The sequence below is a fragment of the Paraburkholderia tuberum STM678 genome, from assembly GCF_902833905.1.
Classification (GTDB): Bacteria; Pseudomonadota; Gammaproteobacteria; order Burkholderiales; family Burkholderiaceae; genus Paraburkholderia; species Paraburkholderia tuberum.
In genome coordinates, this window is the sequence record NZ_CADFGP010000010.1 from 57,222 (window position 1) to 112,874 (window position 55,653).

Genomic DNA, 55,653 nt, shown 5'->3' on the forward strand with positions numbered 1-55,653 from the left:
CTACGGCGGTGCGAATCCGATCTGGGGCGGCCCGATGGCCGACGTCGCGAAGGACGTTCCGCGCGGCGGCACGCTGTACGTGTTCGCGCTCGATCGCAGCTAGGCGCAGCCACCGCACCCGCATCGTTCTGCCCATCCGGCCTTCGCAGCCGCATCTTTCCGCGCCCGCACGCAGCCCATGCGGGCGCGGTGTTCCCGCCATCACAGGAACGCACCATCATGAACATTCGATTCACTCACCTTGCTCTCGCCGGCGCGCTCGTCGCCGGCGCCGCACATGTTGCCGCCCAGGCGGCCGCGCGGACGTCTTCCAGCGTCCGCGTGTGCACGATGCCCGGCAGCCCTTCGGCCGAACTGGACAAGTCCGTTGCACGCGCGGTGTTGAGCGCGGCGGGCATTACCGCGACATTCGCGCCGCGCGGCATCGACGACGACGGCGGCGACGACGGCATCTCCGCTCGCGAGCTCTCGACATCGCTGCAGCGCAACTGCGACGTGATCGCGGGCTTTCCACGTTCGAGCGTGGCCGACGGCTCCGACTCGCACCTGCTCTTTTCCGGGAGCTATCTGCACTCCGGTTACGTCAGCGTCACGCTGCGCGGCGGCCATGCGGCCAACACCTCCGTCGCGGCGCCGGACAGCAAGATCACCATTGCCGCCACCTGGTCGAGCCCGTCGCAACTGATCGCGGTCCAGCAGAAGAACGCGCGCTTCGATCTGGAAACCACCTCCGCGCTGACCGTCGACGCCCTCGCGAAAGGGCGCGCCCAGCGCGCGATCGTCTGGTACCCGGCCGTGGTGGCGTATCGGCATGCGCACCCGCAGCAGCACTTCGACGTCGCCGTCGCCGAGTCGCCCTATGCCGACTGGAATCTGGTGTTCGCGTCGGGGCCCGACACGCAGCCGCTGCAAAAGCGCATCGATGACGCGCTCACGCGTCTGCGCAGCGATGGCCGGCTCGCAGCGCTCACGCGCAACTGGGCGCTGCCAACCACCCTCGCGAGCGATTCGGCGACCGCGGCCAGCACTCACGCGAATCTCGCGCGCTATCTCGACGGCCCGACCCAGGCGTCGCCGCGTGCGGACCTATGGCGCGTGGGCGGCATGCCCGCCGCCGGCGGCTTCATCAAGGTTGCGGCGACGACCGAGACACCGTCGTTCGATCACGATCAGGTCACCCACGGTGAACATCTGTATGCCGATTCGTGTGCGAAATGCCACGGCGAGAAACTCGAAGGCAACACCGCGCCGTCGTTGATCGGACCGGCCTTCGCGCCAGCGGCGAACTCGCATCTGACGATCGGCGGCATTTACCAGTACATGTCGACCAACATGCCCGCGGATCATCCCGGCAAGATGAGCGACGAGGAGTACGCCGATCTGATGGCCTTCCTGCTCTATACGAATGGCTACGACACCGGCAGCGCGAAGCTGACCGCGCAAGCCGCGCAATCCTCGACCACCCCGCTGAACGCCGGACCGCGCCACTAACAGGTTGCTTCGCACCGCATTACGACGCCACGCCGCTTCAATCGAATGCGGCATGGACGACTCATTTCTTTTCTCAGGGCATCACCATGGTCTCTCACAACCGCAGACACTTCATTCTTCAGGCCGCGGGCCTGTGTGCCGCGCTCGCCAGCGCCGAGCTCGCGTTAGCCGCGCCGCCCGCCGTCGATGAAAACGACGCCGCGGCCAGCTCGCTCGGCTATCGTGCGAAAGCGGGCAGCGTCGACGCCGCGAAGTTCCCCAAGTACCACGCGGGCCAGACCTGCGCGAACTGCCGTTTCTATACCGGCGCAGCGGGCGACTCCGCCGGACCGTGCCCGATGTTCCCGGGCAAATCCGTTTCGGCCGACGGCTGGTGCAACGTCTATGCGCCACGCGTTTGAGCGCTGGTCCGTGGGTGCGCCGCCAAGCGGCGCACGCGCGATGGCCGCGGCCGATGCCGTGATCGGTCCGTCGGACGGGGGACGCGTCGGCCCCCCTTCAGGCGCTGATCGAACTCGGCCTCACGCGCGGCTTTCTCACCCGCGGCGACATCGTCGACGCCCTCCCGCAGCACGCAGCCGACGGCGCGCAAATCACCGCGGCAACGGTGACGCTGCGCGAGTTGGGCATCGCCGTGCGCGAAGCCGCCGCTACGCAGGCGGCACGGACGCCCGAACGGCATTTCGCGAACGCCAACGCCGTGCCGGGCGCGCCCGTCGATCCGCTCGTGGGCCACACGAGCGATCCGGTGAAACCGTACCTGCGCGAAATGGGAACGAGACCGCTGCTCGAGCGCCTCGGACGCGCGGCACATTAAGCGCGAACGTCCGGTCGGATGATGCTGCGTCGCAGCCGCGGCGGTGTCGTCCATCGTCTCGACTCCCGTTTCCCTCTATCCGGAACAACAACATGAAATTCGAAGGCATCTACACCCCTGCTATCACGCCGTTGACCGCGCAAGGGCAAATCGACAAGACGCCCTTTGCCGACGTGCTCGACGCTGATCGCGGCCGGCCGGATGAGCGTGTCGATGGGCCGCGAGTACTTCGAGACGGTCTGCCATGCATCGAAGATCAGGACGATGCTCTGCCAGGCTACGGTCCGTTATACGTATGCTTAGGCTCCCGAGCTAACACTGGATCACTTGAACCGGAGAAGATCCATGTCGACTCCCTGGATGGGACGCTGCCTGTGCGGCGCGGTGCAATACGAAGCTCGCGGTGAGTCACTTGCGCAACTCATCTGCCATTGCAGGGATCGTCGGCGTGCTTCCGGCTCCGCGGGTTTGCCGGTCGTCGTAGTAAGAGCCGCCGGCTTTTCGTTCAAAGGCGAAATCAGGCCTCATACGAAGATCGAATGCGATCATCTATCGCGGCCCTGTGATTACCCACGAGGTAGCGCGAACGGCGATGTGACGTACATGCGCGACGGCGCCGCGTTGCTCGTCGACGAGGGATCGTCATTGCGCATGTGGGAGACGGATACCGGCCTGCGTGCGGAGCGCTTGCGCGCCAAGTACTTTCCCCTTCATTCAGCGAACACTTCCTGCAACGTTCTCAGGGTGTCCATCAAAGTATTCCCGGCAACAAAACCCTCTTTCTTGACCAGCCGCACCTTATCAACGGTGCGAATTTGGTCTAGCAAAATCAATCCTTGCTTTCGCTTGAAAGTCACCGGCACGCGGAAGGGCGCGGGGCGGCCCTTCGAGGTCATCGGGGCGACAATGACCGTGCGAAGGTGATCGTGCAGTTCAGGCGGAGAGACTACGACGCAAGGACGTGTCTTTTGGATTTCGCTACCTAACGTCGGATCGAGAGCGACTAGCCAAACCTCGCCGCGCACTACCACGTTATCTCCGCATCACCTGCGTTGCCGAACTCACCCATCACCAGTGCGTCGTCGCCGGTTTCCGCAACCCGTTTGCTTGCAACGGCCCAGCCTTCGCGCACAGCTTTCTGCGGACGACGAATTACTAGCGCGTCGTTCTCGACTTCCATGTCTACCTCATCCTCTAAACCAAGCTGGGCAAGTATCGGCTTGGGGATCAACACCCCTTGCGAGTTGCCCATTTTGCGAATCGTCGTTTTCATGGCTATACCGTATATACAATGTTATACCCAGCTAATGCAAGGTAAACACAATGTTATTACATTTTTCGAGATTTTGAAATGAATCCAGCGCGCGCTCAGTCGTACAACGCGTCAAAGCCCGCTATCGCCTCGCGGCGATCTTTCAAGCCCGAGTTCGCCCAGTTCACGTCCGAACGCCATCAACTGGACGCCCACCAGCCAGACATGCCTCACCATCCGCGCAGAGCGCCCTGACCGGCGCAATCAAAGCTGCCGCGTTTCCGAAGGCGGATTGCCCCAGTCGTTGTGCAGGCCATTCCGATAGGTCACCGGCGCATTCAGCGCCGCATCGAGATCGAGTTCATCGAGGCACATGATGTTCACGTTGATATACGGATACCCTGTGCCGTTTGGCATATCGATGCGATCGAATACGTGGACCCCGCAGCGTGTGCAGAACGGGTGATGCGCGACCGCATTGTGCCCCTGATATTCGCTGAGCGCGGCTTCATCCGAAAGAAGGCGAAAATCTTCCCGGCGAACCTGCACGTGCCAGAATCGCAGCCTGCTGCAGTAGCTGCAATTGCACTTCGACGTGCCCTCGTCGAAATCGATGCGAGCCTCGAACTTCACGAATTGGCAATGGCAACTTCCGAGGTACGTGCGCAACATGGGGTTCTCCGGGGTTGAGGGCCGCTGCCATTATGGACGGCACGACTTCGCGCTGCCAATGCACGAGCCGTCGCATCCCTCGCAGTAATGGCGGTCGCGCACCGCGCGATCCACGCGCCAGACGTTCGCCGCAACCGGCGCCGCCGTCCCCGCCGAGCGTCCGTTTTCCCGCGCATGAAACGTCGGCTCGCCCGCCTTGCCGCGGCGAATCGCTTCATCGATGTCCGGCTCGCCGAACACCGCTTTCAGTTCGGCCACGAACGCCGCGATCTCCGGCATCGGATGCCCGGCTGGCTTGCGCACTCGCATGTCCATGAACCCGCCCCCAAAAAAGTGCCTGTTCGCTATCTCATAAAACCATGTAGGATACTGTATATCCATACAGGTATTTTCGCAAATGACAGCCGCCCTGCCAGCACCGGAAGCCATTCACCCGTCCTTGTGGCGGGCGTCCCAGCTTGGCGCTGGCCGCGGCCGCAGCGTCGATACCGGCTATCTGGCCCTGTCGGCGGAGTTGCCCGGCGGTGGCTGGCCGCTCGGCGCGCTGGTCGATCTGCTCGTGCAGCAGGCCGGCGTCGGCGAACTGCGGCTGTTGCAGCCGGCGCTCAGCGCCGTCGGCGAGCGTCCGCTCGTCTTCGTGCAACCGCCGCATACGCCGGACGGCCTCGGGCTCAACTACATCGGCCTGTCGCTGCAGCAGGTGCTGCGGATCAATGCGCCGAAAACCGCCGACGCGCTGTGGTCCGCCGAGCAGATCCTGCGCGCCGGCAGTTGCGGCGCGCTGATCTTCTGGGCGCAGTACGCGCAGGCGTCGTCGCTGCGCCGTCTGCATCTGGCCGCGCAGTCGTCGGAGACGCTTTTCATCATGGTGCGGCCGCTCGCCACCGCGCAGGAGGCATCCCCCGCGCTGCTGCGGCTCGCGCTCAGGCCATCGGCCGAAGGTCTCACCATCGACATCGTGAAACGACGAGGGCCCGCTCGCGCAGAGCCCCTGTCGATTCCCCTTCAACCCACTCCCGTTCTGCTTTCCCGACATGCGCGTCTTTCTCGCCGTTCATCTGCCAAAGTTGCCGCTCGAGGTCTTCAGACCGAAGTGGTCGCCTGAGCCCGCGCATGGCTGCGCGGTGCTGGAGAAAGACAAGGTGGTCATGGCCGACCCCGCCGCGCGCTCGGCAGGCGTGCGTCCGGGCATGAAGCGCGGCGGCGTGCTGACGCTGTCGCCGCAGACCGAGATGTATGAGCGCGATAGCGGCCGTGAAACGGCGGCCCATCGCGAGGTGGGTATCGCGCTGATGCGCTTCTCGCCCGAAGTCGCGCTGCTCGATGAGGCGACGGTCGTCGTCGAGATCGGCGCGAGTCTGCGGCTCTTCGGCGGCCTGCTCGCGCTGTGCCGCGATACGAAAGCCATCCTCGACGCGCTCGGCTTCACCGCGCGCATCAGTGCCGCGCCGACCGGCCAGGGCGCGTGGCTGCTCGCGAAGTTCGGCAACCGGCGCGTGCTGAAGCTCGCGTCGCTCGACCAGCGCCTGTCCGCCCTGCCGATGCTCGCCGTGCCCGAAGTCCGCCCGTTCGCCGACTGGTTCACGGGCCTCGGTTGCGAGCGCATCGCCGATCTGCGCCGCCTGCCCCGCGCCGGCTTGCAGCGCCGCTGCGGCGAACATCTGCTCGACTCGCTCGACCGCGCGTTCGGGACCGCGCCCGAACTGTTCGACTGGCTCGAACTGCCGCCCACGTTCTCGGCGCGCATCGAGATGCCGGACCGGCTCGAACACGCGGATGGCGCGGTGTTCGGCGCGCAGCGCCTGATCGTGCAACTGTGCGGATGGCTGTGCGCAAAACAGCTCGCGCTCACCGGCATTCGCCTGTCGCTCGAACACGAGCGCGGACGCGCTGCGATCGAGCCGACCACGATCGACGTCGCACTCGGCGAGCCGACCTGGCGCGAAGAACATCTGATGCGGCTGCTCAAGGAGCGGCTGCATCGTATCGAGCTCGCCGCGCCCGTGATCGCGTTGCGGCTCGACGCGTCGAACGTCGAGTCGGCCGCGCCCGCGTCCGACACGCTGTTTCCCGAACCGGGCGGCTCGCAGGAGGATCACGCGCGGCTGCTCGAACTGCTGGTCGCGCGGCTCGGCGAAGAGAACGTGCTGAAACCCGCGCCGAGCGCCGATCATCGTCCGGAGATCGCGAACCGCTGGGTGCCGGTGTCGCAGCCGGTCAAGCCCGGCCCGCTGCCGCAGAATCTGCCCCGCCCGACGTGGATGCTCGACACGCCCGTGCGTCTGCTGATGCGCCAGCACCGCCCGTTCTATGGCTCGCCGTTGCGCATGGTGTCGCCGGGCGAGCGCATCGAGAGCGGCTGGTTCGACGGCGAGCTCGTCACGCGCGACTACTTCGTCGCGCAGGCGGACGACCAGAGCTGCTACTGGATCTACCGCGAGCGCGTGAGCAGCCGCGACGCGGAAGAAGAGCAACGCTGGTTCCTGCATGGCCTGTTCGGCTGATAGGCGCGGATGAGCGGCCATGGACACCACCTTCACGATGCTGCCGGCGTATGCCGAGCTGTTCTGCTTTTCCAACTTCACGTTTCTGCGGGGCGCGTCGCACGCTGAGGAACTGGCCGAGCGTGCCGCGCAACTCGGCTACTCCGCGCTCGCGATCACCGACGAATGCTCGCTCGCGGGAGTCGTGCGCGCGCATGTCGCGGCGAAAGAAGCGAAGCTGCCGTTCATCGTCGGTTCGTATTTCCGGCTCGTCAACGCCGATGGTTCGCCGGCGTTCGGGCTGATCCTGCTCGCCCGCAACCGCAACGGCTACGGCAATCTGTCCGAGCTGATCACGCTGGCGCGCATGCGCGCGCCCAAGGGCGAATACCGGCTCACGCCGCAGGATCTGTCGCGGCCGGAGAAGGAATATCGTCACCTGCTCGGCATGCCCGACTGCCTCGCGATTCTCGTGCCGGATTTCCCGGCCAGCGAAGACGCGCTCGATGCGCAGGTCGAATGGCTCGACGAAACGTTCACCGGCCGCGCATGGGTCAGCCTCGTGCTCCATCAACGCGCGATGGACGACCTGCATCGCGGCACGGTCGAATTCGTCGCGCGCAGCCGCGACGTGCCCGTCGTCGCGCTCGGCGAAGTCGTGATGCACGTGCGCTCGCGCAAGCCGCTGCAAGACACGATGACCGCGATCCGGGTCGGCAAACCGGTCCATCAGTGCGGCTATGATCTGGCGCCGAACGCCGAGCAGCATCTGCGCTCGAGGTTGCGGCTCGCCAACCTGTACCCGCAAGACGCGCTGGCCGCGACGGTCGACATCATGAGCCGCTGCACGTTTTCGCTCGACGAGCTGCGCTACGAGTATCCCGACGAGCTGGTGCCGGCCGGCCATACGCCGGCCTCGTATCTTCGTCAGGAAACCTATGTCGGCGCGCAGCGGCGTTTTCCCGCGGGGATTGCGCATCACGTGCAGCAGCAGATCGAGCACGAACTCGAACTGATCGCGGACCTGCAGTACGAGCCGTATTTCCTGACCGTCTACGACATCGTCCGCTTCGCGCGCAGCCAGCACATTCTGTGTCAGGGGCGCGGGTCGGCCGCGAACTCGGCGGTCTGCTATTGCCTCGGCGTGACCGAGGTGGACCCCGCGCGCGGCAACATGCTGTTCGAGCGCTTCATCAGCAAGGAGCGCGGCGAGCCGCCCGATATCGACGTCGACTTCGAGCACCAGCGGCGCGAAGAAGTGATCCAGTACATCTATCGCAAGTACGGCCGCGACCGGGCGGCGATCGCGGCGGCGGTGTCGACCTATCGTCCGCGTGGTGCGCTGCGGGAAACGGGCAAGGCACTCGGCGTCGATCCGCAGATCGTCGATGCGGTCGCGAAGTCGCATCACTGGTTCGATACCAGTCGGGATCTGCTCGCGCGTTTCGCGGAATCCGGCCTCGATCCGAACCAGCCCCTGATTCAGGCCTGGGCGAAGCTCGCCTCGCAACTGCTGAATTTTCCGCGCCACCTGTCGCAGCATTCGGGCGGCTTCGTGATCAGCCGCGGCAAGCTCACCCGGCTCGTGCCGGTGGAAAACGCGGCGATGGCCGACCGCTCGGTGATCGAGTGGGACAAGGACGACCTCGAATCATTGGGCTTGCTGAAGGTCGACGTGCTCGCGCTCGGCATGCTGTCGGCGATCCGGCGCACGCTCGACCTCGTTTCGGAACAGCGCGGAGAACGCTTCGAAATGCAGGACATCCCCGCCGAGGATGAGGCGACCTACGCGATGATTTCGGCCGCCGATACGGTCGGCGTGTTCCAGATCGAATCGCGCGCGCAGATGAGCATGCTGCCGCGTATGCGGCCAGAGAAGTTCTACGACCTCGTCATCGAAGTTGCGATCGTGCGGCCCGGTCCGATTCAGGGCGGCGCCGTGCATCCCTATCTGCAGCGCCGTCAGGGCTTCGAGCCCGTGACCTATCCGAGCGACGCGTTGAAGACCGCGCTGGGCCGCACACTCGGCGTGCCGATCTTCCAGGAGCAGGTGATGCAGGTGGCGATTCTCGCGGCCGGCTTCACCGCCGGCGAAGCCGACCAGCTGCGACGCGCGATGGCCGCGTGGAAACGCAAGGGCGGACTCGAAAAATACTATGACCGCATCGTGCTCGGCATGCAGGAGCGCGGCTACGACCAGGCCTTCGCCGAGGCGATCTTCGAGCAGATCAAGGGCTTCGGCGAATATGGCTTCCCCGAAAGTCACGCGGCCAGTTTCGCGCTGCTGGTCTATGCGAGCAGCTGGCTCAAGCGTCACGAACCCGAAGCCTTTCTCGCCGCGATGCTGAACAGCCAGCCGATGGGCTTCTATTCGCCGTCGCAACTGGTTCAGGATGCGCAGCGGCACGGCGTCACGGTGTTGCCGGTCGATGTGACGATCAGCGGTTGGGACTCCTCGCTCGAACACCGTGCGGGGGCGACGCGCCCCGCCGTGCGTCTCGGTCTTTCGCTGCTGCGCGGCATGAAGGACGGCGCCGCCGAACGGATCGAGAACGCGCGCGCGGTTCGCCCGTTCGCGAGCGTCAACGATCTCGCGCGCCGCGCGCAGCTCGACCGCAAAGACCTGCATGCGCTCGCGGATGCGAATGCGTTGGCAGCGCTCGCGGGAAACCGCCGCGAAGCGCTGTGGCAGTCGGTCGTCGCGGTGCCGGACAAGGATATGCTCGCGGCCGCGGCGACTCAGGACGAAACGCCCGAACTGGGCGCACCGAGCGAAGCGAACGACATCGTCGCCGACTACCGTTCGCTCGGCCTGACGCTCAACCGCCATCCGCTGGAACTGCTCCGGCCGCAGTTGCTCGCGAACCGGCTGATGCCGGCCTCGACGCTGCGGACCTATCGCGACGGCCGCCTCGCGCGCGGCTGCGGACTGGTGACGGTGCGTCAGCGTCCCGGCACGGCCAAGGGCGTCGTGTTCGTCACGCTCGAAGACGAGACGGGCAACGTCAATGTGATCATCTGGCCGAGTCTGCTCGAAAAACAGCGCAAAGAAGCGTTGGGCGCCGCGCTGCTCGCTGTGTACGGCACATGGCAGTGTCAGGGAGAAGTACGGCACCTCGTCGCGCAGCGGCTGGTCGACATGTCTCATCTGTTGGGCGAGTTGCAGACGACGAGCAGAGACTTCTGCTGATGCGAGCGCGCAAATGCGTATCATCGGAACAGCAAACGGAGGCATCCATGTGCTATTCGGCTCAGATTCTGGCGGACTACCGGCGCTACGTCCGCATGTTCGGCGCGCACATGAGCATTCGAACGCGCGACATCATCATGGCAACGCGTCCGGGCAGCACGATCCTCTGCATGTCTGAGCCGGACGCGTTGCGCATCCGGCAGGTTTGTTCTGGCTTTTCGATCAGCCCAGGTTGACGGGCATGTCGTCGTAGCGCTTGAGCTTGTAGAACAACACGGACACCAGCCAGCTGACGACGAACAGGCCGATCACCACGTAGCCGAGCAGGCCAAAGTTGTCCGATGCCGTGCCGATCAGATCCCAGAAGCCGCCCTTGAGGTCGAGCTTGTCCGCGATCAGCGCCAGCGCCTCAATGCCGCCGATCAGCACCGCCACAATCACCGACACGAACGTAATCGTGATGTTGTAGTACAGCTTGCGGACCGGCTTCATGAAAGCCCAGCCATATGCGCCGAGCATCAGCACGCCGTCGGCGGTATCGACCAGGCACATGCCCGCAGTAAACAGTGCGGGGAAGATCAGGATAGTCGCGAGAGACATGCCATCAGCGGCCTGAGCGGCAGAAATACCGAACAGCGCCACTTCCGTCGCCGTATCGAAGCCCAGGCCGAACACGAAGCCGATCGGGTACATGTGCCAGCTACGTGAGACAAGGCGGAACAGCGGACGGAAAATGCGCGACAGGAAACCGCGCTTGTTGAGCAGCATGTCGAGGTCTTCCTCGACGAGGCGCTCGCCACGCTGCACGCGCCGGAAAGTCTTCACCACCGACACCAGAATCATCACGTTGACGATTGCCAGCACCAGCAGAAAACCCGCCGACACTGAGGTGCTGATGATTCCACCGATTGCCTTCATGTCTTCGAAGCGTGCTTTCAGCGTGACGGCCGCGAACGCGACGGCAACCGAAAGCGCGATCACGATCGTCGAATGCCCCAGCGAAAAGAAAAAGCCCACTGCAACCGGGCGTTTGCCGCCTTGCATCAGTTTCCGTGTGGTGTTGTCGATAGCGGCGATGTGATCTGCGTCGACCGCATGGCGCAAGCCGAACGTATAAGCGAGCAATGCAGTGCCGATCAACGCGGGGCGGCCATGAAGGGCAGTGAGCGCCCAGATCCAGACGCCGACGTTGGCCGCTATGAGCAGTGAAAAAATGCCGATGACCTTGCCGCGTAGCGCCTGCGGGCCGTCGTCGAACAGGTGAGAAAAATAAGGCTGTCGCATGAATGTCCTCGCATGCTGGTGAAGCGCCCGGTATGGGCGGGTTTACCGGGCGCGATTACGTCCCGGGCGCGGCAGGTCTCCTGGCTTACGCGTCTGCGCCCGACGCCGCCTTCCCGGTTGCCCAGTGGCCTGATGACATCGGACTTCGCGTTTACAGTTGCGGGCACAGCTATGGTCTTGGCGCTTGCCTCACCATATTCCCTATTAATGCCTTGCGGCAGCCGTCGCGATGGCGATTATCGCGTACAAACCGTGCAGATAGCTTTCGATCGGAAAGCCGACTGACAGTCGTCTCTCTTTGCGTTGTTGCGTGCGCCACCAGTCCTGGCGACACGGCGGTCGGCAAATGCGCGATGGGCCTACACGCTCGCCGCGCGCTACAGTTCGCGCTCGCACGGCTTTGAACGCCGCCGGCTGTTGCAACCCATCGCCACAATGTTATAAAGCTGTGTCGGAAAAGGCAGACTTGGTTTGGTAAGCCCAAGTCCTTTCGGTAACGAAAGCTCTGGTCTTTGGCCTCGCGCACGAGATCCCCACGACGAACATTCGACGCTGTACAGGCGTCCAAACGTTCGTCCGTGTGGTTCTCAACTGAGGAACGCTCCGGTCGGACATCGACACAGGAGTAGTTCATGCGCAGACATCATCCAGATATCTATGACGTTGTGATTGCCGGGGCCGGACCCGTCGGCCTGTTTCTCGCCTGCGAGCTGCGCCTGTTTGACCTCTCGGTCCTGGTGCTGGAGCAAGCCGAGGACCCACACTCCCCATTGAAGCGCCTTCCATTCGGAATGCGCGGCCTTTCGGCGCCGACCCTTGAAGCGCTGTATCGTCGTGGGTTGCTGGATGAGGTAGTCGCGGCGCAGCGTGAGAGTGATGCCGCAGGCAAGAATGCGACGACCACACACTGGACGGGACAGCCGCGTCGGCCAGCCGGCCACTTCGCGGGCATCCAGTTCTATCACGACGACGTTGACACCTCGAAGTGGCCATATCGTCTGCCAAGCCCGGCCGACACCAGCATGGCAGTCGAATTGGAGACACTCGAAACTGTCCTGGCTCGCCGAGCCAGTGCGATGGGGGCCGAGATCCGGCGTGGTTTTGGTGCCAACGCGATAAGGGCGTCAGACGACGAGGTAAATGTTCACGCGGGTGGCGAGACTTTCGCCGGACGCTGGCTTGTCGGTTGCGATGGTGGCCGTAGTGCGATGCGCAAGGCAGGCGCCTTTGGTTTCGTTGGCACCGAACCGGAGTTCACCGGCTATTCCGTTGAAGTCGAGATGGCAGACCAGCAAGCGCTCCGCCCCGGCCGGCACTATACGTCGAAGGGCATGTACACCTATGCACGGCCTGGCACGATCGCGATGGTGGAATTCGATGGCGGCGCCTTTCACCGGATCCAACCGATCACGCTGGAGCATGTGCAGGCAGTGTTGCGCCGCGTGTCGGACACAGATATCACCCTCACAAAACTTCAGATCGCTACCACCTGGACGGATCGAGCTTTCCAGGCGACAACGTATCGCAAAGGACGCGTGCTGCTTGCGGGTGACGCCGCACACATCCACTCCCCCTTGGGCGGTCAAGGGCTTAATCTCGGTCTGGGAGACGCGATGAACCTGGGTTGGAAGCTGGCATCCACGATCCGTGGCGACGCGCCGACCAATCTACTCGACAGCTATCAGCGGGAACGGCATCCGGTGGGAGCGAACGTTCTCGACTGGTCGCGCGCGCAGGTTGCGCTCATGCGCCCCACCCAAAGCACGCGCGCGCTTGCAGCCGTCATCCGTGATCTCATCGAGACCCGCGATGGCGCGACGTACTTTGCTGAGCGCGTGTGGGGCGTTTCGCTCCGCTACGACCTTGGCGGCGGTCATCCGCTGGTAGGCCGCAGCGCTCCTGATTTCGAGCTCGTCGACGGAACAAAGGTCGGCGGTCTTCTGCGCGAAGGAAAAGGCCTATTCCTGGAGTTCGGCCCGGGCGCATCGCTTCAGGCGCTCGCGAGCCGTTGGCGAGAGCAGGTCACCTATGTCGCAAGCGACGTCAAGGAACGGCTGGGATTGCGCGCTGTACTGCTGCGTCCTGACGGGTTCGTCGCGTGGGCAAGTGAAGCCGCCATTCGCGATGAGGAGATTGCCGAAGTCTTGGCGCGATGGTTCGGCAAACCTGGGAATGCGCGTGGATCCGCCTAGCTGAGAGCATCATCGGAATGGCGGGTTTCCTGGGGCGGATTCAACCGGTGGATGCAACACTCCCACTGCTTGCGCAGTCTTCAGTGTGTTGCATCCACCGGTTGAATCCGCCAAGTCCTACAGACGTCCGGGTTGTAGCCAGCCGTCTACGACCTCCTCGTTGATATCGTCGAGTTCTATCTGGATGTCGGCGTAAAGCGCAACCTCCTGCGAGGCGTTCAAAGCGTAGCCCAAGGTCATGTCCATCGACCAGTGTTTGAAGTAAGAGCGCAAGTACCGAAGATCTCCGAACTGACTACGAGCGGCACCTCACGACATGCTGGTCGCGTGCTTATGGTCCCGTTGGAGCGGCAAAGGCGAGCCGGATTTATTGGCCTTCGCGGCGATCACCGACGAGCCGCCACGCGGGGTCGCCGCCGCGGGGCATGATCGCTGCATCATTCCTATCAAGCCTGAGCATATCGACGCGCGGTTGAATCCGGATCCGCGCGAATGAGCACCGATCGCGGCGTGAATGCGCCGTGCGGTTCTGCAAGCCGCTCGACACGGTGTCGGATCATCCTTGCAATCTTCGCGCAGTAACATATTCTGCGTTATGGATGTTCATCGGCTGGCGAAGAATACCCGGTTGCAGAGGTCCGCCGACAGGCGCGATTCGGACCCCATCAATCATCGAAGCGCCTGCGCAGCGGGCCCGACACGATCCACACCCTCGGGTTGCGGCTGCAAGCACAGGAGACGTCGGTATGGGCAAGCATCCCGCGGCGGACGCTTCGCAGCAGACCGCGCTCGGCAGCGACGAACTTCAGCTGATCGATGCGTGGTGGCGCGCATGCAATTATCTTTCGGTCGGCATGATCTATCTGCTGGACAACCCGCTGCTACGGGAGCCGCTGAAAGTCGAACACGTCAAGTATCGCCTGCTCGGACACTGGGGCGCGAGCCCGGCGTTATCGTTCGTCTGGGCGCATCTGAACCGCGTGATCAAACGCGACGATCTCGACGTCGTCTTCATGGCCGGTCCCGGACACGGCGCACCGGGCGTGCTCGGCCCCACCTATCTGGAAGGCACCTACTCGGAGATCTATCCGGACAAGAGCGCGGATGCCGAGGGCATGCAGAAGTTCTTCAAGCAGTTCTCGTTTCCCGGCCATATCGGTTCGCATGTGACGCCGGAGACGCCCGGGTCCATCCATGAAGGCGGCGAGCTTGGCTACAGCCTGTCGCATGCGTATGGCGCCGTGCTCGACAATCCGGACCTCATCGTGGCCTGCGTGGTCGGCGATGGAGAAGCGGAGACCGGGCCGCTCGCCACCGCGTGGCATTCGAATAAATTCATCAACCCGGCCCGCGACGGCACCGTGCTGCCGATCCTGAATCTGAACGGCTACAAGATCGCCAATCCGACCATCCTGTCGCGCATCAGCAGCAGAGAACTGGAAGCGCTCTTTGTCGGCTACGGCTACACCCCGCATTTCGTCGAAGGATCGGATCACGCGGAAATGCATCGGAAGATGGCGCACACGCTCGATACCGTGCTCGGCGAAATTCGGGCAATTCATCGGCAGGCACGCGCGAACGGCAATCTCGAGCGGCCGCTCTGGCCGATGATCGTGCTGCGCACGCCCAAGGGCTGGAGCGGACCGAAGCAGATCAACGGGCACAAGGTCGAAGGCTCGTGGCGCTCGCATCAGGTGCCTTTTTCCGATGTGCGCAACAACTCCGCGAATCTCGAAGTGCTCGAAGAATGGATGCGCAGCTACCGGCCCGCCGAACTTTTCGATGCCGAGGGCCGGCTGATCCCCGAACTCAAGGCGCTGTCGCCCCAAGGCCCGCGGCGCATGAGCGCCAATCCGCACGCGAACGGCGGCGTGCTGCGCCGCGAACTGAAGCTGCCCGACATCCGCGCGTACGCGGTGGATGTGCTGCACGCGGGCAAGGTGCTGCAGGAGAACACGCGGCCACTCGGCGAATTTCTGCGCGACACGATGCGCGCGAACATGAACACCTTCCGCGTGTTCGGCCCGGACGAAACGGCCTCGAACCGTCTGCAGTCGATCTACGAGGTCAGCAAGAAGGTGTGGATGGCCGAGATGCTCCCCGAGGACGAGGACGGCGGCGAACTGGCGCGCGACGGCCGCGTGATGGAGATGCTGTCCGAACACACGCTGATGGGATGGCTCGAAGGCTATCTGCTGACGGGCCGCCACGGCTTCTTCCATACCTACGAAGCGTTTGCGCACGTGGTGGATTCGATGTTCAACCAGCACGCGAAGTGGCTCGACATCAGCCGCAATCACGTGCCATGGCGCGCGTGGGTGTCGGCGGAAAACATTCTGCTGTCGTCGACCGTGTGGCGGCAGGATCACAACGGCTTTTCGCATCAGGACCCCGGCTTCATCGATCTCGTCACCAACAAGAGCCCCTCGGTCACGCGCGTCTATCTTCCGCCCGACGCGAACACGCTGCTGGTGGTCGCCGACCACTGTCTGCGCACCACCGACTGCATCAACGTGATCGTCGCCGACAAGCAGAAACACCTGCAATTCACCACCATCGACGAAGCCGTCGTGCACTGCGCCAAAGGCATCGGCGTGTGGCGGCGCGCGAGCAACGACGAGGACGCCGAACCGGACGTGGTGATGGCCTCGTGCGGCGACGTCGCCACCCAGGAAGCGCTGGCGGCGACGGCGATCCTGCGCGAGCGTCTGCCCGAACTGAAGCTGCGTTTCGTCAACGTGGTCGACCTGTTCAGGATGCAGCCGGCGAGCGAGCACCCGCACGGCTCGACCGAACGCGAATTCGACAGCCTGTTTACGACCAATAAGCCGGTGATCTTCAATTTCCACGGTTACCCGTGGCTGATCCACAAGCTCGCCTATCGCTTTCGCAATCACGAGAATCTGCACGTGCGGGGCTACAAGGAGAAAGGCAACATCAACACGCCGCTCGAACTGGCGATTCTCAATCAGGTGGACCGCTTCAATCTGGTGATCGACGTGCTCGACCGCGTGCCGCGCTTGCAGGGCAGATCCGCGCATCTCAGGGAAGACATGAGGAACGCGATCGTCAGCAACCTGAACTATGCGCATACGCATGGCACGGACCGCGCCGAGATCGTCGACTGGGTCTGGCCCTTCTGAACGTCACGCGCAGCATGCACCGAGGAAAGCATCATGGCCGACGCTCCCACCACGACCTCGCAGCAAAGCGCGGATGCAGCGCGCACCGGCCTGAGCGCCGCCGCGCTCCAACGCGGCGTGCTCGACAATCTGCTGTGCCTGCGGGGCCGCTATCCGGCGATCGCTTCCCCGCATGACTGGTACATGGCGCTCGCGTATAGCGTGCGCGACCGGCTGCTGGCCCGCTGGGCAACCTCCGTACAGACCTACGCCGGAAGCGATGTGCGGGTCGCCTGCTACCTGTCCGCCGAGTTCCTGATCGGCCCGCAACTCGGCAACAACCTCGTCAATCTCGGCATCGAGGCCAACGCACGCGAAGCGCTGCGCGCGCTCGGCGTCGACCTCGATATGCTGCTCGAACTCGAGGAAGAGCCGGGGCTCGGCAATGGCGGACTTGGCCGCCTCGCGGCCTGCTATCTGGATTCGCTCGCAACTTTGGAAATACCGGCCGTCGGCTATGGCATCCGCTACGAGTTCGGCATCTTCGACCAGCAGATTCGCGACGGCTGGCAGGTCGAAACCACCGACAAGTGGCTGCAAAAGGGCCATCCATGGGAGATCGTGCGCCCGGAGGTTGCGTACTACGTGGGGTTCGGCGGCAGCACCCACGACGAAACCGATGCACGCGGGCACCTGTGCGTGCGCTGGATACCCACACGGCAGGTCAAGGGCGTGGCTTGCGACACGCCGATGCCCGGCTATCACGTCAACACGTGCAACACCTTGCGGCTATGGAAGAGCGAGGCGGTCGAGTCGTTCGACCTGCAGGACTTCAACGCCGGCGACTATTACGAGGCCGTCAACGAAAAGGTCATCTCCGAGACGCTGTCGAAGGTGCTGTATCCGAACGACGAGCCCGAGATCGGCAAGCGCCTGCGTCTCGCGCAGCAATACTTCTTCGTGTCGTGCTCGCTGCAGGACATGCTGCGCCTGCTCGAAATCAGGGGCGAACCGGTCGGACACTTCGCGCAGTTGTTCAACGTGCAGTTGAACGACACGCACCCGTCGATCGCCGTCGCCGAGCTGATGCGTCTGCTGGTGGACGACAGGCAGGTGCCGTGGGACGAGGCCTGGGACATCACGCGGCGCGCGCTCGCGTACACCAATCACACCCTGCTGCCCGAAGCGCTCGAAACCTGGGGGCTGCCGCTGATGCGCAACCTGCTGCCGCGCCTGCTCGAAATCATCTACGAGATCAACCGCCGCTTCCTCGACGAGGTCCGGCAGCGCTATCCGGGCGACGACGCGCGCATCGCACGCATGTCGCTGATCGACGAGCGCGGTGACAAGCTCGTGCGCATGGCGCATCTGGCGACGGTCGGCAGCCACGCGATCAACGGCGTCGCCGAACTGCATTCCGGGCTGCTCAAGCAGACCGTGCTGCGGGACTTCGCCGAATTGTGGCCCGAGCGCTTTCACAACGTCACGAACGGCGTCACGCCGCGCCGTTTCATGCTGCTTTGCAATCCGGCGCTCGCGCGGCTGCTCGACGAGACCATCGGCGCTGGCTGGGTCACTGATCTCGCGCGACTGCGCAAGCTCGAAGCCTATGCCGACGACGCCGCGTTTCAGCAGCATTGGCGTAGCGTGAAGCAGGCGAACAAGGCCGTGCTCGCCGAGCATATCCGGGGTGTCACGGGCATCGGCGTCGACACTGCCGCGCTGTTCGACGTGCAGGTCAAGCGCATCCACGAATACAAGCGGCAACATCTGAACGCGTTGCTGATCGTCACGCTGTACCGGCGCCTGCTGCGTGATCCGCAGCTCGCGCTGACACCGCGCTGTTTCGTATTCGGCGGCAAGGCGGCGCCCGGCTACGCGACGGCCAAGCTGATCATCCGTTTGATCAACGGCATCGCCGAAGTCGTGAATAACGACCCGGTGGTGAACGGGCGGCTGAAAGTCGTGTTCTATCCGGACTTCAATGTGAAGAACGCGCACTTCATCTACCCTGCCGCCGACCTGTCCGAGCAGATTTCGACGGCCGGCAAGGAAGCATCGGGCACCGGCAACATGAAGTTCATGATGAACGGCGCGTTGACGATCGGCACGCTCGACGGCGCCAACGTCGAAATCCGCGAAGAGGTCGGCGACGAAAACTTCTTCCTGTTCGGCCTGAGCGCCGACGAAGTGGAACGTGTGAAGCGCGCGGGTTATCGCCCCGCGGACTATGTGAAGGACGACGCGGAACTGAGCGAAGTGCTGCAACTGATCGCCGACGGTCATTTCTCGCGAGGAGACCGCGAGATGTTCCGCCCGCTGATCGACAATCTGACGCACGCGGACCCGTTTCTCGTGCTCGCCGACTACGCCGCCTACGTGGCGCGTCAGGACGACGTGAGCGCCGCCTGGCAGGACACGCGGCGCTGGACCCGGATGTCGATCCTGAACACCGCGCGCTCGGGCAAGTTCTCTTCCGACCGCGCCATCGGCGAATACTGCGACAAGATCTGGAAGATCCGCCCGATGAGGATCACCCTTGATCAATGACCCTGAAACGGGATCGGTGCGTGCTCATGCGGTTCGCTCCGGGTCGCGGTTTCCCGTGGGCGCGTCGGCGGTGCCCGGCGGCATCAATTTCTGCATCTTCTGCCGTCACGCGACGCGCGTCGAGTTGTTGCTGTACGACGCGGCTGACAGCCCCGAGCCGTTCCAGATCATCACGCTCGCCGCCGCTTGCAACCGCACCTTCTACTACTGGCACGTGATGGTCGAAGCGCTGCCGTTCGGCACCTACTACACGTGGCGGGCGGACGGTCCGCGCGATACGCGCTCTAGCGGCCACGCGTTCGACCCCGACAGCGAACTCCTCGACCCGTATGCCCGCGCGGTCAGCGACGTGCTGTGGACGCGGCCTGCGCTCGGCCAGCCGAATCCCGACGGGCACAAAACCCACCGCGCGATCGTGACGGAACCCCTGCCCTCGTCCTCTCGGCGTATCTCGCGCGGACTCGACGACGCGATCATCTACGAGCTGCATGTCGGCGGCTTTACACGTGATCCGTCGAGCGGCGTGCAGCATCCCGGTACCTTCGCCGGCCTGATCGAAAAGATTCCGTACCTGACGCAGCTTGGCGTGACCCACGTCGAGTTGCTGCCGGTGATGGCCTTCGACGAACAGGACGTTCCGCCCGCCACGGCGGCCCTCGGCCTGAGCAACTACTGGGGTTACAGCACGCATAGCTATTACAGCCCGCATCCTCGCTACTGCCGCGATCCCGCGCGCGCGCCCCAGGAGTTTCGCGCGCTGACCGACGCCATGCACGCCGCGGGCATCGCCGTGCTGCTCGACGTCGTGTTCAACCATACGGCCGAAGCGGGCGAGACGGGCCCCGTCATCAACTTCAAGGGCCTCGTCAACGATATCTTCTACCACCTCGACGCGGCCGACCGGCGCCGCTACCGGGACTACACCGGCTGCGGCAACACGATCAATTGCAACCATCCACTGGTGACGACGTTCATCGTGCGCTGCCTCGAATACTGGGTGGAAGAACTCGGCGTCGACGGCTTCCGGTTCGATCTGGCGAGTGTCTTCGCGCGCGACCAGCGCGGCGAGCTGATGTTCGATCCACCGCTGCCCTGGGCGATCGAGTCTTCGCGTGTGCTGTCGCGCGTGCCATTGATCGCGGAGGCGTGGGACGCCGCCGGGATGTATCAGGTCGGCGCCTTTCCCGGCATGGCATGGGCCGAGTGGAACGGCCGCTATCGGGACGTGATTCGCCGTTTCGTGCGCGGCGACCCGGGGCTCATCGGGGCGGTCGCGACCTGCATCGCGGGCAGCTCGGACCTCTATGCGGACGACGGCAGGCTGCCCAACAACAGCGTCAACTTCGTGACGTGCCACGACGGCTTCACGCTGATCGATCTCGTCAGCTTCGAATCGAAGCACAACGAAGCCAACGGCGACGAGAATCGCGACGGCAGCTCCGACAACCTGTCGTGGAACTGTGGGGCCGAGGGAGGGACCGGCGACGCCCAGATTCTCGGTCTGCGACATCGCCAGGCGCGCAACGTGATGGCCATCCTGTTCCTCAGTCTGGGTGTGCCGATGACGCTCGCCGGCGACGAGGTGCTGCGCAGCCAGCGCGGCAACAACAACGCCTATTGTCAGGACAACTCGCTCAGCTGGTTCGACTGGACACCCACTGAAGCCGGCTCGGCCATGTCGCGCTTCGTGCGCGAGCTGATCGCGCTGCGCAAGCGCCATGCAAGTTTGCGGCGGCGGTATTTCCTGACCGGCCGGCCCTCGCCGGGGCAGACTCGGCCGGATGCGGCGTGGCACGGCGAGCGCCTGAACGAGCCGGGCTGGCACGATCCAGGCGCGCGGCTTCTCGCCGTCACGCTGGGCGGCGAAGCGCCTGGCGAGACCGCACTGCACGTGGTGTTCAACATGGACGATTGCGCCCGCACGGTCCAGTTGCCGGCGCCCGACGGGCGGCACTGGCGGCGTATCGTCGATACCGCGCGCGACAGTCCGCATGACATCGTGCAAGCGGCGCAACAGGGCGCTATCGAAAGCGATCAGTCGCGCGTGGAGGCGCGCAGTGTCGTGGTTCTGGAAGAAGCGAGCTGAACCGACGCAAATAACCCGGGTTCTTGTCCTCTAACGTCGATGCTGTGGCGGATATGCCGTGTGCAATTTCGATTTACTGGCGGAACAATCCACCGGCAACGATCGCGGAGGGCATCATGAGAATCAGCGTAGACGGGCCGTCCGTCGTCTTTGCGATGGTTGCGGTCGTGGCCCATGGCAGCGCATTCGCGAGGTCCGAAGCCTGCCATCCCACCTCCGAAAAGCAGATTTCCGCACTGTTCGATCGCTGGAACGACTCGCTGAAAACCGGCGACCCGCAGAAGGTCGTGGCGAACTACGCGCCGAACTCGATCCTGCTGCCGACCGTCTCGAACAAGCCGCGTTTGACCGCCGACGAAAAGCTCGACTATTTCAAACACTTCCTCGAAAACAAACCGGTCGGCACGATCGACTTCCGCGACATCATGATCGAATGCAACACGGCGATCGACTCGGGGCTCTACACCTTCAAGTTCGCGGACGGCTCGGTCGTCAAGGCGCGCTATACGTTCACCTACGCGTGGAATGGGCACAAGTGGCTGATTACCAGCCATCATTCGTCGAAAATGCCGGAAGGCAATTAGCCGATGTGGTTTAGAAAAAGTCACGCTGGGACTTGAACCTCATTCACGAATGACCTGAATACGTCCCGCCTTGACTGCCGCCATCAATACCGTCCAGTCCGCCTCATTCTGTTGCGCGCCTCGCTATCCCGTCCTTTCCGCCCGATGCGCGGCCTCCTGCACACCTCGTACAGCCGCGGCCACGATCAAGCCGGTGAATACCACACCGATCAGCCCGAGGCATGCGGCGTCGATCCGGCCGAACGCCGAAGTGGGCACGACATCGCCGTACCCGATGGTGAGCGCCGTGATCGCGCAGAAGTACACGGTTTCACCCAGCGGCGACGGTGTCCGGTTCGCTGTCTCGACGGGCGCGCCCCAGTAGTCCATGCCAAACGTCAGCAGGACGAACAGTAGAAGCAGACCGATCAGAATCGCTCTCAGATACCACAGGGTTATCGCCATTTCCTTCAGGATCTCGCCGGCCCGAGGACGGACCGCACCATCGCCTGTCGCATTTCCCATCGCACGCTCCTGTTGCGATCACCGGATCGGCTTTGCAGCATGCCGCACCGCCTCACTCCGCACGGCGGTGCTGCTCGAAAAGCAGAAGCATCAAATACGCATAGGCCGTTACGGCCAGAAAGAGCCCCATTCGGACGGCAAACGCGGTGTAGACATCCTTGCCCGCCACGCTGTCCTGCACCGATTGCCCGAGCAGAATGATCATCGTCACGAGACTGTTCAGCCAGAAGCCCGGCGAACAACGCGTGGGTTGCAGGCCGTACAGCTTGCGTCCCACCAGCAGGCCGAACAACAGCATCCACAGAAAGAACATCCACAGATGCACGAACAGCCTCAGCGCAAACCAGAACGCGATGGCGAGCAGACCGCCGAGCAGCGTCGAGCCGATCAGATCGCGTGCGGCGCCGCGGGCCGAGGTCGTGCAGGTTTGTCTGCCGAGGCTGACGGACTTCATGATGATCGGCATGTAGTTCGCCGGGTCGGTCATCGCGAGCAGATAGGCCGGCATGACGACGAGCGCGGCACGCAGCGCGATATAGGCCGCCTCGTCTTCCGCCATCGCTGCCGCGGCGGGCTGTTCTCGCGCGCCCATGCTTTCAGGAAACAATCTGTGCGCCAGCGTCGACGCCAGCACGGCAAGCAGAAGTCCCTTCGCCAGCGCGCCGACGACCGTCAGGGCCAGTTCGAAGTCGGCCGTGCCCGCGGCGGAAATCATCGTCAGTCCCGCGACCAGAAAAGTCGCGACGAGATTGTTGCCGCCACGCAGCCCGTAACGAAACGCGAAGAACAGCATGAGGCCGACGATCATGATGCCGGCCAACGCATAGTGACGAAGCAACGGAACGAGGAGCAGGCCGCTGCCGGTGGTCGACGCCACCACCAGCGAAAGAATCACGCCGGCCTTCAACGATAGCGGGCGATTCTGCGTGGCCAGCAGAAAAACCGTGAATACCGGCGCGACGACGGGTATCGGGAAATCGAGTCCAAAGCTGACGGCAAGAGCGATTGCCGTTCCGATGGCCACACGTATCGCGCGATAACCGAGGCGCTGGGTCACGGGTTGCATGGGCTTCTCAATAGACGTAGGAGAGCCAGCTCATCAGCCGGATGAACGCGTGTCCCAGCGGATTGAGCGGATTGCCCTGGGTCGGAAACGCCATCACTTCGGCCTGCCCGCCCACCCGCAGATCGCGCAGACGCGCGCGCTCGCTGTCGTCGAATTCGACGATTACCGGGAAACGCTGCGCGGGACGCAGCCAGTCGCGGCTATTCTGCACGGTGGGCAGGCTGCCCGCCGGCGTGCTCTGCCCCACACTCACGCCATAGCCGATACTGCGAACCCGCCCGCCGAACACTTCGCCGGGCAGCACGTCCAAGGCGATCTCGACGCGCGTGCCGGGTTTGAGATGGCCCAGATTGTTCTCCGTCATGTCGGCGCTGATCCACACGTCGCGGATCGCGATCAGCGTCATGACCGGATTGCCCGCCGCGGCGAACTGACCGACTTCCGTGCGCAGATCGGTCACGACGCCGCTCGAGCGGGCTTTGATCCGCGCGTTGGCGAGATCGAGTTCGGCCTTCTCCAGCGCGCCAGCGGCGCTGCGCAACTGCGCATTCTCCGCCTCGCTTCCGCCCTGCTGCTCCCGCGCCCGCTCGACTTCGGCACGGGCCCCGTCGACCTGGCTTAGCGCCTGTTCATGCGTCGCCCGCGCGACCTCGAGGCGTCGCAGGGAGACGGTGCCCTCGTCTTCACGATAGAGCCGCTCGAGACGGTCGCTGTCCTGGCGCGCCTTGACCTCGTTCGCGATGGCGGCCCGCAACGCCGCGACTGCCGACTCGATACCGGCCGTGCTGGCACCGAGCTGCCGGCGCGTGGACTCCAGATCGGCGCGCGCGCGGTCAGCGGCAATGCGGTAGGGCTCGCTATCGACTTCGAACAGCACGTCCCCCGCGTTGACATCCTGGTTGTTATGGACGAACACCCGCGTCACGCGTCCCGACACCTCGGCGGCGACGGGCACGACATAGGCCTGAATCCGCGCCTGCTGCGTATACGGCGTGAAGCGGTCGGCGAGCAGATACCAGATCAGGCTCAGCACGATCAGACAGACGACCCATTTGACCGCCCTGCCCGAAGGGTCGGCGGCAGGCGTCGACGACTTCGGCGGGGCGGCGGTTCGAGGCTCGCGGGTATCCTGGGTATCGCTCATCGTGACGCCCCTTCGGCTTGCCCCGGCGTACCGGAAGACGGCGCCGTCTGGTCGAGCAGGTCGCCCCAATCGGTGCGTTGCCGCATCTGCGCGCGCGTCGCCGCGTCGACGAGCGGCTGTTCGGTTTCCCAGCCGCCTCCGAGCGCCTTGTAAAGCGCGATCACACTGCCGAGCGCATTGCTGCGATTGACCACGTACGCGTCCTGCTGCGCGAACAGCGCGCGCTGCGCATCGAGGACCCGCTGGAAGTCCGAATACCCTTCCCGATAGATCGTATTGGCGAGCGTCAGCGAGCGCCGCGCCGCGCCCTGCGCGTCATTCAGAATGGTGTCGCGCTGCAAGGCGGCGAGCAGCGCCGTCGCGGCGTCGTCGGCCTCGCGCGCCGCCTCGCGCACCGTGTTCTGATAAGCGAGCGTCAACTCTTGCAGCCGTGCGTCCTGGACGCGCACGTTGTTCGTGATCCTGCCGTAATCGAACACGTTCCACGTCACGCTCGGGCCCGCGGCAATGAGCAGTGTGCTCGGTGCGCCCGCGAGCGAACTGGCGGTCCACGTCAGCGTGCCGAGCAACGATACCGACGGGTACAGATCCGCTTTTGCCACGCCGATGAGCGCCGACTGCGAAGCCATCTGATACTCGGCCGCGCGAACGTCAGGGCGGCGCAACAGCAGATCGGCCGGTACGTCCTGCAGCACCGCATGATCCACCAGCGGCACCACGCCTTCCTTGCCCGACTGCACGTCGAGTTCCGGCAGCGGACCCGGCGCTCGCCCGATCAGCACCGACAGCGCATGACGCGCAAGCACGATCTGGCTTTCGAGATCGGGGATGCTGCTCAGCGTCCCAAGGTACTGCGTCTTCGCCTGCTGGAAGTCGAGTTCGTCGGATTCGCCAGCCTTGAAGAGCTTTTGAGCGATGTCGTAGCTGCGCTTTTGCAACTGGGCGTTCTCGCGAGCGATACGTAGCCGCGCCTGCGCGACCCGCAGCGTGAAATACGTATCCGCGACCTGCGCGTGCAACAGAACCAGCGCATCGTCGCGGTTGGCTTGCGCGGCGAAGAACCCGGCGTCGGCCGATTCGATCGCGCGGCTGAAGCGTCCCCAGAAATCGAGTTCCCAGCCGATGCTGAAGCCCGCGCCGTACTGCACGAAGGCGCCCGAGCGCGGATTGGAACCATCCGAGCGCTTGCGCGCCGAAGCCAGTACATCCGCACTCGCCTGCTGCACCTGCGGATAGCGTCCCGCGAGCGCGATGCCGAGCTGTGCGCGCGCCTCGAGCACGCGCAGTCCGGCGATTTTCAGGTCGCCGTTGTTCGCGTCGGCTTCGGCGATCAGACGTTCGAGATTCCTATCGTCGAAGATCAGCCACCACTGGCGCACATCGGGCTGTGCACCCTGTTGCGTGACCCGCGTGATCGATTCGCTACTCCAGTGCTCGCTCCACGCTTCATGCTGCGGCTTGAAGTCCGGGCCCACCCGCATGCATCCGCTCAGGCCAACCGCCGCCCCGAACAGCACTGCGATCCCGTACGGACGCATCAACGGTGACACGGAGCCATCCTCGAGCTTCAGGTCTGCTTCTGTTCGTGGGTCTGCGTCGGTTGCGTGGGTTGCCTGGGTTGAGGCTGGTCTCGGACCCAGCGCCAGAACAGCTGATAACCGACGGCCAGCATCACGGGCCCAACGAATAGCCCGATGACGCCTCCCGTCACCATGCCGCCGAGCGCTCCGATCAGCACGACGGGCATCGGCACCGCGACGCCACGGCCCAGCATCAATGGCTTGAGCACGTTGTCGGCGAGGCCCGCGACGAACACGTAAACCGAGAAGATGATGTTTGCGGTGTTCACGCCGTCCGTGACGATCACGAAGGCGATCACCGGAATGGTGATCAGCGTGGCCGGCAATTGCATGATGCCGAGCAGCAGCACGGCCAGCGCGAGCAACCCCGCGCCGGGTATCCCCTTCACGACGAAGCCGATGCCGATCAGCAGCATCTGGATAAACGCGATGCCCACTACCCCCTGGGCCACCGCGCGAATCGTCGCCGTGCACAAGTCGGCGATCTGAGCGCCGTTCTCGGGGCCCGAGATGCGCGAGGCGATCTGCACCGCGCTGTGATAGCCCTTCTCACCGTGGGCCATCAGGATGCCTGCGACGATCAGCGCGACGAAAAATATCACCAGGCCGGCACCGAGACCCGTCACCGTGGCAAGCACAGCGAGACCGGCCTCCTTCAGCTGCGGGGCGAATTTATGCGCAAGACCGGTCAGGTCCGTCGATGCCTGTTGCCAGAAGTCGTACACACGCTGGCCGACCAGCGGCCAACTCGCCACCGACTCCGCGGGAGGCGGAATCCGGAAGCTACCGCTCCTGGCAATGGCTATCGATTTCTCGACCGAATCGGCTACCGCGAGACCCAGCGCATACGTTGGCACCAGAATCACGACGAGCGCGACAAGGACGATCAGCGTGGCGATCAGGCCATCCTTGCCGCCGAGCATGGAGCGAAGCAGGACCTGCAGCGGATAGAGCGTGATCGCAAGAATCACCGACCAGGCCATCAGGTTAAGAAACGGCGCGAAGATCCGAAAACAGAATACGGCCAGGACCGCGACGAGTCCGGCGCGGATCAGGACGTCGAGCATCTCTCGGGACGGAGTCCGTTGGGGAATCGGTGTGAGCAGCATAAGTTGTTCTCCCGCCAGGTCGCGTCGCGGTTCGGCGGCGACACCGTGATAGGCCTGCAATCGCGAAAACTCAAACCCACTGGAACGTTCTTGACGCCAATACCAAGGCCTGCCTGCAATTCCGGCATTTTAGGAAGAGGATCGCGCCGGCTTTGTCGTCGACAGAACGCGGCGTTTCACTACTATTGAACCCGCGCCTGAAATATTCAATTGGACTTTGGTCTCATAGACCTCGAGCCGTCCGGAGTTCAGCCGCCGAGCCGCCGCTCACGGCCGGAATCTGGTATCCCACCGATGCGCCGCCCACGCCGCACGCCTTGGGCGACGTCACCCAGACCGGCGCGGCCGGCGCGCCGATAGCAGGCCATCACCTGCCGCTGATCGTGCTGTCGCACGGCAGCGGCTGGTACGGCGCCTTTCGAGTCGATGTTGCGATAGGAAGGAGACTCACCCGAATTCGTCGTGTTGCGGCAAAGGGTCGGTGATCGAATACCACGGTGCCTTTGAACCCACGAAAATATGGCCAGTGGGAGACATGGCGGGCGAGTCCGTGAGTGTTCCCAGCGTGACGTGAACGTATTGCCCCTGACGAACCACCGAGAACATCAGGCTTCCACATATTTTGCAGCGCACATCATGCGACGCTCGTTCATCGCCGAAAATCAACAGGCTGTCTTCGCCCCGCGTGATGCGCAGCTTGTCGCGCTCGATTCCCGCGAAGGGTTTGAACGCCGAGCCGGTCGCGCGCCGGCAGTTTGAACAGTGGCAGTTCAACGCATAGACGAATTCGTCTCTTACCGAGTAATGGACGGCACCGCAAAGGCATCGGCCGGCAAGCAATGGTTTCATGGCTGCTTTTAAACTGAAGGTACGTTGCAAATTGGAAAGTCACGCAGCCGTGATTATTCGCGAGCCGACGCGCGATGTCGAACCGCCAGACCGCTAGCGCCTGAAAATGACCTGCGCCGTGCCGACCTCGATCGGAGAGGAGGTGTGCTGGTGGACAATTTTCCATCCGTCGGCCTGCTGCCTCAGCGTCATGGTCAGGCGATTGTCCATCGAGCGCAGTTCCAATCCGTCGGCGTCGACGGCTTTATATGTCGCGAAGGCGTGAACGACGGCGAGGTCCGCGGCGACGATCGTTTGCGCCGCGCTGATATCGACTATCACACGTTCTGTACCCAGCGAACCGAACCAGCCCTCCACCATGGCGCGCCACGATGCGATGCCGTTGTACGACCATGTCCCCCACATGTCGAAGACCACCGTATCGCGGTCGTATAGCGCAACGAACGCGTCCACGTCTTTTGCCAATATCGCGGCTTTGTAGCCCTCCAGGACTCGCAGGATCGGATTGTCGAGTCGGTTCACAGTGTGCTCCCAGGTCGGATGACGATGGCGGCCAGACTTGGCGCAAAACGGCAGATCCAAGGTTCCTGGCCAATTGTCTTACCAGGTAACGACGATCGACGCACCATCGCATCGACATCCCCCCGAAAAAAACCTTCAACACGATATTGCGTTGCATTGATCAGATCCCCGCCCGCTGCGCGGATCACTGGGCGATCTGCTGACGTTGATACTCGTCGTGCTTCATTTGCATATAGTCGGCGCGGCTGACCTCGTGCAATTGCCGCGGATACTGCTCGGTGGCATCGAACCAGTCAGCGAGGCGTTTGTCGAGGCGGGCGTTGGGCGGGCTGGAAAGCGCGCCAAGATAGGCATCGATGGCGAGGTAGTAGCGCATCGTATTGCGTTCGACCAGGCCGCGCACGCCGCCGATGTATTGCGGCTCGCTCGTCGACGAATCGGGCGTAGCGGAAAAGCCGACCTTGTCGCTGCCGATCGTCGCCAGGTAGGTTTTCATGGCAATCCGTCCCGCCGTGCCATATCCGTACGCGTAGGTCAGGTGAATAAAGGTGCGGTTATCGCCCACCGGTATCGCTTCCAGCACGATACGGTAGTCTTTCGTGCTCAGCGGACCCTTGGCGGCAGTGAGCTCGACGCGAAAATAATCAGGGGTGCTCGCTACCGCACGAAAGTTGAATTGCACGCGGTACGACGACGAAAGCGATTCCTCGGTTTTCTTGCCGATGTTCACGGTGAGGATCGTACCGCTGTCGCTGGTCGACGCATGGCAGTATTTGGTGTTCAGATGCAGGATCAGCACGTCGCACCAGTTGGCCGGGCCCTGAGTCGGGTCGTTGAGCGCGCCGCTGACCACCGCGAAAGGATAGTTGAGCACCCCGTAAATATCGCCCTTGAGCGCCGACGGCAACTCCTGCGATTCGAGGTACAGCGGTCGCTGAAACTGGTTGTGCGCGAGTTGCTGCGTCAGACTTTGATATTTCGCGTGCAGGCGAGCCGCGCCGTCGTCCGCTTGCGCGACGACGCTCTGGCATAAGAAACAGAACACCGTGGTAATCAAGACAATCCACCACGGTCGCGTCCGCCGATTACCTGCCGGGGATGTCGCAAGCCTGCTCATGGTCCTCCTCCTACTTTGGCTCAGGTTGTGGCGCAACGGAGGCGGATCCGATCCTGGCGCCCTCGTGGTTCCCGCATATCGCCGACGTCACACGGCCATGCGCAAATACAGGCCGCGGAACCCGGACCCTCAACGCTCGCCTACGCTGATTCGCCTGACGTCCACCGACATCATCCGAGCATAGGTCTCACTCATTTTCGCCGCGAGCAGTCTTTTGCTCTCGACAGAGTAGTGATCGTTTACATCAAGCTGTAGATAAGGCATTGCGTCGATCTCCAATGAGAGTGTTGCGCACGCGCCAACTATATGCCGCGCCATCCAATCGATCAAAACCGTCGCCGCACCACGCTCCGGCGAGCCGATCGTCGCTCGTGTCCGTAGCAGTGTCGAACGCCAGGCAAGCATGGCTGACGGGCACTCTGTTTTGGCCAATTGCCCTTGCATAATGGCCTTCACTATTTACACGAAGTCCCGGATCAACGAGGTACGTTCGCTGCCGGGAGCTCGCCACCGACATTCGACAGCGATGAGTTGTTTATTTCATTGGCTGTCCTATTGTTTGTTCGCGTTCTCGCCCACAGCGTGCCTGCTGTCAAATCGATCGTCAGGAGAATCGTCATGCGTAAGATGCTTACCGTCGCTGTCGCAGCGTTTTGTATTGCGTCCTTTTCGCACGAAAGTCGTGCCTCTGGCGATGATGATGTCCCACAAGCCCGATGCACGCTACCGCAAGGTACGGTCGCATTGGTAGAAAAGCAGTTGAATACGGTCGTGAACCTGCCCGATGCGAACGGCGGGATCTTCAAGCCTAACCGGATGTGGGCGGCCCTTGTCGATCGGCAGGGGCATCTATGTTCGGTGATCGTGACCGGCGACGCCTGGCCCGGTAGCCGGGCCATTGCAATCGCGAAGGCTTATACCGCGAACGGTTTCAGCAACGACGCACTCGCCCTATCGACGGCAAATCTCTATGCGGCCGCCCAGCCGGGCGGCTCCCTTTACGGCCTGAATAATTCGAATCCTTTTGACGCGCGCTTCCTCGAACAGGGCAGCGGCATCGGACACACGCTTGGCGGCGTCATTACCTTCGGCGGCGGCGTCGCGCTTTATGCAGCAGGGAAAGTCATCGGAGGATTGGGCGTGAGCGGCGATAGCGCCTGCGCCGATCATGCGATCGCCTATCGCATGCGCAAGCTCGCGGGGCTCGGCACTGTACCCGCCGGCCAAGGCCCGAACAACACGGATAACATCGTCTATTCAACGAGCGGATCTCCGATCGGCTTTGAGCATCCTCATTGCTTCCCGAGCGACCTGAGCGCCGATAAGATCGAGCAGATACCTTCGCACTGACCGGCTTCGAACGGTTGGCCGGCGACACCCACTGACGACGGCAATCATCGACCCGTGGCATCGGGCTTCCGGACAACGTATCGGAAGCCCGCGTAGCGTCTCGGACAGTCGGATCTGGATTGCGTTCGTACCCGCAGACTGATGCGGTGAAAATCGTCAACGCATCTGCCCGTCAATTTGCCTGCGCAGACGATTTTCCTCGTCTTGAAGCTCGGGCGTAAAAGCTTCGCCAAAGTCCGCAGGCTCAAAGAACGGGCGAATCTCGATCTCTGAATCACTGACCATCGGATTCGGGCAGCGCTTTACCCATTCAATCGCTTCGTCCATCGATTGAACCTGCCAGAGCCAGTACCCGGCAATCAATTCCTTGGTTTCCGCAAACGGGCCGTCAATGACGGTGCGGTCCTTCCCTGAGAACCTCACGCGAGCGCCGGCCGAACTCGGCTTCAACCCGTCGCCGCCCTGCATGATGCCGGCCTTGACCAATTGCTCGTTGTACTGCCCCATCGCCGTGAGGAGTTCGGTACTCGGCATTTGCCCGGCTTCCGATTCGGGGGTTGCCTTGATGATGACCATGACGCGCATTTGGGTTTTCCCTTAGAAGACGAAAGTGTCTGGAGGCAACGGCGCCTCCAGTGACGACGACGAATGATCATAGGGGAAATCGACACGCGCCAGACACGATTGCTGGTCACGGCACTGCGAACGCGTTGTGCACCGACTTTTCGCCTGTATCGGCGGGCCATTGTGCGCGGATCTTCGTCACGACCGGCTCCGGAAGCGGTATGTAATCCAGCGCGTTGACCGTCGGCCCACCATGACTCAACGCCCATTCGAAAAACTTCAAGGTGGCTTCGTCGTGGCCCGGCTTGTTCGGCATCGCGGGAAGCAACACATAAGTCGCACCCATGACCGGCCAGGCATCCTTGCCCGGCTGGTTGGTCAGCGATTGCGAGAGAGAGCCCGACCAGTCGGCGCTCGCCGCGGCTGCCCTGAAGGTCGCGGCGCTGGGCTGAACGACATTACCCGCCGCATTGGTCATGGCAACGTACTTCAAGCGGTTCTGTTTCGTGAAATCCCATGCGACATAGCCGATTGCGCCGGGCAGATAGCCGACGTACGTGGCAATGCCCTCGTTGCCTTTGCCGCCGATGCCGAGCGGCCATCGCACGCTAGTGCCTTCGCCTACCCTGCGCTTCCATTCCGGACTGACCTGCGCGAGGTAGTGAGTCCAGATCAGCGTCGTGCCCGAGCCATCCTGGCGACGCACCACGGCAATCGGGTAATTAGGCATCTTGATCTTTGGGTTCAACCGCACGATTGCCGGGTCGTCCCAGAACTGAATCTTGCCGAGATAGATGTCGGCGACGACCGGCCCCGTCAACATCACCTCGCCGGCTTTGAGCCCCGGAAGGTTCACGACGGGTACCACGCCGCCGATTACGGTTGGAAATTGCCGCAAGCCGTTGCGGGTCAGTTGATCGTCGGTCAGTGGCGCATCCGAGCCCGCAAAGTCGACTTCCCGGGCGATGACCTGCTTGAGCCCATCGGACGAACCCGTGCCCTGATAGATCACCCTGCTGCCACCCGACTTCTGGTAGTCGGCGGCCCATCGGGTGTAGAGGGGAGCGGCGAACGTGCTGCCGGCTCCCTTGATGTCGGCGGCGTGGGCCGCGGCTGCGCATGAACAGCAGATCAGACCGGCCATGATGGCGTCGGATGTTCTCACGAATGTCTCCCGTCGGTTCTTGTTCCGGGACATCGCTGATCCAGACCTGCCACCGCATGAGCTCGTTGGAGGGCGACCGTGCCGGTAATTCAATGTGCAGTTTTCATCGGGTGTGTCAGGTCTCCTGCATGACACGCCATACGACACATTAAAGAACGGTGACAGACCGAATTCCAGTTGAATCGTGCTATCGAACGCGCCGTGCCCGGCGGCCTCTTCCCCAATTGCAGGCATCCGGTTTCGGGATAGCCGACACACATCAGACATCCCTTCACGTCTCGTCCCACGGTGGCACGCCCGAGAACGCGTTGACCAGGAAATCGATTGCCGCACGAACTTTTGCGCTCACGTGGCGACGGCTCGGATACAGCGCGAGCACATCGATATCCGGCAAACGGTATTCAGGCAATACCTGGACGAGCCGGCCTGCGCGTAGGTCAGCGACGCTGGCCACCAACCTGACGAGCGCGTTTGTCGGCGCCAAGCATCAGATTCCTGAAATGATCAAGCAAGGCGGTGGGTCGATCATCTTCACGTCGACGTTCGTCGGCTACTCGTTCGCCTTCCCGGGGACCGCCGCCTATGCCGCGAGCAAAGCCGGCCTGATCGGACTGACGCAAGCGCTCGCGGCTGAATACGGCCCGCAAGGCGTGCGCGTCAACGCGATCCTCCCGGGCGCGGTGGACACGCAGATGTATCGCGGTATGAACGATACGGCCGAATCGCAGACGTTCGTGACCGGACTGCACGCGCTCAAGCGGGTCGCAAAGCCGGAAGAGATTGCCCGCTCGGCGCTCTACCTTGCTTCCGACGACTCGTCCTTCGTGACGGGTACCGCTTCGTTGGTGGACGGTGGGGCTTCGATTACGCGCACCTGAGCTTTCTTGACGACGGCACCCGCGGGAATGCGGATGTTCGACGACGACCCGCGAACGGCTGCTTGACCCACGCTTCGATGATGTCGGCTCGTGTCCGGAGGTACGGTCCGGATGCGCGGCCGACATCGGAGCGTTCGGGCGCGAGCGTCAACCAGCGTCGGCTGATGGGCGAACCCCCTACCATGAAAAATAAACGACCACTGTGCGGTTCCTCACCTAACCTTTGATCAGTTGAACCGCGAAAAGCAAAGCGCGAGTCAGCCGGAGTAACCAACAAGGAGGCGGGCCATCATGAAGACGTTAGTCCACACAGCTTGCGCGGTCGCGGTCATGGCTGTGTCAGTTGCATCGCTGGCGCAGTCGGACGGGGCGCTGACGCACGCGCAAGTGCAGGCAGAAATCGCTCAGCTCGAGCAAGCCGGCTTCAATCCGGCCAATGCGAATACCGTCGACTTTCCTACCAACATGCCGACCACCAACGCAACTGCCGCAGGCCAGAGCAGCGGCTACGGCCCCGCGACCAGCGGTACGCAGCAGATGGGTCATCCGGCCAGCACGAGTGGGATGAAGCCGGTGTTCTTTGGCGGATCGTAAGCCTGTCCGTCTGACCAGTTCGCCGCTGCAGAGCATGCTCTCCCCGCCGGGGACGGCGTGGAGTGTCGTGCCATGCGCGCTTGCAGAGTGGTTTCGGCCGCCGCCTGAATGCCCGAAGCCGTCATGACGACGATTTCGGACGCACCCGGTCGAGCGCCATATTGCATGGCGCCTGTTGAATTGCCCGCGTTCATTCGCTGAACGCCTGGGCGCGAACAGCTAACACCTCGTCAGCGTTTCTTAACGTCGATGGTGAGGATTTCGTATCCGGGGTCGGCGTGCTCGTTCGCGACTTTATTCGCTTCCTCGTACGAGCGAAAGGACGTGGCTTCCTTAATCTCCGGTGCCATGCCGATATCGCCGTCCTCTGCGGTGCAGAGGAACTTTTCGCCGGTCTTTACGACGTAGACGGTCGTCATATCTCCCTCCATGGCTTGCATGGGGAACTTCCAGTCTAGCAGGCTGGTGGGGTTGCACACGGTTCGCTGAGGCGATTCTGCTTTGCCTGGTCCGTTCGCTGCATTCGCTCAGGGCGTCACTGCGCGATCGACCGCCGCACATTGCGGGCGATCCACGCCGCAAGACCGGAACGGCCCGCGATCGACAGCGTGCGGCGCGGCCCCAGCACGATGCCGCCGATCACCAGCGCGAGAAGCAGCGCAACATGCGGCGCCTGGGCGAGCGACGCGAGCACATTGCCGGCGGAGGAGCGCGAGGCTGCCCGCACCGCCGGCAACGCGGCAGTCTGGTTCGCCGCGACCAATGCGGCTCGCGATGCCTCCATGCGTTTCAGAATGGTGACCCGGGCAAGCTCATTTGCGTGATGTGGCTGACTCATTTGAGCGACTCCCTGAGAGCGTCGAGATCGGAATGAATCTCGGCCTTGAGCACGTGAAGCGATTGCGCCGGTTTCTGCGCCCGCAAGACGAGCAAGGACACGATGCACACGAGCAGCCACGCGGCGGCAACGCCCCAGACCACCGCAAGGAAGTAAGGCGTCTGCCACGCGGTGGCGATGATCGCGATGCAAATGAAGGACAGCGTGAACAGGCCCGCGACTGCCAACGCCATGAGTGCGCTCAACTCGCGCACCAGACGCTTTCGCGTCTCCTCGACTTCCAGCGCGAGCAGTTCGCTATAGTCGGTTACACGTTCGACGCAGAATCGCCCGACGTTGCGCCACCTCGTGACCTTCGCATGGATCGACATTCCGTCCTCCTTACGATTCATTTGCGCCGGCCGCCATCAGCAAAGACTTCGCCTCTCGACCGACAGAGCGAAGCGACGCCAGCGTTGAGCGCAGCGCAAGAGCCGGGCCCGCGCTGAGCGATCGCACGCCGCGTGCCCGTTTCTGGACGGATGCCTGCACGCGTTCGCCCGGTCGGCACAGCGCTTGCTCGAATCAGGCAGATCATTCGCTCGCCGAGGACAGCATGACCCCGCTCCCCCCAACCGATCACACTGACCGCAGCGCCGGCGCAAGCATCGGCGAGACCGGCTCCGATATGGCTAGCGCGGACGGACGCGCGATGCCGGCCGCGCGCGCCGAGCCCGGCTCCCACCACGCGATGTATGACGCGCACCGCGGCGCGCTGATCACGGTGACCGCGCATCGGAACTCGCGAGGCGCCTGGATCGCCGACGTGTCGATTTCCCGCGAGGGCCGGCCGCTGGAGATACCCGCCAATCTGGCCAACGTGGAGCCCGTGACGCCGGAATGGCTCACCGAAGCGGAAGCGTTGCGCGCCGGCATCGAACAGGGCCGCTATCTGATCGACCGGACGCTGGGCAGCGGCTCCGCACCTCTGTCGGCGTCGCTGGGGCCGGTGCGCTGACGCGGGCGTCGCCACACGCGCACGTTGCAATACGCGCACGTTGCAAATGTTGTAATTGCGGGTTCGACGGATTGTCCGGGTCGAGATTGTCTTTTTGCTCGCCGAGGCGTTAGAACCGTGCCCGCGCCGGCGACCCGGCGCAAACGCGTTACTCGTCGCTATCGAGCCCGCCCGGCAGCGGCCCGATCGTCATGCCCGCGCCCGACCCTGTGCGGGTTCCTGGGGGATAGGCATCGGTTGCTGTCTCGGGCGGAACGTCCGCGACGCAGCGGCTCGCGTCGCCGTCGCGCAGACATTGCACGAAACGGTCCGCCTCCTGTGGCGAGCGAAATCCGTAGATCTTGCTGGCAACCTGCACCTGTGTGTCCGACAGTCGCTTCGACGGCGTTTCCATCACCACTCCTTTTTGCTCGAAGATCTATCGCTACGAGCAACGCGCGCGCCACCTCCAATGCAATCGCGCCGCGACTGCGGCACAGCGCTCGCGTTGGCCCTACGCAGACCTGGCAGGCCTAGCGCGCCGCGCTCAACCGTCTTGCGTCGGCGATGCCGACGGCGGCCCGCAAGTCGTCCGGATGAACCATCAATTCGCGGACCTCGCGCAGCGTCGCGTACTGGTCGAGCGCCGTCCGCCATCTCGGCGATTCGAGCAACTGATGCCACACCGGTTCCAGCACCGCGCAATCGGCGTCGCGCCCATCCGCCAGTGCGGCCGCGAAATCGAGGCTGGCGTGCGCCGACAGCAGCTGCATCCGGCTCGCAGGGCCCAGCACGCGCGGCGCCGCTTCGACGGGTGCGTCGCAGCAATAGAGCACGGTCCTGCGAAGACCGGCCCCGTCGCTCGTCAGCGCGGCGAGCGACGCGCCGCTCAAACCCACCGTCCCCTGCTGCGTCCGAAACGGGTAGACGGTGTGCGGGTCCGCATGCGCAAGCAGCGTCAGTCCACGCACGAGCCGCGGCAGATCGGTGGTGGCCGCATCGACCGATGCCTTCGCTTCGACGAGCAGGCAGACGTCCCACGCCGCCGCGTCGGCCGGGGGTTGTGCCTGGCGCAGCAGTACCACGTCCCATTCGGTTTTCGCGCGCTCGTGGCTCGCGGGTATCGCGGCCGGCACGCGCATCGAGTTCACGACACGGTACGAGGCGAGCGCACCCTGCGCGTCATTGAGGCGCCGCGCGAGCGCGTCGAGCGCATCGGCGGCCGATGCCTCGACCGCGGCGCCGCGCTGCTTCGAACTCAAGCCTCGTGCCACGGCAGTCGAGCTTCCCGGGCGCGGCCCCTGGCGATCCCACAGCGTCTGGTACTGACGCACGCGCTCGTCGGACGCGAGCGCGTAAAGACGGCGCAAGCGCTGCAAAGCGGCACTCTCCAGCAATTGCGCGAGGCCGCGTTGCAGCGCCGCGTCGTGCGCGATTTGCGGCGTATCGATGCAAGCTTGCACGGCTTCGGCCAGCTCGGGCCACGCTTCGGCGAACGCCAGCGCGTGCAGACGCGCCAGCGCGTCGCGTTGCAGGCCGGGTAGCAGCCGCTGCTGTTTGGCCGGATGTGCGATCGCATTGACGGCCGCGTAGATCAGCCGGCGATCGACGCTCGCGTGCGCGGCCAGCGACGCGTACTCGCGCACCACCGTGCTGCGATGCCGTAGCAGCATCGCCTGAAACACCGGGTCGCCGGCGTCCTCGCGCATCGCCTCCCGAATCATGCGCGCGAGCGCCTCGACGAAGAAGCGCTGGTTCGCCGCATCCGGCGCTTCGCCACGCGCGCTCGCCTCGCGAGCCTGCTCGATCGCGAGCGCGAGCACGGTGGCGGGTCTCGCTTGCTGCGTCGGCGCGCAGACGGCCGCAAGCGCCGGCAGGCGATAGCGACGCGCGACAGCGTCGAGCATCTCGTCGAGCAACGAAGGCGATGGCGTCAAGGACATAGCGATATGTCGATCAGTTGGCGAAATAACTGTACATGAAGGTTCGATGCGGCGCGCGGACCGGCACGGGCCGCCCCGTCAAAACGCCATTGCCATAAACTTCATAAAAAATGGGCGCTGGGAAATCCCGATAAACATTACAAAATACAAACACGAATCGAACCGGCAATTACATTTTTCCGACATTGAACATGCATGACGAATTCAGCACGAAAATTGCTCTCCGGATTAACACGGAGAAAACCGGCTTCAACCATGCAGACGTTTAACGCTCGGCGTACACTCGCCGGGAAGCGCTTGCCATAAGGCGCAAGGGCTACGGTGCCGTCCGCGATCAAACGCGGTTTTGTGGAGACTGAGGAGAACAATCAATGAGCTGGACTCGGGAACAGAGAAACGTCACGATCGCCGCCTATCTAGGCTGGACCCTCGACGCATTCGATTTCTTTCTGATGGTGTTCGTATTGAAAGATATCGCGCAGGAATTCAATACGGACATTCCTTCGGTCACAGTCGCGATCATGCTGACCTTGATGATGCGCCCGCTCGGCGCATTGATTTTCGGCTGGCTCGCCGACAAATACGGCCGTCGTCCGACGCTGATGGTCAACATCGCGTGCTTCTCCCTGCTCGAACTGCTGTCCGGTCTGTCGCCGAACCTGATGACGCTGCTCGTGCTGCGCGCGCTGTTCGGTATCGCGATGGGCGGCGAATGGGGTGTCGGCGGCGCGCTGACCATGGAAACCGTGCCGACGAAGTCGCGCGGTATCGTGTCGGGTCTTCTGCAAGCCGGTTATCCGAGCGGCTACCTGCTCGCGTCGATCGTGTTCGGCCTGTTCTATCAATACATCGGCTGGCGCGGCATGTTCTTCGTCGGCGTGCTGCCCGCGCTGCTCGTGCTGTACATTCGCGCGCACGTGCCGGAGTCGCCTGCGTTCAAGACGCTCGCGAAGAAGGTCCGTCCTGGCCTCGTCGCGACGCTCAAGCTGAACGTCGGTCTGTCGATGTACGCGATCATCCTGATGACCGCCTTCAACTTCTTCTCGCACGGCTCGCAGGATCTGTATCCGACCTTCCTGCGCGTACAGCGCCAGTTCGACGCGCACACGGTGTCGTGGATCACGATCACGCTGAACATCGGCGCGATCTGCGGGGGTCTGTTCTTCGGCTGGGCGTCGGAGAAGATCGGCCGCAAGCGCGCGATTTTCATCGCCGCGTTGATCGCGCTGCCGGTGCTGCCGCTGTGGGCCTTCTCGACCACGCCGATCCTGCTCGCGCTCGGCGCGTTCCTGATGCAGATCTCGGTGCAAGGCGCCTGGGGCGTGATTCCGGTGCACCTGAACGAAATCTCGCCCGATGAAATCCGCGCGACCTTCCCCGGCCTCGTGTATCAGCTCGGCAATCTGATCGCGTCGGTCAACGGTCCGCTGCAAGCGAAAATCGCCGAAGTGCACGGCAACAACTACGCGCTCGTGCTGGCGATCGTGGTCGGCATCGTCGCGATCCTGATCTGCGCGCTGATTCCGTTCAGCCGCGAGCGCCGCGGCATCGACATGACGCAGTCCGCGCGTGAAGTCGTCGGCGCGGGCTCGACGGGTAGCGCGGTCGGAGGACAAGTTTAAGAGCTTGAGGCTTTCGAACCAGACGGCTAGCCAATGTGCGTCAACGCGTGGGAGCCGGGTCAACCCGGTCGTCGAGCGCAAGGCCAGATTACATCGCAACACGACACGAGGCCGTTCCGATTCGTTCGGAACGGTCTTTTTATTTTCCGCGCGGCATGACGCGCCGCGCTTCGCCAGCATGGCTCCCCGACAGGTCTTCTAGAGGAGTTCGTCGAGCCCGTCCCTTGATCGCACCGACCATCCTTTCTTATCCTAAAAAACGGTCGTTTCAAATATCGATTTGAATCGCGTGTTTGCGAGCCGGCAGCCCCGGCAACTGGGAGACGGCAACATGGCAGTTCGCACACCCGGCCGGCATGCCGGCGATACGAAGTCACGCATTCTCGACGCCGCGGAGACGCTGTTCATCGAATCCGGCTATGAGGCGATGTCGCTGCGCCAGATCACTTCGCGCGCCGAAGTCAATCTCGCGGCGGTCAACTATCACTTCGGCAGCAAGGAATCGCTGATTCACTTGATGCTGTCGCGCCGGCTCGATCAGTTGAACCGGGAGCGCCTGAAGCTGCTCGACCGTTTCGACGTCATGCTCGGCGCGCGCCTGACCTGCGAGCACGTGCTCGGCGCGATGTTCATTCCGGCACTGCGTCTGTCGCGCGATCCGCGTGTCGGCGGCAAAGCGTTTCTGCGCCTGCTCGGGCGCGCCTACACCGATCCCTCGTCGTTCATCCGCGACTTTCTGAACGCGCATTACGAAGCGGTGGCGATGCGCTTCTTCGACGCGTTCCAGCGCGCGCTGCCGCATCTGCCGCGCGAGGAGCTCGGCTGGCGCTTGCATTTCGCGATCGGCGCGCTGTCGGGGGTGCTCGCCGGCACCGATACCGACAGCCTGATTGCCGAGTTCTCGCAAGGTAAGTCGATGAACGATGTGCAGCCCATCGCGCGCCTGGCGTCGCTGATGGTCTCCGCGCTGAAGGCGCCGCTGCCGGACGGCACGCAACTGGCCGCGTTCGGCGCCGTGCTCGGCGATGCGACCGACGGCGGCGTGGACGGCACGTTCGCCAGTGCGCAAGAACATACCAGCGGCGAGGCGGCCGCGTGCGCAGTGGCACGCGACACGTTCGACAGCAACAGCCGCGGCGGCACTATGGAAGCGGCGCCGGCAAGCTATCAGCATGGGCTGCACGGCACCGCCTGACGACGTCTCACGGCGTCATCACTCGACGTAACCACCACACGTCGTACATGGAACCCGATCGAGCTCGCTTACCCGAGGAGTACAAGCAGTACATCTACGTTGCGCAGCTGCGCCGTGCCCGTCAGTCGAATCGGTAAGACACGGTAACGCCCGACGCAAGTGCGCGACTCGCAGCTGGCCCGGCGATTGCGTCACCACAGAGGAGGAAACGTCATGCCGTGGTTCATCCTGGCGCTCGTCATCGCCGCATTCGCTCTCGTCTACGTTCAGGCCCGCGCCTCATGGTGGCTCGCGGCGCTGATCGTCTGGGTCGCGGCCGCGCTCGTGAGCGGCGCGGCCGGCCCGCTGCTGACGACACTGCTCGCGATCGTGTTCGTACTCCCCGCCCTCGTGCTGACGATCAAACCGCTGCGCCGCGCATGGCTCGCGAAACCGGTGCTCGACACGTTCCGCAAGATCCTGCCGCAGATGTCGCCGACCGAGCGCGACGCGATCGAGGCGGGCACGGTCTGGTGGGACGCCGAGCTGTTCTCGGGCCGCCCGCACTGGGACACGCTGCTCGGCTATGGCCCGGCCATGCTCAGCGCCGAAGAGCAGACGTTCCTCGACGTCGAATGCGAGCAGCTGTGCGACCTCGCGAACGACTGGGAAACCACGATGGTCTGGCAGGACCTGTCGCCGCCAACGTGGCAGTTCATCAAGCAGCACGGCTTTCTCGGCATGATCATTCCGAAGCAGTACGGCGGCAAACAGTTCTCCGCGTACGCGCATTCGCAGGTGATCATGAAGCTCGCGACGCGCTGCTCGGCCGCGGCCGTGTCGGTGATGGTGCCGAACTCGCTCGGCCCGGCCGAGTTGCTGATGCACTACGGCACCGAGGCGCAGAAGAACTACTATCTGCCGCGTCTCGCGCGCGGCGAGGAAATCCCCTGCTTCGCGCTGACGAGCCCGTATGCCGGGTCCGACGCCGCCGCGATTCCCGATGTCGGCGTCGCTTGCCAGGACCTGCACGAGGGCCGCGAGACGCTCGGCTTTCGCGTCACGTGGGACAAGCGCTACATCACGCTCGGGCCGATCGCGACCGTACTCGGCCTCGCGTTCCGCGCGCTCGACCCCGACCATCTGCTCGGCGCGAACGACGAACCCGGCATCACCTGCGCGCTGATTCCGACCGACCACCCCGGCATCGACATCGGCCGCCGTCACTGGCCGTTGAACGCGGTGTTCCAGAACGGCCCGAACTCGGGCAAGGACGTGTTCGTTCCGCTCGACTGGGTGATCGGCGGACGCGCCCAGGTCGGCAACGGCTGGCGCATGCTGATGGAGTGTCTGGCGGCGGGCCGCGCGATCTCGCTGCCGTCGTCGAACGTCGGGATGGCGAAGATTGCCGTGCGCGGCACCGGCGCATATGCCGCGCTTCGGCGCCAGTTCCGCACCGCCGTCGGCAAGTTCGAGGGCGTGCAGGAAGCGCTCGGCCGCATGGGCGGCAACCTGTACGTGATGGACGCCGCGCGCCGCCTGTCCGCGCAGGCGGTCGATCTCGGCGAAAAGCCCTCCGTCATTTCGGCGATCGCCAAATATCACATCACCGAGCGCGCGCGCATGGTCATCAACGACGGCATGGACGTCGTCGCCGGCAAGGGTATTTGCATGGGGCCGTCGAACTTTCTGGCGCGCGCGTATCAGCAAATGCCGATCTCGATCACCGTCGAAGGCGCGAACATTCTGACGCGCTGTCTGATCATCTTCGGCCAGGGCGCGATTCGCTGCCATCCGTACGTGTTGAAGGAAATGACGGCGACGCGCGAGCCCGATCGCGCGAAAGCCTTGCGCGAGTTCGACGCGGCGTTCTTCGGTCACGTGAATTTCACGGTGTCGAACGTGGTGCGCAGTGCCGTGTATGGGCTGAGCGGCGGCGCGCTGATCGCGAAGCCGCGCCGCGCGTATGCGCCGCTCCATGCGTACTATCGCGCGGCGACGCGTCTGTCGGCCGTGTTCGCGTTGCTCGCCGACGTGTCGATGTTGGTGCTCGGCGGCGATCTGAAGCGTCGCGAACGCATCTCCGGACGCCTCGGGGACGTGCTGTCGCAGCTGTTCCTGATCTCGGCGACGCTGAAGCGTTTCGAGGACGAAGGCCGACAGCACGACGACTTGCCGCTCGTGCGGTGGGGCGTCGAGGATGCGCTGTACAAGGCGCAGCACGCGCTCGACGGCGTGCTCGCGAACTACCCGAACCGGGTCGCCGCGACGCTCGTGCGTGTGCTCGCATTCCCGTTCGGCCTGCCGCATCGCGAGCCGTCGGACCGGCTCGGCAGCGAGATCGCCGAACTGATGCAAACGCCCGGCGCCGCGCGCGAGCGGCTCGTCGCCGACTCGTACGTGCCGCACCCCGACGTCGATGCGCTCGGCTATGGCGAGCTCGCGTTCGCGCTCAATCCGCAGTTCACGCAAATCGAGCAGAAGCTGCACGAGGCGGTGAAGCAGGGTCTGCTCGAACCGCTGCCGCAAAGCCTGCCGCAGTTCGCCGCATGGACCGATGCGGCGCAACGCCAGGGCCTCGTCGACGCGGACGAGCGGCGCGTGCTCGACGACTACGCGCGCTACGGCGCGCAGGTCGTCAAGGTCGACGATTTCCCGCCCGACTTCGACCTGCTCGCGAGCTTGCAACAGCGCAAGCAGGCGCTCGAAAAGGCGCTGGAACTGCTGGCCTGATGCGCGCGCTCACGCAGAAAAAACTACCGACCCAGCGCGGCAAACCGTACCGGAGTCACGCAACTCAAGGCACACTGACACACGTCCGGCGCCCTGAAAATCACGGGGCTGCCTGCGGCGCGTCCAGCGGAGCAACCGATAACATGAACGACTCCTACCTGAAGTTCGTCAACTCGCCGTTCGGCGGCCGTCTCGCGCGCTCGCTCGGGCTGCCGAAGCCCGAGGTGCTGCGGCGCTATCGCGCGGACCGGCCCGAGTTCGACGGACTGATCGCGATCGGCGCGGGCCGCGAGCCGCGCCTGTTCGACGCGCTCGCGAGTCTGATCGCCACCCTCGGCATGACGAGCGTCGCGCACGAAAGCGCCGGGCTGTGGGTGCCGCTCGCCCATCGCCACGGCCTGATGACCGGCCGCTTCGAGCCGGCCGAAGCCGGTGCGCCGGGCAAGCTTGCCGCGTTGATGTTCGACGCGAGCGGTATCGACGACAGCAGCCTGCTCGAACCGCTGCACGGCTTTTTCCACGACACGCTGCGCTCGCTCGGCAAGTGTGGACGCATCGTCGTGCTGGGCCGGCCGCCCGAGGCCTGCGCGAGCCCGCGTCAGTGGACTGCCCAGCGCGCGCTCGAAGGGCTCGTGCGCTCGCTCGGTAAGGAAGCGCGGCGCGGCATCGCCGCGAATCTCGTGTACGTGGAGGAAGGCGCTGAAAACGCCATCGAGGCGACGCTGCGCTTTTTCCTGTCGCCGCGCTCGGCCTATGTGTCCGGTCAGGTGGTGCGGATCGCGGCACATGGCGCGCCGCCGCACGACGCGCCCGCGTTCGACTGGCTCGACTGGCGCCAGCCGCTCGCCGGCCGGCGCGCGCTGGTCACGGGCGCGGCACGCGGCATCGGCGCGGCGATCGCGAGCGTGCTCGCGGCCGAGGGCGCGCATGTGATCGGCCTCGACATTCCGTCCGCGCGCGACGCGCTCGATGCGACGATGCGGCAGCTGAACGGCAGCCCGCTCGCGTTCGACATCGCCGCGCCCGAAGCGCCTGCGCAGATCGCCGCCGCGCTCGACGAGCTCGGCGTCGACATCGTCGTGCACAACGCCGGCATCACGAAGGACAAGACCATCGCGAAGATGACCGACGCCGTCTGGCAAAGCGTGATCGACATCAACCTGAGCGCGCAGGAACGCATCGACGACGCGCTGCTCGCGGGCGGCATCTTGCGCGACGGCGGGCGCATCGTCGCAGTGTCGTCGATCGGCGGCATCGCGGGCAATGCCGGCCAGACCAACTACGCCACGTCCAAGGCTGGCGTGATCGGCCGGGTGCAGAGCATGGCGCCGCCACTGCGCGCGCGCGGCATCACGATCAACGCGGTCGCGCCCGGCTTCATCGAAACGCAGATGACCGCGAAGATTCCGCTCGCGATCCGCGAGGCCGGCCGCCGCATGAACTCGATGAGCCAGGGCGGCCAGCCCGTCGACGTCGCGCAGACCATCGCGTGGCTCGCGCATCCGGGCTCGGCCGGCGTGACGGGCCAGGTCGTGCGCGTGTGCGGTCAAAGTCTGATTGGCGCCTGAACGGGAGCATGGGTATGGATGAACCGCGTGATCCGTTCGGCAGCCGTCAGCTCGCTCCCGCGCCGGGCGACGGCGCGCGGCCGAAAACCGTCGTCATCGAAACGCTGCCCGCGCCGGCAAAGCTGTACGGGCGCGCGCTGACGGGCATCGTCAAGCGCGGCCGCGACACGCGGCTGCCGCCGTTGCGGCTCGTGCGCCCCGCCGTCGTGCTCGAGCCCGGCCCCGTGTGGCGCTATGCGCGCGTGTGCGGCTTCATTCCCGAGCACGGCGTGCCGCTGACCTACCCGCACCTGCTCGCGTTTCCGCTGCATCTGCTGATGCTGACCGACCCCGCGTTTCCGTGGCCCGCGCTCGGTCTCGTGCATCTGGCCAATCACGTGCGGCTGCGCCGCCCGCTCGCCTACAAGGACCTGCTGCGCATCGAGGTCGAATTCGGCGCGCTGCTGCGTCACGACAAGGGCCAGGCGTTCGTCGTGCATACGCGCATCTATCGGCGCGGCGAGGCGGTGTGGGACGGCGACAGCATCTACCTGAAGCGCGCGGTGCCGGCGCTCGGCCATCCGCTCGAAGCGTTGACGCTCGGCCCCGATGCGCTGCAACGGATCGCGCGCTGGCAGCTCGCGCCGCAACTGGGCCGCGACTACGCGAGCGCGTCCGGCGACTACAACCCGATCCACATCAGCGCGCTGTCGGCGAAGGCGTTCGGCTTTCCGCGCGCGATCGCGCATGGCATGTGGACGCTCGCGCGCGCGGCGTCGTCGCTGCAGCCGCCGAAGCCGCTCGCCGAAGCAACGCTCAGCGCCGAGTTCAAGGTGCCGATGCTGCTGCCGGGCGAAGCGTCGCTGTGGAGCGCATCGCCTTCGCTGATCGAGCGCGATCTCGAGGTGCGCGATATCGCCGGGGAAAAGCCGCATTTGCGCGGACGCATGCAGTGGCGGCTGCTGTGAACCGCGAGCGCGCCGTTCGCATCGACCAATAATCTGGGAACGACCCAAAGGAGCCGAGCATGTCCCACCCGCAACCTGCCGTGCGCCGCGTCGCCGTCATCGGGGGCAACCGGATTCCGTTTGCCCGCTCGAACACCGCGTACGCGAGCGCATCGAATCAGGACATGCTGAGCTTCACGCTGCAAGGGCTGATCGATCGCTATGACCTGCACGGCGTGCGTCTCGGCGAAGTCGCGGCGGGCGCCGTCATCAAGCATTCGCGCGACTTCAACCTGACGCGCGAGTCCGTGCTGTCCACCACGCTCGCGAAGGAAACGCCCGCCTACGACGTGCAGCAGGCCTGCGGCACCGGCCTCGAAGCCGCGATCCTCGTCGCCAACAAGATCGCGCTCGGGCAGATCGACGCGGGCATCGCGGGCGGCGTCGATACCACGTCCGACGCGCCGATCGGCGTCAACGAGCGCATGCGCAAGATCCTGCTCGAAGCGAATCGCGGCAAGAGTACCGGTCAGCGTCTCGCCGCGCTCAGCAGGCTGCGGCCCGGCATGTTGTTCAAGCCGCTGTTGCCGCGCAACGGCGAGCCCCGCACGGGGCTGTCGATGGGCGAGCATTGCGAGCTGATGGCCAAGCGCTGGAACATCTCGCGCGAGGCGCAGGACGTGCTCGCGTACGAGAGCCATCGCAAGCTCGCCGATGCGTACGCGCGCGGCTTCGTCAACGATCTGATGACGCCGTACAAAGGCCTCGCGCGCGACAACAACCTGCGCGCCGACCTGTCGCTCGAAAGGCTTGCGAACCTGAAGCCCGTATTCGACCGCGACGCGGGCACGCTGACCGCCGGCAACTCGACGCCGCTGACCGATGGCGCATCCGCGGTACTGCTCGCGAGCGAAGCGTGGGCGGCCGAGCGCGGCTTGCCCGTGCTCGCGTATCTGAGCTGGTCGGAAACCGCGGCGGTCGACTTTTTCGACCAGCAGGAAGGCCTTCTGATGGCGCCCGCCTATGCGGTGCCGCGCATGCTCGCGCGCGCCGGCCTCACGTTGCAGGACTTCGATTTCTACGAAATCCACGAAGCGTTCGCGGCTCAGGTGTTGTGCACGCTCGCGGCATGGCAGGATGACGAATATTGCCGCACGCAGCTTGGCCTCGCCGGCGCGCTCGGTGCGATCGACCGCACCAGGCTCAACGTGAACGGCGGTTCGCTCGCGACCGGCCATCCGTTTGCGGCGACGGGCGGACGTATCGTCGCCGCGCTCGCGAAGATGCTGGCGCAACTCGACCAACCGGCCGGCAGCGCACGCGGGCTGATCTCGATCTGCGCGGCGGGCGGCCAGGGGGTCGTCGCGATTCTGGAACGCTAGGGCAGCGCATACCAACATTTTCAGGAGGCAATCGATGACCGAGCCCACCCAAGCCCCGCTGCACATGCCGGACGCAGGCGGCACGCCTCGTCAAAACCCGGTGCCCCACCCCGCTCCGAACACCGACGGCATCTGGTACGCGTCCTATCCGGACGTCGTGCCGCGCGATATCGACGTCACGCAATACGAGTCGATCGATCAGTTCTTCGACGAATGCATCGCACAGTTCCGCGAGCGCGTCGCGTACGTGAGCGTCGGCGCGAACCTGACGTACGGTGAACTGGGCCGCAAGGCGAGCGCGTTCGCGGCGTACCTGCAAAGCATCGGCGTGGAGCCGGGCGAGCGCGTCGCAATCATGCTGCCGAACACGTTCCAGTATCCGGTCGCGCTGTTCGGCACGATCAAGGCGGGGGCGGTGGTCGTCAACGTGAATCCGCTCTACACGGTGCGCGAACTCGCGCACCAGCTAAAGGACAGCGGCGCGCAGACGATCGTCGTGTTCGAGAACTTCGCGAAGACGCTCGAAGATGCATTGCCCGGCACCAAGGTGCGCAACGTGATCGTGACCGGGCTCGGCGATCTGCTCGCCGACGGCGCGAACCTGAAGGGACACCTGCTCAATTTCATGCTGCGTCACGTGAAAAAGATGGTGCCCCCTTACAAGCTGCCGCAGGCGGTGCCGCTCCTGAAAGCGCTTTCGGCCGGTTATGCACGGCCGCATACACCGGTGCGCGCGACCCACGAAGACATCGCGTTCCTGCAATACACGGGCGGCACGACCGGCGTCGCGAAAGGCGCGATGCTCACGCACCGGAACATCCTCGCCAATCTGTTGCAGGCGAAGGCGTGGGCCGCGGGGCAGCTGTCCGGCGAGGGCGAAACGGTGCTCACGCCGCTGCCGCTTTATCACATCTACTCGCTGACCGTGAATGCGCTGATCTTCATGGGGCTCGGCGGGCGCAACATCCTGATCGCGAATCCGCGCGACATGAAGCGCGTGATGATGTTCATCCGTCACGAAAAATTCACCGGCATGACCGCGGTCAACACGCTCTATAACGCGTTCCTCGACAACGAGGAATTCTGTCGGCGCGACTTCTCGGACCTGAAGCTCGCGATGGCGGGCGGCATGGCGACGCAGAAAGCCGTCGCCGAGCGCTTCAAGGCGGTGACGGGCAAGCCGATCATCGAGGGCTACGGACTCACCGAGTGCTCGCCGATCGTCTCGATGAATCCGGTCGATCTGACCAATCTGCGCGACTTCGAGGGCTCGATCGGCTTGCCCGCGCCGTCCACGCAGGTGCGCTTCAGGAAAGACGACGGCAGCTGGGCCAATATCGGCGAGGCGGGCGAGCTGTGCGTGAAGGGCCCGCAGGTCATGAAGGGCTACTGGAACCGCCCCGACGAAACCGCGAAGGTGATCGACGACGACGGCTGGCTCGCGACCGGCGACATCGGCGTGATGGACTCGCGCGGCTTTATCCGTCTGATCGATCGCAAGAAGGACATGATCCTCGTGTCGGGCTTCAACGTGTATCCGAACGAAATCGAGGACGTGATCGCCGCGCATCCGGACGTGCGCGAAGTCGCCGCGATCGGCGTGTCCGACCCCGCGCAGGGCGAGCGCGTGAAGGTGTTCATCGTGCGCCGCACGCCGACACTGACCGCCGAGCAGGTGATTGCGTACTGCCGCAAGAATCTGACTGGCTACAAGGTGCCGAAGCTCGTCGAATTCCGCGACGAGCTGCCGCAAACCAACGTCGGCAAAATTCTGCGCCGTGCGTTGCGCGACGAGGAACTCGCGAAACAGAAGTCCGCCTGACGGGAATAAGCGTTGCTTCAAGGCGTTATTGCTTTATTGCTTCGCGTTATTGCCTTGCATGTTGCATGAGCGGCCGCGTCACTTTCTGGAGAAACTCATGAAGCACCGCATCTCCGCCCGTTCGCATCGCCGGCGACAGCGCTTGCTGGGTGCGCTGCTCGTCGCGCTCGGCCTGCTGTCGGTGCCGACGGCCTTCGCGCAGAACGACGATCGCCCGCCCCCGCTCAACACCGCGAGCGCCGTCAAGCCGCCCACCACGCCGGCCGCGCAGGTCGGCATGCTGACGCTCGATCAGCAGGTCAAATGGCTGCGCGCCGCGCAGCAAAGCGGCACGCTCGAAAAGCTCGACGACGCGCAACTGGTCGCGCTGTTCCAGTCGCTCGATCCGCTCGCGCTGCCGCGCTATATCGCGGAAGGGCCGAACGACTACCCGTCCTACGAGTTCACGATGTCGCGCTTCGAGCGCATTCGCGGCATATGGCCCGACAAGCCCGATCACATGCTGGTGCGCGTCGCGCACGACCCGCTGCGCATCTACGCGAAGTGGCTGGCCGACGGCGCGCACGCGGGCCAGGAAATCATCTACGACGAATCGAAACGTAGCGACGAAACCTACGGCCACCTCGGCGGCATCATGAACGTGATGCCGTTGTGGACGTCGCTGACCGGCGCGCTCGCACGCTCGCAATCGAATCACAGCGTGCGCGATCTCGGCACCGAGTACGTTGCCGATCAATACCTGAGTGAAGGAAAAAAATACACCGAGGCCGGCTTGCCACGTTCGGTGCAGATCGAAGTGAAGACCATCGACGGTGTGCGCGTCGTCGCGTTCACGTTCGAAACACCGGTCGGCCAACCACAGTTCTACGCGAAAAAGGAAACGCTCGGGCTCGATCTGCGTCATCCGTTCTTTCGCAGCGTCCAGTCTTACGACAACGACGGCAAGATTTTCGAGCAGATCGTGTTCGAGAGCATCACGCCGAGGACATTCGACGATTCGACCTTCGATCCAAAGAACAAGGACTACAAGTTCTAGCGCGCGCTGCGCGGCGTCAGCGCGAAGGCCACGTGGGCGGGTTGCGCATCCAGTCCCTCGCGCGCTTCGTGACGATGCTCGACGAAGCGTCCCGTGCGAAGCGCGAGGTGTTGCAGGACGAAGTAATCGGACGCGCGCGTGAAGCCGATCAGCGCGGGCATCGCGTGCGGGGTCCGCCCAACGTCGAGCAGTGGCGCAAGTGTGGTGAACCAGAGCGCGCCCGCATCGTCGCCGGTTTCGAAGGTCCGCAACCGAAGATGCGCGGCATAGCGTGCGAACGACGCGCCGCATTCGAGCGTCGAGTCGACGATCGCGAACGCGCGCGCATCGTCAGCGCACGCGGCGGCTTGCGCGAGCCACGGCCATGCGCCGCCCGCGGCCGTCGCGAGGCATGCACCGGTGAGCATGAAAGTGCGTCGATCCATTGGCGTGTACGTTCCGTTCTGTTTGCGCTTCGGTCTGCCGTGCGTGTCCGCACGCGTCGTTCACGTGTACCCCCGCCGGTCACGCCACGCCGCCGGCCAGATGCCCTGCTTGCCCGGCGCGAGAATGCCGTTCGGATCGAGCGCATCCTTCAGCGTTTCGGCGAAGCGCAGCGACGCACCGTCGTTGAAGCTGTATTGCGCGGCCGCGAAATCCATGTACGCGAGATGCGCGCGATATTCGCCGTAGCCGGCCGCGCGCGCGTCGCTCATCAGCGAGCGCAGCAGCGCGCCGGCCTGCTCCACCTGGTTCGCGTCGTCGCGATCGAAAATCGCCGCGAAAATATGATGCAGATGCCGCGCGCCCGCGGTGAAGCCACCGTAGTAGTCGAAGCCGTATTCGGCGGCGCGCGCTTTCACCATCGTGTACTGGCGCATCGCGTCGCGCCCGGTCGCCGGACAGATCGGCGCGAAGTCGACGTGCGCGCCCGCGCCGCCGCGCCAGTCGAGCATGCGAAACGCGGTCATCGCGGGAATGCCGGCCATGTTGCGGTCGCCGCCGCCAGTCGGCTGAGCATCGCCCGCATAGCGCGCCGCCGTGAGCCGCGCCTCCGGCACCCGCGCGAACGCGCGCTCGATCAGCGCGTAGCGCGCATCGATCAACTCGGGCGTGCCGTACAGCGCGAAATGCAGGTTCCAGCGCCCGACGCCGAGTTTGTCGAGCATCGCCTGCACCGCGCTCCCGGGCATCGCGCCCGCGCCGTCGTACCACTGCCGGCGTGGCGACAGGCTCGCCGCGCGCCGCAATCCGCCCTCGATCACCGCGTGATTGCGGATCGTGCCGTCGAGCCGCAACGGCCGCAGAATCTCGACGATCTCCTCCAGATCGGCCTCGCGACGAAACTGGATTTCTCCGAGCAGATACGCGGGCGGCGCGGGCATCAGCCACACGCCGAGCTTCGTCACGATGCCGTAGTTCGACTGCATGAACATCGCATCGAACGACGGCCCGTAGCCCGGCTGATACAGCTGCCACGCAGTGCCGATCTCGACGCCGCCCATGCCGGTGCGCAGCACGTCGCCGTTGGCGAGCACGACCTCCATCCCGCATTGGGCCGCCGCATGATCGCCGTAGTCGGTATAGCCGAAGCCGCGCTCCAGCGTGTTGCCGACCACGCTGCCCCAGCCGGCAGCCGGTGGATCGACCCACAGCTTGTAGCCCTTGTCGCGCAGATGCGCGTACAGATCGAAATAGCTGACGCCCGGTTCGACCAGCGCATAGGCGAGCGTTTCGTTGACTTCGAGGATGCGGTTCATGCGCTGCAAGTCGAGCACGACCGAGCCGCTGAGACGCGGCGCCGCGCCGCCGTACGCGAAGTTGCGCCCGGTCGACACGGTCCACAGCGGAATCCGGTACTGATTGGCGATGCGCAGCACCGCGCGGATTTCATCGACCGACGCGGGCAGCAGCGCGGCGCTCGCGACAAACGCCCCCGGCTCACCAGGCGCGAACGGATCGCCATAGGCGGCGAGGTCGGCGTCGGAACGCAGCACGTGCGCTTCACCGACGATCGCGCGCCAGCCGGCGAGCGCCCGGTCGAACTGCGCGGCGGACAGGTTGGGCGGCAGCGTCTGGGGCAAGGCGTCTCCTTGTCGGTCGGGCAATCCGCGGGTGCAGTCGCGCGGGCAGCTATGCGTGCGTCGCCGCTAACGACCTTGACGACACGCTACCGCCCGCTACTGCTGCCACGTCTCAGGCTTACCACCGAGCTCGCTGCACACGTCGATCGCGACGGCGCGCTTTCGTCGTCGACGGCGATCTCGCGGCGCCCGCGCAACTGGTCGATGTACAGATGCCGCAGGATCCGTCAGCAGCCACGCGCTCAGGTTGCTGTTCGGCCGGAATGCCGACCAGCGCGCAAGCGCGCGCTTCGCCGTACCCTGCACGAGATCGTCGGCCCAGGCGCGGTCGCCCGTCAGTGCGCGCGCATAGCGGCGCAGCTGCGGCAGCCACGCGATCACTTCCGCTTCGAATGTCACCCGGCGTGCCAGGCCCGGTCGCGGCGTTAGTAGCCGCCGCCGCTGCTGTTGCTGTTGTTGCTCGAACCCGACGCGGCGTTGTCGGTATCGGCCGCGTGCGCGAGGGAGCCGCACGCGAGCGCGAGCAGGACGAAGAGCGCTGACAGAATACGGGATGCTTTCATGGTGAGCCTCCTGGCAGATGCCCGGCACGCGATCGACCGACCGGCGCGGCGGGCGGCAGGCCGCGGAATGCGGTACTGCCATACTGGACTTAACGCCGCGATCGCGTGGTTTATTCCATCACCGTCGTGGCGCTGTTTCGTGGCGCTGTTTCGTGGCGCTGTTTCGTGGCGCTGTTTCGCTGCGCTGTTTCTCCGGGCTTTTTCGCGGCGCTTCGACGCCGCCGCCGTGGTCGCGCAACATGCCCCTATGTTCTTCCTTTTCCGCCATCCATGCCGGCAATGCCTGGAGAGACCGGAAGTAGACGACATTGACCAGCAGATTCGTAACTCAACGTTACAGTCCCGCGTTATCGGATGCTTATGTGCTCACAAGTCGTTATAGTGGACAAAGTTCGCCCCCGTCGACGCGTTCTGCCCCCGCATAGGGTAGAAAGGGTAAAATCGCGGCGAACCACCGTCTACCTAACCTGAATTGTCCATGGCTTCCGCAGAATCGCATCCGCAAAACGACTTCATGAACGCTGCGCGCAAGGAACGAAAGCGCGTCGAAATCTATCTGGTCAACGGCATCCGCCTGACCGGATGCATCGAGTCGTTCGATCAGTACCTGGTGATGCTGCGCACGCCGGTTGGCCTGCAAGGCATCTACAAGCGCGCGATCTCCACGATCCAGCTCGACACCGGCACGCGGCCCGCGCCGCGCACGGGCCGAACGTCGCATGGCGAACATGGCGCGCGCGGTCCCCATGGTTCGCGCGAACATCGCGAGCCGCGCGAAGGGCGTGAATCGTACGGCACGCCGTCGGCGGAACGCGCGCCGAGCGAGCGCAGCGGCAACTCCGAAGGTCCGGTGGTCGTCACGCGGCGGCGGCGTCTGTTCGGCAACGGCGGCGAAAGCGGCAATCATGGCGGCAACCACGGCGGCGGCAGCCCCGGCGGCAATCAGGAATAAATACGAAGAAGCTGTAGCGGCCGCGCCTCGCTACTCCGTGGACGGACCGAGGCGCCGCAGAATTTTCTCCAGTTGGGTCAGCTGACGCTCGGTCAGCTCGAATCTCCCCTTGACCGCCAGCACGCGGCGCCGCCAGTAGCCGGCGTCGAACAGGTGCAGCGCCGGTTGCCGGGTCTCCCAATCCAGGTGTTCCAGTTCGGCTTCCACGACGTGGGCTGCGAGCACTCGTCGCGAGCCCGCCGGCTTTTTCCCGTTCATCTGGTTCGCTGTGTGATGAATCGATGGAGGTGTCGTTCGCGGCTCGAGCGCGGCCGGGACACTCGGAGAACGAATCGATGCCGGCCGGCTTTAAACGACGCGCCTGCGCCATCTGGCGGTCGTTCGCCGATAGCCGCGATGCGCTATGCTGAATGATCGACCCTCTACCGATGGAGCGCGCCATGACCAGCAAAAACCAGCATGCCTCCCGACCGGCGCGCACGCGCCGGACGCCCCCGACGTCCGCCGATACGCGGCTCGACGAAGCGCTGATGGAAAGCTTTCCCGCCAGCGATCCGATCGCCGTCGACGTGACGCAGCCGCCTCGCGAACGGATGCGCAAGACGCAAGCGGATACGCGCAAGCGGCATTGAAGTCGCGCCGTCTTGCGTCGTACGACGGCGGCGCACAACGACGCGGCAACGAGCCGTTAAGGCTCGCGAAAAATGCCGAGTGCAAATGCCGGAAAGCCCGGCGGTAAAAGTGCGATGCGCGGGCTGGCGGGGTGCGGAAAGCACCGATCAAATATAACCACGGTAACGCCCGCGAACGAGCCGGACGGCGCACCGATTTCCGCGCCGTCCCGCCACGTCGTGCTCAATGCACCGGCAAGCCGCTATTGAGCTGACGCTGCAGGTCGCGCACCTGGCGCTGCGCGACGCGCAACTGATCCTGCGCGGCGGCCTTCTGCTGCGCCAGTTCGGTTGCCTCGGCGCGCTTCTGCTCCTGCTGGCTCGCGACGATGCTTTGCTGCTGACGCGCGACGTCGAGGTCGGCCTGCAGCCGGCTCGCGCGTTCCTGCGACAGCGCGACCATGCGCTGCGTGAACGCCTTCTGCGCTTCGAGTTGCGTACGGCGGATCTCGATGTCCGACAGTTGCATCGTCTGCCGCGCGAAATCCTTGTAGATCAGCTCCGCGCGCGCGGCGTCCTGCGACTTGATCACGCGCCAGAAGTTTTTCTGCTGGAACAGCGCGACGTAGTAGGTCATCTCCTTGCCGTAGAACAGCAGGCTCGCGCCATAGCTGCCGTTATACGTGGTGCGCAATTCGCTCAGATCCGGGCCGTGGATCATCTGCTGCAATTCAGCCACGTTCCCGGTGGCGGATTGCCGGTTTTCATCCGGCGTCAGTGCAGTGGTTTCCGCCTGGCCGGCCTGCGAGGTGTCGGGCAACGCACTCGTCGTACCCGGCAGGGACACGACCGTACCGCTCGCACCACTGTTCTGCAGAGCCTGTGCATTCGCGCCCTGAAGGGCCCCCAATACGATGCATGCGGCCAGAGCAATCTCTCGTAGCTTCGACTTTCGGTCCATGTGATACCTGTTGAACAGATTTTGTTTTAGTAGAAAACGGGGAATTATTACTCACTTTGGCGGGTTTCGGGCTCTTCGTCGAAAATATGGCACTTGCGCGTTTGCTTCTATAACAGGCACAAGCGTAGTCCCGCCTCACCGGCGCGGCGGTAGACGACGATCCGTTCGATTCCCTGCCGCTGATCGAGGCGCCCCACCGCGATCCGAACCTGACCGTGCAGGTCGACGGCGGGAAGTCGATTTCGTTCGACGAAGTCGCGCCACGCTTCACACCGCTCGTCGGCGAGGACATGCCATGAGCCGGGCGATGCGTCGAGC

54 protein-coding genes, 8 pseudogenes and 1 riboswitch (3 of these 63 only partly in view) are annotated in these 55,653 nt (G+C 64.3%); of the genes and pseudogenes, 32 read left to right on the forward strand and 30 right to left on the reverse strand.

The genetic code is table 11. The annotated features are described in order from the left end of the window. From HWY30_RS11010 to HWY30_RS43305, 7 genes and pseudogenes are all read left to right on the forward strand, one after another. A protein-coding gene (locus HWY30_RS11010) for a methanol/ethanol family PQQ-dependent dehydrogenase (RefSeq protein WP_090804220.1) crosses the window boundary here: on the forward strand, positions 1-103 show its end. Its footprint begins 1,625 nt before the window's first position; 103 of the gene's 1,728 nt are visible here — the last part of the coding sequence; its start codon lies off the left edge, out of view; its stop codon occupies positions 101-103. A gap of 116 nt (positions 104-219) precedes the next feature. Continuing rightward, on the forward strand, positions 220-1,491 hold the full coding sequence (locus HWY30_RS11015; RefSeq protein ID WP_090804218.1) for a c-type cytochrome: 1,272 nt from the start codon (positions 220-222) through the stop codon (positions 1,489-1,491). Positions 1,492-1,577: 86 nt separating this feature from the next. Next, complete coding sequence (locus tag HWY30_RS11020; protein ID WP_090804216.1) at positions 1,578-1,892, forward strand: high-potential iron-sulfur protein; 315 nt, start codon at positions 1,578-1,580, stop codon at positions 1,890-1,892. 149 nt (positions 1,893-2,041) lie between these two features. Then, positions 2,042-2,089: pseudogene (locus HWY30_RS42925) on the forward strand (hypothetical protein); the annotation flags it as partial. A gap of 9 nt (positions 2,090-2,098) precedes the next feature. Next, entirely contained in the window at positions 2,099-2,308 is a 210-nt protein-coding gene (locus HWY30_RS11025) for a hypothetical protein (protein WP_244144869.1), read from the forward strand. Positions 2,309-2,400: 92 nt separating this feature from the next. Beyond that, positions 2,401-2,715, forward strand: coding sequence for a hypothetical protein (locus tag HWY30_RS42930; protein ID WP_244144870.1), 315 nt, complete (start codon positions 2,401-2,403; stop codon positions 2,713-2,715). Then, positions 2,669-2,767, forward strand: a pseudogene (locus HWY30_RS43305) (GFA family protein); the annotation flags it as partial. The gene HWY30_RS42930 and the pseudogene HWY30_RS43305, both read left to right, overlap by 47 nt. A gap of 251 nt (positions 2,768-3,018) precedes the next feature. Here HWY30_RS43305 and HWY30_RS11040 read toward each other — a convergent pair. The 4 genes from HWY30_RS11040 to HWY30_RS11055 form a co-directional block, all read right to left on the reverse strand. After that, on the reverse strand, positions 3,019-3,339 hold the full coding sequence (locus HWY30_RS11040) for a type II toxin-antitoxin system PemK/MazF family toxin (protein ID WP_090804212.1): 321 nt from the start codon (positions 3,337-3,339) through the stop codon (positions 3,019-3,021). After that, entirely contained in the window at positions 3,333-3,581 is a 249-nt protein-coding gene (locus HWY30_RS11045; RefSeq protein WP_090804210.1) for an AbrB/MazE/SpoVT family DNA-binding domain-containing protein, read from the reverse strand. The genes HWY30_RS11040 and HWY30_RS11045 overlap by 7 nt, the downstream gene beginning before the upstream one ends. Positions 3,582-3,824: 243 nt before the next feature. Continuing rightward, on the reverse strand, positions 3,825-4,232 hold the full coding sequence (locus HWY30_RS11050; RefSeq protein WP_090804208.1) for a GFA family protein: 408 nt from the start codon (positions 4,230-4,232) through the stop codon (positions 3,825-3,827). Positions 4,233-4,262: 30 nt separating this feature from the next. After that, complete coding sequence (locus HWY30_RS11055) at positions 4,263-4,547, reverse strand: hypothetical protein (protein ID WP_090804206.1); 285 nt, start codon at positions 4,545-4,547, stop codon at positions 4,263-4,265. An 82-nt stretch (positions 4,548-4,629) separates the two neighbouring features. On the opposite strand from HWY30_RS11055, the gene imuA reads away from it, so the two are divergent. The 4 genes from imuA to HWY30_RS11075 are packed head-to-tail and all read left to right on the forward strand — an operon-like array spanning position 4,630 to position 10,141. Then, positions 4,630-5,337: a translesion DNA synthesis-associated protein ImuA gene (imuA, locus tag HWY30_RS11060; protein ID WP_143037151.1), complete on the forward strand. Its 708-nt coding sequence runs from the start codon at positions 4,630-4,632 to the stop codon at positions 5,335-5,337. Beyond that, entirely contained in the window at positions 5,267-6,736 is a 1,470-nt protein-coding gene (locus tag HWY30_RS11065; RefSeq protein WP_176078883.1) for a Y-family DNA polymerase, read from the forward strand. Before imuA ends, HWY30_RS11065 begins: the two co-directional genes overlap by 71 nt. 19 nt (positions 6,737-6,755) lie before the next feature. After that, positions 6,756-9,905 (forward strand): error-prone DNA polymerase, encoded by a 3,150-nt coding sequence (locus tag HWY30_RS11070; protein ID WP_090804202.1) that lies wholly within the window; start codon positions 6,756-6,758, stop codon positions 9,903-9,905. 47 nt (positions 9,906-9,952) lie between these two features. Beyond that, positions 9,953-10,141 carry a hypothetical protein gene (locus tag HWY30_RS11075; RefSeq protein ID WP_090804200.1) on the forward strand — a complete coding sequence of 63 codons (189 nt, stop codon included), beginning with the start codon at positions 9,953-9,955 and terminating at the stop codon, positions 10,139-10,141. On the opposite strand, the gene HWY30_RS11080 is transcribed toward HWY30_RS11075, so the two are convergent. Then, positions 10,128-11,189 carry a HoxN/HupN/NixA family nickel/cobalt transporter gene (locus HWY30_RS11080; protein ID WP_090804198.1) on the reverse strand — a complete coding sequence of 354 codons (1,062 nt, stop codon included), beginning with the start codon at positions 11,187-11,189 and terminating at the stop codon, positions 10,128-10,130. The genes HWY30_RS11075 and HWY30_RS11080 overlap by 14 nt on opposite strands. A gap of 54 nt (positions 11,190-11,243) precedes the next feature. After that, positions 11,244-11,430: riboswitch (cobalamin riboswitch) on the reverse strand. A gap of 391 nt (positions 11,431-11,821) precedes the next feature. On the opposite strand from HWY30_RS11080, the gene HWY30_RS11085 reads away from it, so the two are divergent. Further along, positions 11,822-13,381 (forward strand): FAD-dependent monooxygenase, encoded by a 1,560-nt coding sequence (locus HWY30_RS11085; protein WP_090804196.1) that lies wholly within the window; start codon positions 11,822-11,824, stop codon positions 13,379-13,381. Positions 13,382-13,498: 117 nt separating this feature from the next. Here the strand turns inward: HWY30_RS11085 and HWY30_RS42455 are convergent, their stop codons facing one another. Beyond that, positions 13,499-13,627 carry a hypothetical protein gene (locus HWY30_RS42455; RefSeq protein ID WP_279613280.1) on the reverse strand — a complete coding sequence of 43 codons (129 nt, stop codon included), beginning with the start codon at positions 13,625-13,627 and terminating at the stop codon, positions 13,499-13,501. 61 nt (positions 13,628-13,688) lie between these two features. On the opposite strand from HWY30_RS42455, the pseudogene HWY30_RS11090 reads away from it, so the two are divergent. The 5 genes and pseudogenes from HWY30_RS11090 to HWY30_RS11110 form a co-directional block, all read left to right on the forward strand. After that, positions 13,689-13,874 (forward strand): annotated as a pseudogene (locus HWY30_RS11090) (SOS response-associated peptidase family protein); the annotation flags it as partial. 253 nt (positions 13,875-14,127) lie between these two features. After that, the gene (locus tag HWY30_RS11095) at positions 14,128-16,524 is read left to right on the forward strand and encodes a phosphoketolase family protein (RefSeq protein WP_090804194.1); all 2,397 of its coding nucleotides are present in this window, start codon (positions 14,128-14,130) and stop codon (positions 16,522-16,524) included. Between the two features lie 33 nt (positions 16,525-16,557). Continuing rightward, a complete protein-coding gene (locus HWY30_RS11100; RefSeq protein WP_090804192.1) occupies positions 16,558-19,053 on the forward strand; it encodes a glycogen/starch/alpha-glucan phosphorylase in 2,496 nt (831 codons plus the stop codon). After that, the gene (gene glgX / locus HWY30_RS11105) at positions 19,043-21,139 is read left to right on the forward strand and encodes a glycogen debranching protein GlgX (protein ID WP_244144871.1); all 2,097 of its coding nucleotides are present in this window, start codon (positions 19,043-19,045) and stop codon (positions 21,137-21,139) included. The genes HWY30_RS11100 and glgX overlap by 11 nt, the downstream gene beginning before the upstream one ends. Positions 21,140-21,255: 116 nt before the next feature. Further along, positions 21,256-21,723: a DUF4440 domain-containing protein gene (locus HWY30_RS11110; protein ID WP_090805706.1), complete on the forward strand. Its 468-nt coding sequence runs from the start codon at positions 21,256-21,258 to the stop codon at positions 21,721-21,723. Positions 21,724-21,846: 123 nt separating this feature from the next. Here HWY30_RS11110 and HWY30_RS11115 read toward each other — a convergent pair whose 3' ends face one another. From HWY30_RS11115 to HWY30_RS41570, 9 genes and pseudogenes are all read right to left on the reverse strand, one after another. Next, positions 21,847-22,227: a potassium channel family protein gene (locus HWY30_RS11115; protein ID WP_090804188.1), complete on the reverse strand. Its 381-nt coding sequence runs from the start codon at positions 22,225-22,227 to the stop codon at positions 21,847-21,849. Between the two features lie 52 nt (positions 22,228-22,279). After that, the gene (locus HWY30_RS11120) at positions 22,280-23,293 is read right to left on the reverse strand and encodes a DUF2955 domain-containing protein (RefSeq protein WP_090804186.1); all 1,014 of its coding nucleotides are present in this window, start codon (positions 23,291-23,293) and stop codon (positions 22,280-22,282) included. 7 nt (positions 23,294-23,300) lie between these two features. Then, complete coding sequence (locus tag HWY30_RS11125) at positions 23,301-24,437, reverse strand: HlyD family secretion protein (protein ID WP_090804184.1); 1,137 nt, start codon at positions 24,435-24,437, stop codon at positions 23,301-23,303. Then, a complete protein-coding gene (locus HWY30_RS11130; protein ID WP_176078884.1) occupies positions 24,434-25,975 on the reverse strand; it encodes a TolC family protein in 1,542 nt (513 codons plus the stop codon). The genes HWY30_RS11125 and HWY30_RS11130 overlap by 4 nt, the downstream gene beginning before the upstream one ends. A gap of 29 nt (positions 25,976-26,004) precedes the next feature. Then, complete coding sequence (locus HWY30_RS11135) at positions 26,005-27,126, reverse strand: AI-2E family transporter (protein ID WP_090805704.1); 1,122 nt, start codon at positions 27,124-27,126, stop codon at positions 26,005-26,007. 447 nt (positions 27,127-27,573) lie between these two features. Beyond that, the gene (locus HWY30_RS11140) at positions 27,574-27,975 is read right to left on the reverse strand and encodes a GFA family protein (protein WP_090804178.1); all 402 of its coding nucleotides are present in this window, start codon (positions 27,973-27,975) and stop codon (positions 27,574-27,576) included. A gap of 93 nt (positions 27,976-28,068) precedes the next feature. Continuing rightward, positions 28,069-28,497, reverse strand: a complete 429-nt coding sequence (locus tag HWY30_RS11145; protein WP_090805702.1) for a YybH family protein — start codon at positions 28,495-28,497, stop codon at positions 28,069-28,071. 184 nt (positions 28,498-28,681) lie between these two features. Further along, entirely contained in the window at positions 28,682-29,614 is a 933-nt protein-coding gene (locus tag HWY30_RS11150) for a hypothetical protein (RefSeq protein WP_090804177.1), read from the reverse strand. A gap of 132 nt (positions 29,615-29,746) precedes the next feature. Beyond that, positions 29,747-29,878 (reverse strand): annotated as a pseudogene (locus tag HWY30_RS41570) (tautomerase family protein); the annotation flags it as partial. Between the two features lie 354 nt (positions 29,879-30,232). On the opposite strand from HWY30_RS41570, the gene HWY30_RS11155 reads away from it, so the two are divergent. After that, positions 30,233-30,964, forward strand: coding sequence for a GlcG/HbpS family heme-binding protein (locus HWY30_RS11155; protein WP_090804175.1), 732 nt, complete (start codon positions 30,233-30,235; stop codon positions 30,962-30,964). Between the two features lie 156 nt (positions 30,965-31,120). Here the strand turns inward: HWY30_RS11155 and HWY30_RS11160 are convergent, their stop codons facing one another. From HWY30_RS11160 to HWY30_RS11170, 3 genes and pseudogenes are all read right to left on the reverse strand, one after another. Next, positions 31,121-31,549, reverse strand: coding sequence for a YciI family protein (locus HWY30_RS11160; RefSeq protein WP_018418318.1), 429 nt, complete (start codon positions 31,547-31,549; stop codon positions 31,121-31,123). A 106-nt stretch (positions 31,550-31,655) separates the two neighbouring features. Next, on the reverse strand, positions 31,656-32,672 hold the full coding sequence (gene pstS, locus HWY30_RS11165; protein ID WP_090804173.1) for a phosphate ABC transporter substrate-binding protein PstS: 1,017 nt from the start codon (positions 32,670-32,672) through the stop codon (positions 31,656-31,658). Positions 32,673-32,964: 292 nt separating this feature from the next. Continuing rightward, positions 32,965-33,132: pseudogene (locus HWY30_RS11170) on the reverse strand (LysR family transcriptional regulator); the annotation flags it as partial. Between HWY30_RS11170 and HWY30_RS11175 the strand changes: the two are divergent. Beyond that, a pseudogene (locus tag HWY30_RS11175) lies at positions 33,131-33,571 on the forward strand (SDR family oxidoreductase); the annotation flags it as partial. The pseudogenes HWY30_RS11170 and HWY30_RS11175 overlap by 2 nt on opposite strands. 291 nt (positions 33,572-33,862) lie before the next feature. Beyond that, positions 33,863-34,165 (forward strand): DUF4148 domain-containing protein, encoded by a 303-nt coding sequence (locus HWY30_RS11180; RefSeq protein WP_090804172.1) that lies wholly within the window; start codon positions 33,863-33,865, stop codon positions 34,163-34,165. A gap of 230 nt (positions 34,166-34,395) precedes the next feature. Here the strand turns inward: HWY30_RS11180 and HWY30_RS11185 are convergent, their stop codons facing one another. The 3 genes from HWY30_RS11185 to HWY30_RS11195 all read right to left on the reverse strand — a co-directional run bounded on the left by HWY30_RS11185 (position 34,396) and on the right by HWY30_RS11195 (position 35,374). Next, complete coding sequence (locus tag HWY30_RS11185) at positions 34,396-34,584, reverse strand: hypothetical protein (protein ID WP_090805701.1); 189 nt, start codon at positions 34,582-34,584, stop codon at positions 34,396-34,398. Positions 34,585-34,700: 116 nt separating this feature from the next. Beyond that, positions 34,701-35,003, reverse strand: a complete 303-nt coding sequence (locus HWY30_RS11190) for a hypothetical protein (protein ID WP_167368638.1) — start codon at positions 35,001-35,003, stop codon at positions 34,701-34,703. Continuing rightward, positions 35,000-35,374, reverse strand: a complete 375-nt coding sequence (locus HWY30_RS11195; protein ID WP_090804170.1) for a phage holin family protein — start codon at positions 35,372-35,374, stop codon at positions 35,000-35,002. Before HWY30_RS11195 ends, HWY30_RS11190 begins: the two co-directional genes overlap by 4 nt. A gap of 224 nt (positions 35,375-35,598) precedes the next feature. Between HWY30_RS11195 and HWY30_RS11200 the strand changes: the two genes are divergently transcribed. Further along, positions 35,599-36,000: a DUF6566 family protein gene (locus HWY30_RS11200; protein WP_090804168.1), complete on the forward strand. Its 402-nt coding sequence runs from the start codon at positions 35,599-35,601 to the stop codon at positions 35,998-36,000. 148 nt (positions 36,001-36,148) lie between these two features. Here HWY30_RS11200 and HWY30_RS11205 read toward each other — a convergent pair whose 3' ends face one another. Both HWY30_RS11205 and HWY30_RS11210 read right to left on the reverse strand, forming a co-directional pair. Then, positions 36,149-36,394, reverse strand: a complete 246-nt coding sequence (locus HWY30_RS11205; RefSeq protein ID WP_090804167.1) for a hypothetical protein — start codon at positions 36,392-36,394, stop codon at positions 36,149-36,151. 118 nt (positions 36,395-36,512) lie between these two features. Further along, complete coding sequence (locus HWY30_RS11210) at positions 36,513-37,922, reverse strand: 3-deoxy-D-arabino-heptulosonate 7-phosphate synthase (protein WP_090804166.1); 1,410 nt, start codon at positions 37,920-37,922, stop codon at positions 36,513-36,515. Positions 37,923-38,293: 371 nt separating this feature from the next. On the opposite strand from HWY30_RS11210, the gene HWY30_RS11215 reads away from it, so the two are divergent. The 8 genes from HWY30_RS11215 (at position 38,294) to HWY30_RS11250 (ending at position 50,185) form a co-directional block, all read left to right on the forward strand. Beyond that, positions 38,294-39,544, forward strand: a complete 1,251-nt coding sequence (locus tag HWY30_RS11215) for an MFS transporter (RefSeq protein WP_090804164.1) — start codon at positions 38,294-38,296, stop codon at positions 39,542-39,544. Positions 39,545-39,875: 331 nt separating this feature from the next. Next, complete coding sequence (locus tag HWY30_RS11220; RefSeq protein WP_090805697.1) at positions 39,876-40,739, forward strand: TetR/AcrR family transcriptional regulator; 864 nt, start codon at positions 39,876-39,878, stop codon at positions 40,737-40,739. Between the two features lie 213 nt (positions 40,740-40,952). Continuing rightward, complete coding sequence (locus HWY30_RS11225; RefSeq protein ID WP_090804162.1) at positions 40,953-43,451, forward strand: acyl-CoA dehydrogenase; 2,499 nt, start codon at positions 40,953-40,955, stop codon at positions 43,449-43,451. 143 nt (positions 43,452-43,594) lie between these two features. Next, complete coding sequence (locus tag HWY30_RS11230; protein ID WP_090804160.1) at positions 43,595-45,019, forward strand: 3-oxoacyl-ACP reductase; 1,425 nt, start codon at positions 43,595-43,597, stop codon at positions 45,017-45,019. A gap of 14 nt (positions 45,020-45,033) precedes the next feature. Next, positions 45,034-45,966, forward strand: coding sequence for a MaoC/PaaZ C-terminal domain-containing protein (locus tag HWY30_RS11235; protein ID WP_090804158.1), 933 nt, complete (start codon positions 45,034-45,036; stop codon positions 45,964-45,966). Between the two features lie 59 nt (positions 45,967-46,025). After that, positions 46,026-47,327: an acetyl-CoA C-acetyltransferase gene (locus HWY30_RS11240; RefSeq protein WP_090804156.1), complete on the forward strand. Its 1,302-nt coding sequence runs from the start codon at positions 46,026-46,028 to the stop codon at positions 47,325-47,327. A gap of 34 nt (positions 47,328-47,361) precedes the next feature. Beyond that, positions 47,362-49,149: an AMP-binding protein gene (locus HWY30_RS11245; protein ID WP_090804154.1), complete on the forward strand. Its 1,788-nt coding sequence runs from the start codon at positions 47,362-47,364 to the stop codon at positions 49,147-49,149. 97 nt (positions 49,150-49,246) lie between these two features. Further along, positions 49,247-50,185, forward strand: coding sequence for a DUF1571 domain-containing protein (locus tag HWY30_RS11250; RefSeq protein WP_090805695.1), 939 nt, complete (start codon positions 49,247-49,249; stop codon positions 50,183-50,185). On the opposite strand, the gene HWY30_RS11255 is transcribed toward HWY30_RS11250, so the two are convergent. From HWY30_RS11255 to HWY30_RS11270, 4 genes and pseudogenes are all read right to left on the reverse strand, one after another. Continuing rightward, a complete protein-coding gene (locus HWY30_RS11255) occupies positions 50,182-50,610 on the reverse strand; it encodes a hypothetical protein (RefSeq protein WP_090804152.1) in 429 nt (142 codons plus the stop codon). The two genes, HWY30_RS11250 and HWY30_RS11255, sit on opposite strands and share 4 nt — an antisense overlap. 60 nt (positions 50,611-50,670) lie before the next feature. Then, positions 50,671-52,248 carry an FAD-binding oxidoreductase gene (locus tag HWY30_RS11260; RefSeq protein ID WP_090804151.1) on the reverse strand — a complete coding sequence of 526 codons (1,578 nt, stop codon included), beginning with the start codon at positions 52,246-52,248 and terminating at the stop codon, positions 50,671-50,673. A gap of 143 nt (positions 52,249-52,391) precedes the next feature. Continuing rightward, positions 52,392-52,647 (reverse strand): annotated as a pseudogene (locus tag HWY30_RS11265) (sigma factor); the annotation flags it as partial. Positions 52,648-52,673: 26 nt separating this feature from the next. Further along, positions 52,674-52,811, reverse strand: coding sequence for a hypothetical protein (locus tag HWY30_RS11270; RefSeq protein ID WP_167368637.1), 138 nt, complete (start codon positions 52,809-52,811; stop codon positions 52,674-52,676). Between the two features lie 478 nt (positions 52,812-53,289). Between HWY30_RS11270 and hfq the strand changes: the two genes are divergently transcribed. After that, on the forward strand, positions 53,290-53,763 hold the full coding sequence (hfq, locus tag HWY30_RS11275) for an RNA chaperone Hfq (protein WP_090804149.1): 474 nt from the start codon (positions 53,290-53,292) through the stop codon (positions 53,761-53,763). A gap of 30 nt (positions 53,764-53,793) precedes the next feature. Here hfq and HWY30_RS11280 read toward each other — a convergent pair whose 3' ends face one another. Beyond that, positions 53,794-54,021, reverse strand: coding sequence for a hypothetical protein (locus tag HWY30_RS11280; protein WP_090804147.1), 228 nt, complete (start codon positions 54,019-54,021; stop codon positions 53,794-53,796). Positions 54,022-54,203: 182 nt separating this feature from the next. Here HWY30_RS11280 and HWY30_RS11285 point away from each other — a divergent pair, with 182 nt between their 5' ends. After that, complete coding sequence (locus HWY30_RS11285) at positions 54,204-54,395, forward strand: hypothetical protein (RefSeq protein WP_090805694.1); 192 nt, start codon at positions 54,204-54,206, stop codon at positions 54,393-54,395. 223 nt (positions 54,396-54,618) lie between these two features. On the opposite strand, the gene HWY30_RS11290 is transcribed toward HWY30_RS11285, so the two are convergent. Further along, positions 54,619-55,335 (reverse strand): DUF2968 domain-containing protein, encoded by a 717-nt coding sequence (locus HWY30_RS11290; protein WP_090804146.1) that lies wholly within the window; start codon positions 55,333-55,335, stop codon positions 54,619-54,621. A 107-nt stretch (positions 55,336-55,442) separates the two neighbouring features. Next, positions 55,443-55,653, reverse strand: partial view of a hypothetical protein gene (locus tag HWY30_RS11295; protein ID WP_090804144.1) — the 3' portion only. It continues 56 nt past the right edge of the window; the window shows 211 of its 267 coding nt (coding positions 57-267); its start codon lies beyond the right edge, outside the window; its stop codon occupies positions 55,443-55,445. Continuing rightward, positions 55,630-55,653 (forward strand): annotated as a pseudogene (locus HWY30_RS41575) (ShlB/FhaC/HecB family hemolysin secretion/activation protein); its annotated part runs 174 nt beyond the window's last position; the annotation flags it as partial. The gene HWY30_RS11295 and the pseudogene HWY30_RS41575 sit on opposite strands and share 80 nt — an antisense overlap.

Bases quoted from the DNA above. Each gene is read 5' to 3' on its own strand.
- HWY30_RS11190 (WP_167368638.1), bottom strand. From the start codon at position 35,003: ATGAGTCAGCCACATCACGCAAATGAGCTTGCCCGGGTCACCATTCTG.
- HWY30_RS11230 (WP_090804160.1), top strand. From the start codon at position 43,595: ATGAACGACTCCTACCTGAAGTTCGTCAACTCGCCGTTCGGCGGCCGT.
- HWY30_RS11180 (WP_090804172.1), top strand. From the start codon at position 33,863: ATGAAGACGTTAGTCCACACAGCTTGCGCGGTCGCGGTCATGGCTGTG.
- HWY30_RS11250 (WP_090805695.1), top strand. From the start codon at position 49,247: ATGAAGCACCGCATCTCCGCCCGTTCGCATCGCCGGCGACAGCGCTTG.
- imuA (WP_143037151.1), top strand. From the start codon at position 4,630: ATGACAGCCGCCCTGCCAGCACCGGAAGCCATTCACCCGTCCTTGTGG.
- HWY30_RS11255 (WP_090804152.1), bottom strand. From the start codon at position 50,610: ATGGATCGACGCACTTTCATGCTCACCGGTGCATGCCTCGCGACGGCC.
- pstS (WP_090804173.1), bottom strand. From the start codon at position 32,672: ATGGCCGGTCTGATCTGCTGTTCATGCGCAGCCGCGGCCCACGCCGCC.
- HWY30_RS11020 (WP_090804216.1), top strand. From the start codon at position 1,578: ATGGTCTCTCACAACCGCAGACACTTCATTCTTCAGGCCGCGGGCCTG.
- HWY30_RS11015 (WP_090804218.1), top strand. From the start codon at position 220: ATGAACATTCGATTCACTCACCTTGCTCTCGCCGGCGCGCTCGTCGCC.
- HWY30_RS11055 (WP_090804206.1), bottom strand. From the start codon at position 4,547: ATGGACATGCGAGTGCGCAAGCCAGCCGGGCATCCGATGCCGGAGATC.
- HWY30_RS11195 (WP_090804170.1), bottom strand. From the start codon at position 35,374: ATGTCGATCCATGCGAAGGTCACGAGGTGGCGCAACGTCGGGCGATTC.
- HWY30_RS11150 (WP_090804177.1), bottom strand. From the start codon at position 29,614: ATGAGCAGGCTTGCGACATCCCCGGCAGGTAATCGGCGGACGCGACCG.
- HWY30_RS11050 (WP_090804208.1), bottom strand. From the start codon at position 4,232: ATGTTGCGCACGTACCTCGGAAGTTGCCATTGCCAATTCGTGAAGTTC.
- HWY30_RS11065 (WP_176078883.1), top strand. From the start codon at position 5,267: ATGCGCGTCTTTCTCGCCGTTCATCTGCCAAAGTTGCCGCTCGAGGTC.
- HWY30_RS11115 (WP_090804188.1), bottom strand. From the start codon at position 22,227: ATGGGAAATGCGACAGGCGATGGTGCGGTCCGTCCTCGGGCCGGCGAG.
- HWY30_RS11235 (WP_090804158.1), top strand. From the start codon at position 45,034: ATGGATGAACCGCGTGATCCGTTCGGCAGCCGTCAGCTCGCTCCCGCG.
- HWY30_RS11130 (WP_176078884.1), bottom strand. From the start codon at position 25,975: ATGCGTCCGTACGGGATCGCAGTGCTGTTCGGGGCGGCGGTTGGCCTG.
- HWY30_RS11210 (WP_090804166.1), bottom strand. From the start codon at position 37,922: ATGTCCTTGACGCCATCGCCTTCGTTGCTCGACGAGATGCTCGACGCT.
- HWY30_RS11240 (WP_090804156.1), top strand. From the start codon at position 46,026: ATGTCCCACCCGCAACCTGCCGTGCGCCGCGTCGCCGTCATCGGGGGC.
- HWY30_RS11120 (WP_090804186.1), bottom strand. From the start codon at position 23,293: ATGCAACCCGTGACCCAGCGCCTCGGTTATCGCGCGATACGTGTGGCC.
- HWY30_RS11110 (WP_090805706.1), top strand. From the start codon at position 21,256: ATGAGAATCAGCGTAGACGGGCCGTCCGTCGTCTTTGCGATGGTTGCG.
- HWY30_RS11135 (WP_090805704.1), bottom strand. From the start codon at position 27,126: ATGCTGCTCACACCGATTCCCCAACGGACTCCGTCCCGAGAGATGCTC.
- HWY30_RS11290 (WP_090804146.1), bottom strand. From the start codon at position 55,335: ATGGACCGAAAGTCGAAGCTACGAGAGATTGCTCTGGCCGCATGCATC.
- HWY30_RS11160 (WP_018418318.1), bottom strand. From the start codon at position 31,549: ATGCGCGTCATGGTCATCATCAAGGCAACCCCCGAATCGGAAGCCGGG.
- HWY30_RS11185 (WP_090805701.1), bottom strand. From the start codon at position 34,584: ATGACGACCGTCTACGTCGTAAAGACCGGCGAAAAGTTCCTCTGCACC.
- HWY30_RS11100 (WP_090804192.1), top strand. From the start codon at position 16,558: ATGGCCGACGCTCCCACCACGACCTCGCAGCAAAGCGCGGATGCAGCG.
- HWY30_RS11155 (WP_090804175.1), top strand. From the start codon at position 30,233: ATGCGTAAGATGCTTACCGTCGCTGTCGCAGCGTTTTGTATTGCGTCC.
- HWY30_RS11245 (WP_090804154.1), top strand. From the start codon at position 47,362: ATGACCGAGCCCACCCAAGCCCCGCTGCACATGCCGGACGCAGGCGGC.
- HWY30_RS11270 (WP_167368637.1), bottom strand. From the start codon at position 52,811: ATGAAAGCATCCCGTATTCTGTCAGCGCTCTTCGTCCTGCTCGCGCTC.
- HWY30_RS11285 (WP_090805694.1), top strand. From the start codon at position 54,204: ATGACCAGCAAAAACCAGCATGCCTCCCGACCGGCGCGCACGCGCCGG.
- HWY30_RS11085 (WP_090804196.1), top strand. From the start codon at position 11,822: ATGCGCAGACATCATCCAGATATCTATGACGTTGTGATTGCCGGGGCC.
- HWY30_RS11225 (WP_090804162.1), top strand. From the start codon at position 40,953: ATGCCGTGGTTCATCCTGGCGCTCGTCATCGCCGCATTCGCTCTCGTC.
- HWY30_RS11215 (WP_090804164.1), top strand. From the start codon at position 38,294: ATGAGCTGGACTCGGGAACAGAGAAACGTCACGATCGCCGCCTATCTA.
- HWY30_RS11220 (WP_090805697.1), top strand. From the start codon at position 39,876: ATGGCAGTTCGCACACCCGGCCGGCATGCCGGCGATACGAAGTCACGC.
- hfq (WP_090804149.1), top strand. From the start codon at position 53,290: ATGGCTTCCGCAGAATCGCATCCGCAAAACGACTTCATGAACGCTGCG.
- HWY30_RS11200 (WP_090804168.1), top strand. From the start codon at position 35,599: ATGACCCCGCTCCCCCCAACCGATCACACTGACCGCAGCGCCGGCGCA.
- HWY30_RS11075 (WP_090804200.1), top strand. From the start codon at position 9,953: ATGTGCTATTCGGCTCAGATTCTGGCGGACTACCGGCGCTACGTCCGC.
- HWY30_RS11125 (WP_090804184.1), bottom strand. From the start codon at position 24,437: ATGAGCGATACCCAGGATACCCGCGAGCCTCGAACCGCCGCCCCGCCG.
- HWY30_RS11045 (WP_090804210.1), bottom strand. From the start codon at position 3,581: ATGAAAACGACGATTCGCAAAATGGGCAACTCGCAAGGGGTGTTGATC.
- HWY30_RS11205 (WP_090804167.1), bottom strand. From the start codon at position 36,394: ATGGAAACGCCGTCGAAGCGACTGTCGGACACACAGGTGCAGGTTGCC.
- HWY30_RS42455 (WP_279613280.1), bottom strand. From the start codon at position 13,627: ATGGACATGACCTTGGGCTACGCTTTGAACGCCTCGCAGGAGGTTGCG.
- HWY30_RS11140 (WP_090804178.1), bottom strand. From the start codon at position 27,975: ATGAAACCATTGCTTGCCGGCCGATGCCTTTGCGGTGCCGTCCATTAC.
- HWY30_RS11080 (WP_090804198.1), bottom strand. From the start codon at position 11,189: ATGCGACAGCCTTATTTTTCTCACCTGTTCGACGACGGCCCGCAGGCG.
- HWY30_RS42930 (WP_244144870.1), top strand. From the start codon at position 2,401: ATGAAATTCGAAGGCATCTACACCCCTGCTATCACGCCGTTGACCGCG.
- HWY30_RS11070 (WP_090804202.1), top strand. From the start codon at position 6,756: ATGGACACCACCTTCACGATGCTGCCGGCGTATGCCGAGCTGTTCTGC.
- HWY30_RS11280 (WP_090804147.1), bottom strand. From the start codon at position 54,021: ATGAACGGGAAAAAGCCGGCGGGCTCGCGACGAGTGCTCGCAGCCCAC.
- HWY30_RS11095 (WP_090804194.1), top strand. From the start codon at position 14,128: ATGGGCAAGCATCCCGCGGCGGACGCTTCGCAGCAGACCGCGCTCGGC.